We start from the raw sequence: 56,972 nt of genomic DNA on the forward strand, positions 1-56,972 counted from the left end.
ATGCCGACGGCGGTCGCGCTCGCCGTGGACCACTGCTTCGCGAAGGTCGGGCTGCACCGGATCGAGGTGTGCATCCGCCCGGAGAACGGGCCGAGCCGGCGGGTCGTGGAGAAGCTGGGCTTCCGCGAGGAGGGGCTGCGGCCGCGCTACCTCCACATCGACGGCGCGTGGCGCGACCACCTCGTGTACGCGCTGACGGCGGAGGAGGTCCAGGAGGGGCTGCTGCGCCGCTGGCACCGCGCTCGCGCATAAACGAATAACTGTTCGAATTAATGGGGGGCGGAACCGATTCGCCCATAACCTGATCCGAAGAATCACAAAAAAAGTCCGTGATATCAGCCGGTTCGCGCGACACACCGGCCCAATTGGCGGATCCGCCCGGCCGCGCCCCTCTACGGTGTGAGGTGTGAGCAGCAGCGGCCTCATCTACGCAGTCATTGTCGGGGCCTGGGCCGCCTACTTGGTGCCCATGTGGCTCCGGAGGCAGGACGAGCTGAACGAAGCCCGTCCGACGGAACGCTTCTCCACTGCCATTCGGCTGCTTTCCGGCCGGGCGGGAATGGAGCGCCGTTACGCCAAGGGGCTGCGTGAACGCGGCGACCAGGAGGCGGGTCCCGAGTGCCGTGCGGACCCGGACGCCGCGACGGAAACGGTGAATTCCGTGGACGCCGACGCCCGGGCCGTCGCCGTACCCCCGACCAGGGCGGAGCCGAGGTCGGCCGTGGCGGAGCGGCACCGGCGCGAGCAGCGCCTCCAGGTGCTCGCGCGCCGCCGGCGCACCACCGCGCTCCTCTTCCTGATCTTCACGCTCGGCGCGATCGTCGCCGCGGTCGGCGGCCTGGGCTACCTCTGGGCGCCCGCCGTGCCGGCCCTGCTGCTGAGCGCGTACATCGTGCACCTGCGGGTCCAGGAGCGGCGCCGCTACGAGTTCACGATGGACCGGCGGCGCGCGGAGGCCGCCGCCCGGCAGCTGCGCGAGAACCGCCCGCGCCGCCGCGAGCCGGAGGCGGCCGCGGGATCCGAGCCGGACCCCGCGCCACCGGTCTCCCCGCAGGAGGCCGGACGGCGCGCGCTGGTCGAGCAGACCGACCACGCGGAGTGGGTGGACCAGCAGCGCGAGCGGGAGCGCGGCCCCGCCCGCGGTGACAGCTGGGAGCCGGTCCCGGTCCCGCTGCCGACGTACGTGACGGCCCCGGTCGCCCCGCGCGCCACCGGTCCGGTGACCCCGGACGCCTGGAGCGCGACCCGCTCCAGCACGGCCGAGCCGACGGACCCCCGACTGCGCGCCCAGCCCTCGCCGGCCGCGAAGCCCGAGGCGACGCCGGACCAGGAGTCGGAGCAGAAGGCCTCCCCCAACGCCCGCCTGCGGGGCCAGGGGCGCGGCCGCACGCCCTTGTTCGACCAGTACGAGAGCGACGACCGCCCCCGCGCCGCGAACGAGTGACCGGACCTGCGCGGACGCTCCCCGGTATCGGTTTTGGAGCACCAGCGCGGGGATGCTAATGTTTCACACGTCGCAAGGGCCTGTGGCGCAGTCTGGTAGCGCACCTCGTTCGCATCGAGGGGGTCTGGGGTTCAAATCCCCACAGGTCCACAAACGACAGTTCGCGGGTAGCTCCCGAGAACGTCATGAGATCCCGTCAGGTCGAAAGACCGGGCGGGATCTCGGCGTTTGGCGAGTCCCGTGCAAAGGGCGCGGCGGATCCCGTCCGGCCGGGAGGCCGGGCGGGAGTCGTTGGTTTCGGGGCCGGGCGGCTCAGGGGGAGTGCAGCGGCTTGGCCATGCAGCGGCTGGAGTCGTACGCGCGGTAGTGGCCGAACTTCTCGGCGGGGGTGTAGCCCGAGGAGAAGTAGAGGGCTATCGCCTCCGGTTGCCGGTCTCCCGTTTCCAGCACCATGCGGGTGCGGCCCGCGGCGCGGGCGTCGGCCTCCAGTTCGGCCAGGATGCGGCGGGCCAGGCCCAGGCCGCGGGCCTCGGGGATCACGTACATCCGCTTGAGCTCGGCGTCGCCGTCCGAGTAGCCCTCGTCGTTCTCGTCCTGGCTGCGCCAGCCGCCGCTGGCCACGGGTGCGCCGGAGGCGTCGTACGCGAGCAGGTACAGGCCCTTCGGCGGGGCGAACATCGCCGGGTCGAGGGGTGTGACATCGCCCTCACCGCCGTAGAGCACCTGGTAGCGGAGCTGGACCTGGTCGTTGAGTTTGAGGGCGTCCGGGTGGTCGTACGGCACGACGCGGAGCTCTATCCCGTGAGACATCGGAACATCGTACGGAACGCTCCCGTTATGGTGCGGGGATGCTCACTGTGACCTCCGTGAATGTGAATGGGATCCGCGCGGCCGCCAAGAAGGGGTTCTCCCCGTGGCTGGCCGGGTCGGACGCCGACGTGGTCTGCCTGCAGGAGGTGCGGGCCGAGGAGGGGCAGATTCCGGACGAGGTCCGGAAGCCCGACGGCTGGCACACCGTGTTCGCGCCGGCCGCCGCCAAGGGGCGGGCCGGGGTCGCGCTCTACACGCGCCGCGAGCCCGACCGGGTGCAGGTGGGATTCGGGAGCGCGGAGTTCGACACGAGCGGGCGCTACCTGGAAGTGGATCTTCCGGGTGTCACCGTCGCCAGCCTCTACCTGCCCTCCGGTGAGGCCGGGACCGAGAAGCAGGACGAGAAGTACCGGTTCATGGGGGAGTTCCTCCCCTACCTCACCGCGCTGAAGGCCCGCGCCGCCGCCGACGGGCGCGAGGTCGTCGTCTGCGGAGACTGGAACATCTGCCACAACGAGGTCGACCTCAAGAACTGGAAGACCAACCGCAAGAACGCCGGCTTCCTGCCGGAAGAGCGGGAGTGGCTCGGCGAGGTGTACGGCACCGCCGGGTACGTGGACGTCGTGCGGAGCCTGCACCCCGACACCGAGGGCCCGTACTCCTGGTGGTCCTACCGCGGGCGGGCCTTCGACAACGACGCCGGGTGGCGCATCGACCTCCAGGTCGCGACCCCGGGGCTGGCCGCGAAGGCCGTGAAGGCGTTCGTCGAGCGGGCCGAGACGCACCCCGAGCGCTGGTCCGACCACGCGCCCGTGACCGTGGTCTACGAACTGGGGTCCTGAGCCTCCGGCGGAGCCGCGGGCGGGGCCGCGGACCCGGTCCCCGAGGCCAGGAGGCGGTCCATCGCCATGGTGAGCTCCGCCTCCACCACGCTCTTCGCGAGGGGGCGCAGCCGCGGCAGTGCCCCCTCCGTCAGGTGCGCCGAGATCAGCTCGGTGAACAGTGCCGCCATCGCGTCCGCGTGCTCGCGGACCCGGCGGCCCGTCTCCAGCACCGCCGCGAGCGGTACCCCCTCGCGGACCAGCGCGGAGGAGACGTCGAGCAGGCGGCGGCTGACGTGCACGATCTCGTCGCCGTCGGTGGCGAGGTAGCCGAGGTCCAGGGAGGCCGCCAGGTTCTCCGGGGTGACCTCGCCCTCGAAGTAGTCGGCGAGGGCCTCCGGCGTCAGCCGTACGGGGGTCTCCTCGGACCAGCCGATGCCGAGCAGCTCGCCGAGCTGGCTGACGTCGCGCCCGTTCTCGAAGGCGGCGGTCAGTTCGGCGATGCCGCCGAGGGTGTGGCCGCGCTCCAGCAGGGCGGCGATGGTGCGCAGCCGGGCCAGGTGGTGCTCGTCGTACCAGGCGATCCGGCCCTCGCGGCGCGGCGGCGGGAGGAGCTTGCGCTCGCGGTAGAAGCGCAGGGTGCGGACGGGGATGCCGGCCGCTTCGGCCAGTTCCTCCGTACGGTATTCACGCACTGTCGTCCCCGCTTCCGTGTCTTCCACAGGCGCAGCCTATGGCGTACCGACAGTAACTTTCCGGGCGCGACCTCTACCCATGAGTACGGAGCTGCTCTACGCTCCCGATTGTGCCAGTGATTGCTGGCAGTGTTGCGCTGTGGGGCTGCGGAAGGCGGCGGGCATGAGCGGTGGCATGGGCGGGCGCGAGCACGTACGAGTGGCGGTGATCGGGTCCGGGTTCGGCGGGCTGGGCGCGGCCGTACGGCTGCGGCGCGAGGGGATCACGGACTTCGTCGTCCTGGAGCGGTCCGATTCCGTGGGCGGGACCTGGCGGGACAACAGCTATCCCGGGTGCGCGTGCGACGTCCCCTCCCATCTCTATTCGTTCTCCTTCGCGCCCAATCCCGACTGGCCGCGGACCTTCTCCGGGCAGCCGGCCATCCGCGCGTACCTGGAGCACGTCGCCGACACCTTCGGCCTGCGCCCCCACCTGCGGCTGAACTCCGAGGTCCGGCTGGCGCGCTGGGACGCCGACCGGCTGAGGTGGGAGATCGAGACCTCGGCCGGTGAGCTCACCGCCGACGTGGTGGTCTCCGCCACCGGGCCGCTGTCCGACCCGAAGATGCCGGAGGTCCCGGGGCTCGCCGAGTTCCCCGGCAAGGTCTTCCACTCCGCGCGCTGGGACCACGACTACGACCTGCGCGGCAAGCGCGTCGCCATGATCGGCACCGGCGCCTCGGCCATCCAGATCGTGCCGGCCATCGCGCCCGACGTGGAGCGGCTCACGCTGTTCCAGCGGACCCCGCCGTGGGTGATGCCGCGCACCGACCGCGCGATCAGCGGCGCGGAGCGCTGGCTGCACCGGCAGCTGCCGTTCACCCGGGCGGCCCGCCGGGGGCTCCTGTGGGGGATCCGGGAGCTCCAGGTCAGCGCGTTCACCAAGCGGCCGAACCAGCTCGGGCTCATCGAGTCGCTGGCCAAGGCCAACATGGCGCGCTCGATCAAGGACCCGGCGCTGCTGGCCAAGCTGACGCCCTCGTACCGGATCGGGTGCAAGCGGATCCTGCTCTCCAGCGACTACTACCCGGCGCTGGCGCGGCCCAATGTGGACCTGGTCGCCTCCGGGCTCCAGGAGATCCGGGGCTCGGTACTGGTCGCCGCCGACGGGACCGAGACCGAGGTCGACGCGATCGTCTTCGGCACCGGCTTCCACGTGACGGACATGCCGATCGCGGACCGGGTGGTGGGCGCGGAGGGCAGGACGCTGGCGGACCACTGGAAGGACGGGATGCAGTCGCTGCGCGGGGCGACGGCCGCCGGCTTCCCGAACTGGATGACGATCATCGGGCCGAACACCGGGCTCGGCAACAGCTCGATGATCCTGATGATCGAGTCGCAGCTGAACTACATGGCGGACTACCTGCGCCAGCTGAACGTGCTGGGCGGGCGGGTCGCGCTCGCGGCCCGGCCCTCGGCCGTGAACCAGTGGAACCGGCACGTCCAGACCCGGATGGAGCGGACCGTGTGGAACACCGGCGGCTGCACCAGCTGGTACCTGGACGCGCAGGGGCGCAACACGACGGTGTGGCCGGGCACCACCGGCGAGTTCCGGAAGGAGACGCGGAGCGTGGACCTGTCCGAGTACGAGGTCGTCAGGCTCCGGGAGGCCGGGGCCGAGCGGGTCCCCGCCGGCGCCGAAAGCGCGGAGGGCGCCGCGTGAGCCGGCCCGCGCACGTCACCTCCGGGCGGTACGCCCCGCCCGCCGCCCGGCGGGAGCTCGTCGCGGTATCGGCCGACGGGGCCCGGCTGCACGTGGAGGAGCACGGGGAGGAGGGCGCGCCGGCCGTGGTGCTGGCGCACGGATGGACCTGCTCCACCGCCTTCTGGGCCGCGCAGATCCGCGAGCTCGCCCAGGACCACCGGGTCATCGCGTACGACCAGCGGGGGCACGGGCGCAGCCCCGCCGCCTCCCGCTACGGAACCGACGCCCTCGCCGACGACCTCGTGGCGGTCCTCGGGGCGACGCTGGCACCCGGCGAGCGGGCGGTCGTCGCCGGGCACTCCATGGGCGGCATGACGATCATGGCCGCCGCGGGGCGGCCGGAGTTCGCCGAGCACGCCGCCGCCGCGCTGCTGTGCAGCACCGGCAGCGCCCGGCTGGTCGCGGAGGCGCTGGTCGTGCCCCTGCGCCCGGGGCGCGTACGGACCCGCATCACCGGCGCGGTCCTCGGAGCGCGCGCCCCCCTCGGCCCGGTCACGCCGGTCGCCAAGCGGGTGCTGAAGTACGCCACGATGGGCCCCGGGTCCGCGCCCGACAAGGTCGAGGCCTGCGCCCGTATCGTCCACGCCTGCCCCACCGGCGTCCGGCACGCCTGGTCCGAGGTCCTGGCCGGGCTGGACCTGGAGGCGGACCTCGCGGCGCTCACCGTGCCCACCGCCGTCATCGGCGGCAAGGACGACCGGCTCACCCCGATCGTGCACGCCCGGGGGCTCGCCGCGGCGCTGCCGCACTGCGTGGGGCTGACCGAGCTGACCGGCATGGGGCACATGACCCCGATCGAGGCCCCCGAGGCCGTCACCAACGCCGTACGCGAGCTGACCGTCCACGTGAGGAACGGGGCGACCGCGAGGAACGGGGCGACCGCGACCGACGGGGCGACCGTGACCGACGACCTGAAGGAGAAGACCCCGTGAGCGCGAGCAGGAGCCTGGAAGGCCAGGTCGCCGTCGTCACCGGTGCGGCACGCGGAGTCGGCGAGCTCCTCGCCCGCAAGCTGTCCGCACGCGGCGCGAAGGTGGCGCTGGTGGGCCTGGAGCCGGAGGCCCTCAAGGAGGTCTCCGAGCGGCTGCACACCGACAGCGGGCACTGGCACGCCGACGTCACCGACCACGAGGCCATGGCCCGCGTCGCGCAGGAGGTCAAGCAGCGCTTCGGCAAGGTCGACATCGTCGTCGCCAACGCGGGGGTCGCCGCCGGCGGGCCGTTCGCCGACTCCGACCCCGAGGCCTGGCGCCGGGTGATCGAGGTCAACCTGATCGGCGGCGCCGTCACCGCCCGCGCCTTCCTCCCCGTACTGGCCGAGAGCCGCGGCTACTTCCTCCAGATCGCCTCGCTCGCCGCGATCACGCCGGCGCCGATGATGAGCGCGTACTGCGCCTCCAAGTCGGGCGTCGAGGCCTTCGCGCACTGCCTGCGCGCCGAAGTCGGGTACAAGGGCGTCAGGGTGGGCGTCGGCTACCTCTCCTGGACCGACACCGACATGGTGCGCGGGGCCGACCAGGACGAGGTCATGCGGGAGCTGCGCGGACGGCTGCCGTGGCCGGCGAACCGCACGTACCCGCTGGGCCCGGCCGTGGACCGGATCGTGGCCGGCATCGAGCGGCGCTCGCCGCACGTGTACGCGCAGTGGTGGCTGCGCGGGATGCAGGGCGTGCGCGGCTACCTGCCCGGGATCATCGCGACCGTCGGGCAGCGGGAGATGAAGCGCTTCGAGCCGAGGCTGACGAGCGTCTCCCGGGGGCTGGTGGGTGCCGGGGGCGCCGCCGACGAGAGGGAACGGACACCGGGCACGGAGCGTCATTGATCGAAATGCGAGCTTTGTCCCCTCGTGCAAATCTGGTCGCAGCCCGGTCCCCTACACCCCTCCAGGAGTGAACAGCATGGGCATCAAGGACCAGTTCCAGGACAAGGCGCGCGAGCTCAAGGACAAGGCCGACGAGGCCGGCAGGAGCGCCAAGGACGAGGCGTCGAAGCGCGGTGCGCACGCCTCCGAGCCGGCCAAGAAGAAGAAGGAAAAGGTCCACGACGAGCTCGACGACAACTGGGACTTCTGACGCCCGGAGTTCGTCACGGAAGCGAGGAAGGGGCCCGGCCCGTGCGCTGCACAGGCCGGGCCCCTTCCGCGTGTTCTGCGCAAACGGGCGCCCTACGGCCGCGGCGGCAGCTTCGGCCGCCTCAGGTCCGGTACGTCCGCGTACCCCGGCGGCACCGCGGCCGGCTCCTGCTCCAGCAGCTCCACCGCCAGGAACACGGCGTCGTCCAGCTGCGCGTGCCGCCCCTCCGCCCAGTCGAGCGGGGTCCGCAGGATCGCCAGGTCCGGCTCCACGCCGTGGTTCTCCACCGACCAGCCGTACTCCGGGAACCAGGCGGCGTTCATCGGCACCGTGATCACCGTGCCGTCGCCCAGGGTGTGCCGGCCGGTCATCCCGACCACCCCGCCCCAGGTGCGCTGGCCGACCACCGGGCCGAGCCCGAGCAGCTTGAAGGCCGCCGTGATCATGTCCCCGTCCGAGGAGGTCGCCTCGTCGGCCAGCGCCACGATCGGACCGCGGGGCGCGTTGGAGGCGTAGCTGACCGGCTGGGCGTTGCGCGTCAGGTCCCAGCCGAGGATCGAGCGGGTCAGCTTCTCCACCACCAGCTCGCTGATGTGCCCGCCCGCGTTGCCGCGCACGTCCACGATCAGCGCCGGCCGGGACATCTCCATCCGCAGGTCCCGGTTGAACTGCGCCCAGCCCGAGCCGCCCATGTCGGGGATGTGCAGGTAGCCGCACTTGCCGCCGCTGAGCTCCCGGACCACCGCGCGCCGCTTGGACACCCAGTCCTGGTAGCGCAGCGGCCGCTCGTCGATGAGCGGCACGATCGCCACCCGCCGGGCCCGCCCCTCGCCCTCGGCCGGTACGAAGGTCAGCTCGACGGTGGTGCCGCCGGCCGCCGCGAGCAGCGGATAAGGTCCGGCCACCGGGTCCACCGGCCGCCCGTCGATGTGCGTCAGCACGGCGCCCTCCCGGATCCCGGTGCCGGCGAGCGGGGAGCGGGCCTTGGAGTCGGAGGACTCGCCCGGCAGGATCCGGGCGAGCGTCCAGCCCTCCTCGCGGGGCACGAAGTTGGCGCCGAGCAGCCCGATCGGCCGGTGGTAGTGCGGCGGGCCCTCGTTGCGGCGCGCGGGGGAGACGTACGCGTGCGAGGTGCCGAGCTCGCCGAGCACCTCGCGCAGCAGGTCCGCGAACTCGTCGGGCGAGGCGACCCGTTCGACCAGGGGGCGGTACTGGCGCAGCACCCCGTCCCAGTCGATGTTGCACATGTCCGGCTCCCAGAAGTACGCGCGGATCAGCCGCCCGGCCTCCTCGAAGGCCTGGCGCCACTCGGCGGCCGGATCCACCTCGTGCAGGATGCGGCGCAGGTCCAGGTAGACGGTGGAGTCGCTGTCGCCGGACTCGGTCGAGGGGACCGCGCGCAGGTCGCCGTCGTCGTTGACGACGAGCCGGGTGCCGTCGCCGCTGACCGCGAACCAGTCCAGCCCGGAGGCCAGTTCGCTCTTGCGCGCCTTGGTGATCTCGAAGTGCTCCAGGGTGGGCTTGCCGCTGGTGTCGGTCGGGTTGGCGAAGGTCTCGCCGAGCGCGCCCGAGATCGGCCAGCGCAGCCACACCAGCCCGCCGCCGCTGACCGGGTAGAGGGCCGAGTACTTCGACGCCGTCACCGGGAACGGGGTGACACGGCTCTCCAGCCCCTCCAGCTCCACCATGACGGTGCCCTCGCCCTCGGCGGACTCGCCCTCGCCCGGGTCGAGTCCGCCCGCCGCGGGGCGCCCGTCGGGGGTGAACGCGAACGGAGAGGGGGTCGCCGAGGACAGCGGCACCAGGTACGGGCGGCAGCCCAGCGGGAAGGACAGGTCGCCGGTGTGCACGTCGTACACCGGGTCGAAGCCGCGCCAGGACAGGAAGGCCAGGTAGCGGCCGTCGCGCGTGAAGACCGGATTCTCGTCCTCGAAGCGGCCGTTGGTGACGTCCACGACGGAGCGCGGTCCCGGGCCGGAGATCCGGGCCATCTTGATCTGCCGCAGCGAGCGCCCGATGCCCGGGTGCGACCAGGCCAGCCAGGCCCCGTCGGGCGAGAACGCCAGGTCGGTGACGGGCCCGTTGACGGACCGGATCAGCTCGGTGACCTCCCCTGCCCCCGACTCCCCGCTCCCCGGGGCGCCGGCCTCGTCATCGGGCACCGTGATGAGGAGCAGCCGCCCGTCGTTGGAGGCGATCGCGAGGCGCTCCCCGTCGGGATCGGAGAGCAGCTCCAGTACGCGGCCCAGCTCGCCGGAGGCCAGCCGGCGCGGCTCCCGGTCCCCGGAGGCCCGCGGGAGGTAGGCGATCTCGATCGCGTCCTCGCCCTCCGCGTCCGTCACGTACGCGACCTGCCCGCTGCTGCCGAGCATTTCGGGCAGCCGCACCCGTACGCCCGGGGTGTCGGCGATGGTCCGGGCGGGCCCGTCGCGGTGGGTGAGCCAGTACAGGCTGCCGCGGACGACGACGGCGCTGGCCCGGCCGGTGGCGTCGACGGAGAGCGAGTCGACGTGGCTGGCGGCCGGGACCTGGTAGGTACGGCGGCCCGCGCGGGGACCGCCGAGCCGGACGTCGAGCCGGCGCGGGGCGGCCTCGGGGGCGAGGGAGTCGACGAGCCAGAGGTCCCCGCCGCACTGGTAGACGACGCGGGAGCCGTCGCTGGAGGCGTGCCGGGCGTAGAACTCCTCGTGGTCGGTGTGGCGGCGCAGGTCGGTGCCGTCGGGCAGGCAGGAGTACAGGTTGCCGATGCCCTCGTGGTCGGAGAGGAAGGCGATGCGTCCGCCGACGAACATCGGGGCGTCGAGGTGGCCCTCGACGTGCTCCATCAGCTGCTTGCCGTGCAGCCACAGCCGGCCGGTGGCGCCGCCGCGGTAGCGCTTCCAGGCGGCGGGCTCGTGCGGGGGCTTGCCGGTCAGCAGTAGGGTGCGCCGCTCCCCGCCCGGCTCGTCGTGGACGGCGATGTCGGAGACCGGGCCCCACGGCAGCTTGCCGCCGGGCGAGCCGTCGGTCGGCACGCTGTAGGCCCAGGCGTAGTAGGAGAAGGGCTGCCCGTGCGAGGAGACGGCGAGGATGTCGCTGCGGCCGTCCTTGTCGGGCGGGGTCCAGCCGCAGACCCGGGTGTCGGTGGCGCCCCAGTAGCTGAGCTGGCGGGCCGGGCCGCCGGCGACCGGGGCGAGGTGGATCTCGGGGTCGAGGCTGCGCCAGTTCGTGAAGGCGATGTGCCGGCCGTCGGGGGAGAACCGGGGGTGGCCGACCCTGGTCCGGTCGACCGTGATCCGCCAGGCCCGGCCGGGGGCCTCGCCCTCGGGGACCAGCGGGGCGACCCAGAGGTCGTCCTCGGTCGCGAAGCACAGCAGATCGTCGTGGAGGTGCGGGAAGCGGAGGTACGCGCCGTCGTGACTCACCCCACAATGCTTTCCGCGCCAAGGGGGGCTGGCAACTCGTACAGGTGATCCATGTCCGCGTCGGGTGACCCACGCCACTCGCCGAAACGAAACGGAACGGTTTCGTTTCGTTCGGGTCGGGGGTATCGTCATCGGTGTACGAAACGGTTTCGTTCGCAAGGGAGGTGTCGGAGATGCCCGAAGAAGTCGCGTCGCGGCGCAGCCGGATCACCCCCGAGCGGGAGGCCGAGCTCCACGAGGCGGTCCTCGACCTCCTCCGCGAGGTCGGCTACGAGGCGCTGACCATGGACGCGGTCGCCGCCCGCACCAAGTCCAGCAAGGCCACCCTCTACCGCCAGTGGGGGAGCAAGCCCGAGCTGGTCGCCAGGGCCCTGCGCTGCACCCAGCCGATGTCCCTGCGGGAGATCGACACGGGCAGCCTGCGCGGGGACTTCGCGCTGATGGTCCAGCACTCCGACGACGCGCAGATGGCGAAGGACACCGCGCTGATGCGGGGTCTGACCCATGCGGTCCACGAGAGCCCGGAGCTCCACAAGGCCCTGCGCGAACTGCTGGTCGACCCGGAGATCACCGGTCTCCAGGCGCTCCTGCAGCGGGCCGTCGACCGGGGGGAGATCGCCCCGGACTGTCCGGCCATCGCCTTCGTACCGCACATGCTCATCGGGGCGTTCATCGCCCTCCCGCTGATCGAGGACCGGTCCGTGGACCGCGCCTTCCTCGGTCACTTCATCGACTCCGTGGTCTTCCCCGCCCTCGGCGTCTGAGTCCCCGCGACTCGTTCCTGCTGCTCCTGACACGCCGCTCTCGTCGTCGGGCCGGCTCTCCACGCCCTGATCCGTCCCGGATCCACCACGACCTGAACGGGAGAACCGCCTCCGTGGCTACCTTCCTCTACCGACTCGGCAGGGGCGCCTTCCGGCGCCGAGGCCTCGTCGCGCTGCTCTGGGTGGCGCTGCTGTTCGCCGCCGGCTTCGGCGCGGCGACGGCCTCCGCACCCACCTCCGGTTCGTTCTCGATACCCGGCACGGAGGCCCAGAAGGCCTTCGACGTGCTGGACAAGAAGTTCCCGGGCATGGCCGCCGACGGCGCCACCGCCCGTATCGTCGTCAAGGCCCCCGCGGGCTCCTCGGTCAACGACGAGAAGAACAAGACCCAGGTCGAGAAGATCGTCTCCGGCCTGAAGGACGGCCCGGGCAAGGCCCAGGTCGCCTCGGTCGCCGACCCGTACCAGGCGCAGGCGGTGAGCCAGGACGGCTCCACCGCGTACGTGAGCGTCAAGTACACGGTCAGCGGCATGGAGCTGAAGGACGAGACGCGCGACGCGCTCAAGGACTCCGGCACCGCGGCCAAGGCCGCAGGGCTCACCGTCGAGATCGGCGGCGACGCGCTGATGACGGCCCCCGAGACGGGCTCCGGCGAGATCGTCGGCATCCTGATCGCGGCGATCGTGCTGGTCATCACCTTCGGCTCGCTGATCGCGGCGGGGCTGCCGCTGCTGACCGCGATCATCGGCGTGGGCATCGGCGTCTCCTCCATCACCGCGCTCGCCAACGTGCTGGACCTCGGCTCCACCACCTCCACCCTCGCGATGATGATCGGCCTCGCGGTCGGCATCGACTACGCCCTCTTCATCGTCTCCCGCTACCGCGTGGAGCTCGCCGAGGGCCGGGAGCGGGACGAGGCCGCGGGCCGGGCCGTCGGAACCGCGGGCTCCGCCGTCGTGTTCGCCGGTCTCACCGTGGTCATCGCCCTCGTGGGCCTGGCCGTCGTCAACATCCCGATGCTGACGAAGATGGGCTTCGCGGCCGCGGGCACCGTGGTCATCGCCGTCCTCGTCGCCCTGACGCTGGTCCCGGCCATCCTGGGCTTCGCGGGCAAGAAGGTCCTGCCGGCGGGTACGAAGAGCAGGCTGTTCGGCAAGGGCAAGCCGGCCGGCGCCGAGCCCAAGGCCAACGGCGGCACCCGCTGGGCCCGCTTCGTCCTGCGCCGCCCGATCATGGTGCTGCTGGTCGGCGTCATCGGCCTCGGTGCCATCGCGATCCCGGCGAGCAAGCTGGAGATGGGCCTGCCGGACGACGGCGCCCAGCCGGTCTCCACCACCCAGCGCAAGGCGTACGACCTGCTGTCCGAGGGCTTCGGCCCGGGCTTCAACGGCCCGCTGATGGTGGTCGTCGACGGCGACAAGAAGCTCGCCAACGAGACGGTCGACCGGATCAAGGGCCTGGAGGGCGTGGCCGCGGTCACCCCGCCGACCCCGAACCAGGACGGCGACGCCGCGGTGATCACGGTCATCCCGAAGGACCGCCCGTCCTCGGTGGAGACCGAGAACCTGGTCCACACGATCCGCGACGGCAGCGGCGACGACGTCCTCGTCACCGGCGCGACCGCGATGAACATCGACTTCTCGCAGAAGATGAACGACGCGCTGCTGCCCTACCTGGCGCTCGTGGTCGGCCTCGCCTTCCTGCTGCTGATGGTGGTCTTCCGCTCCATCCTGGTCCCGCTCAAGGCGGCCCTCGGCTTCCTGCTCTCGGTGGTCGCCGCCCTCGGCGCCGTCGTCGCGGTCTTCCAGTGGGGCTGGCTCGGCTCGCTCTTCGGGGTGGAGCAGACCGGTCCGATCATGAGCATGATGCCGATCTTCATGGTGGGCGTCGTCTTCGGTCTGGCCATGGACTACGAGGTCTTCCTCGTCACCCGCATGCGTGAGGCGTACGTCCACGGCGAGCGGCCGGGCCAGGCCGTCGTGACCGGCTTCCAGTACAGCGCCCGGGTGGTCGTGGCGGCCGCCGTCATCATGATCGCGGTGTTCTCGGGCTTCATCGGCGCCAGCGAGCAGATGATCAAGATGATCGGCTTCGGCCTCGCCATCGCCGTCCTCTTCGACGCCTTCGTCGTCCGCATGGCGATCGTCCCGGCGGTGCTCGCGCTGCTCGGCCACAAGGCCTGGTGGCTGCCGCGCTGGCTGGACCGGCTGCTGCCCAACGTGGACGTGGAGGGCGAGAGCCTGCGCAAGCACCTCGAAGGCTCCGCCGGATCCTCGGAGGGCCCGGACAAGGACCGCGAGCTGGTCAACGCCTGACCCGCAGTTCGCAGTCCGCGGTACCCGCAGTACCCGCAGGACCGGCCCCGCACCTGATCCCAGGTGCGGGGCCGGTCCCGTTTTCCGTCCGGGCTCGTTTCCTCCGGGCCCGTTTTCCTCCGGGCCCGTTACGCCTGCCGGGTGGCGGCGGCGTTCGTGCGGCGCAGGAAGCGGCGCAGCGCGGCGATGTCGAACTGGATCACCGCGACGCCCTCGGGGGAGTGGAACTCCACGACCGCCTGGACGCGGCCGCAGGGCCAGACGCGTACGTCGCCGGTGCCGGTCGGGGCCTGCAGGCCTGCTTCGAGGAGGGCGCGGGGGAAGACCCACTCGTTCTCGGTGCCCTCGGGGGAGAGCCCGGCGGGGAAGACGATCCGTACGGCGAGCGGTTCCGCGGCGGCGAAGCGCAGGGCGACGGGGATCTTCCGGAAGAGCGGGTCGTCGCTGATCACGCGGGCGGTGACGCGGTCCTCGACGGCGGTGGCGACGGCGGTGGCGACGGCGGTGGCGGCTGCGGCCGCGGGGGGATTCTCGGCGGTGGCTGACACGACAAGACTCCTCTAATCGGAACATATGAGTCCGTAGTGCCCCCAGCCTCGCACATTCCCACGAATCCGCGCGGAGGTATTTGTGCTGCCGGCGCTCTTGCCAATGGTTTGCAATTGGGCACTATTCTTAAGCGGTTAAAGATTTAGTCAGCTCAAAGACCGCAGGAAGCGGAGCAGCCCCATGCATGTGCCCGACGGCTTCATCGACGCCCCCGTCTCCATCGCCGCAGGTGTCGCCGCCGCGGGTGCGGTGGCCGTGAGCCTCCGCGGTGCCCGCCGGGAGCTCGACGAGCGGGCCGCGCCGCTGGCCGGGCTCGTCGCCGCGTTCATCTTCGCCGTCCAGATGCTGAACTTCCCGGTGGCCGCCGGCACCAGCGGACACCTGCTGGGCGGCGCGCTCGCCGCGATCCTCGTGGGCCCCTACACGGGCGTGCTGTGCGTGTCCGTGGTGCTGCTCATGCAGGGCGTGCTGTTCGCCGACGGCGGGCTGACCGCCCTCGGGGTCAACGTCATGAACATGGCCGTGGTGACCGTGGTCGTCGCGTACGCCGTCTTCCGCGGGCTGCTGAAGCTGCTGCCCGACACCCGCCGCTCGGTCACCGTCGCCGCCTTCGCCGGAGCACTGCTCTCGGTGCCCGGCGCGGCCGTCATGTTCACCCTCCTGTACGCCCTCGGCGGGACCACCGACGTCCCGCTCGGCAAGGTGTTCACCGCCATGGTCGGCGTGCACGTGCTGATCGGCATCGGGGAGGCCGTGATCACCGCCGCGACCGTGGGCGCCGTACTGGCCGTACGCCCGGACCTGGTGCACGGGGCGCGCTCGCTGGCCGCGCCGCTCAAGCTGCGCGTCGGCGGCGAGCTGGTCGACGCGCCCGCCGCCGCTCCGGCCGCCGTCCCCGCCGCCGCGCGGTCCACGAAGCCGGTCTGGGTCACCGGCCTGGTCACCGCCCTCGTCCTGGCCGGCTTCGTCTCCTTCTACGCCTCCACCAGCCCCGACGGCCTGGAGAAGGTCGCCGCCGACAAGGGCATCGACCAGAACGTGAAGGAGCACGCCAGCGCCGACTCCCCGCTCGCCGACTACAGCGTCAAGGACGTCGACGACGCCCGCCTCTCCGGCGGCCTCGCCGGTGTCATCGGCGTGGGCGCGACCGTGGCCGTCGGCACCGGGATCTTCTGGACCGTGCGCCGCCGGCGCGCGCAGGACCTGACGGCCGCCCCCGCCTCCTCGACCGCGTCCACGGCGGTCTGAGATGGGCGCGGGCCACGCCCACAAGCTCTACCGGCACGGCCACTCGCCGGTCCACGACCTGCCGCCGCACTGCAAGCTGGCCGCGGCCTTCACCTTCGTCGTGGTCGTCGTCTCCACGCCGCGCGAGGCGGTGTGGGCCTTCGGGCTCTACGCCGTCCTCATCGCGGCGGTCGCGGCCGCGGCCCGGATCCCGGCCGGCTTCCTGCTGCGGCGGCTGCTGATCGAGGTCCCGTTCGTGGCCTTCGCCGTGCTCATGCCGTTCGTGGCGCAGGGCGAGCGGGTGGAGGTCCTCGGCATGTCGCTCAGCGTCTCGGGCCTGTGGGGCGCCTGGAACGTACTGGCCAAGGGCACGCTCGGGGTCGCCGCGTCCGTCCTGCTCGCCTCGACCACCGAACTGCGCGCGCTGCTGCTCGGGCTCCAGCGGCTGAAGCTGCCGCCGCTGCTGGTGCAGATCGCCTCCTTCATGATCCGGTACGGGGACGTGATCACCGACGAGCTGCGCCGGATGTCGATCGCCCGGCGCTCGCGCGGGTTCGAGGCCAGCGGGATCCGGCACTGGGGGGTGCTGGCCAAGACCGCCGGCGCCCTGTTCATCCGCTCCTACGAGCGCGGCGAGCGGGTCCACCTCGCGATGGTCAGCCGCGGCTACGCCGGCTCCATGCCGGTGATCGACGAAGTCGTGGCCACGCGCGCCCAGTGGGCGTACGCGGCCGTACTCCCGGCGGCGGCGCTCGCCGTCTGTCTGATGGGATGGACCCTGTGACTCCCTCTCCCTCCGCCCCCGCCTCTCCCGCTTCCCTCGAGGTCCGCGGCCTCGCGTACGCCTATCCGGACGGGCACCAGGCCCTCTTCGGCGTGGACCTCACCGTCGGACAGGGCGAGCGGGTGGCCCTGCTCGGGCCGAACGGCGCCGGCAAGACCACGCTGGTGCTGCACCTCAACGGCATCCTCGGCGGCGGGGTCGGCACCGTGTCGGTGGCCGGGCTGCCGGTGGAGAAGCGGAACTTCGCCGAGATCCGGCGCCGGGTGGGCATCGTCTTCCAGGACCCGGACGACCAGCTGTTCATGCCGACCGTGCGCGAGGACGTGGCCTTCGGCCCGGCGGCCGCCGGGATGCGGGGCGCGGAGCTGGAGGCCCGGGTCCGCGAGGCGCTGGAGCAGGTCGGCATGGAGGCCTTCGCGGACCGGCCGCCGCACCACCTGTCGTTCGGGCAGCGCCGCCGGGTCGCGGTGGCGACCGTACTGGCCATGCGGCCGGAGATCCTGGTCCTGGACGAGCCCTCGTCCAACCTGGACCCGGCCTCGCGGCGGGAGCTCGCCGACATCCTGCGCTCGCTGGACGTGACGGTGCTGATGGTGACCCACGACCTGCCGTACGCCCTCGAGCTGTGCCCGCGGTCGGTGATCCTGAGCGAGGGGGTCATCGCGGCCGACGGGCGCACGCAGGACCTGCTGTGCGACGAGGATCTGATGCGGGCGCACCGGCTGGAGCTGCCGTTCGGCTTCGACCCGCGCTCGGTGTCGGTGGCATAAGTCCGACCAGGTGATTGTTGGACCGCTCGTGGACATCCAGGGTGAGGTGACGGCGGGCTTCGAGGCCGTCCGGGACGCTTTCGTACGCAACTTCGAGGTGCTCGGGGACCGGGGCGCGGCGGTGGCCGTGTACCGGGACGGCCGGAAGGTCGTGGACCTGTGGGCGGGCCCGAAGGACGTGGACGGCGCGGGCGGGCCCTGGCAGGCCGGCACCGCGCAGGTGGTGCGCTCGGCCACCAAGGGCGTGGCCGCCGTCGTGCCGCTGCTGCTGCACCAGCGGGGGCTGCTGGACCTGGACGCCCCGGTGGGGGCGTACTGGCCGGAGTTCAAGGCGGGCGGCAAGGAGCGGGCACTGGTCCGGGACCTGCTCGCGCACCGGGCGGCCGTTCCGGCGCTGGACGTCCCGCTGACGCCGGCGCAGGCCGTGGACGGTTCTTCGGGGGCGCGTGCGGTGGCCGGGCAGCGGGCCTTCTGGGAGCCGGGCTCCGCGCACGGCTACCACGCCCAGACGTACAGCTGGCTGCTGTCGGAGCTGGTGCTCCAGGTGACCGGGGCCTCGCTGGGCCAGTGGCTGGCGCAGGAGGTCACGGGCCCGCGGGGGCTGGAGTTCTGGATCGGCCTGCCGGCGGGGGAGACGGGGCGCGTGGGCCGGGTGGGACCGGTGGAGCCGCCCTCGGAGCCGGCGGGCGGGCTCAGGACCCGGCCGCGGAGGAACGTTTCGCAGGCTTGGGAGGACCCGTCCTCGCTGACCCGGCGGGCGTTCGCGGCGATCACGCCGCTGCCGGACGAGAACGCCCCCGAGTTCCGGGCGGCCGAACTCCCCGCCTCGGCGGGCATCGGCACGGCGCGCGGTCTGGCGGGCGTCTACGCGGCGCTGCTGGGGGACACGGAGGACGGCCCGGGGCTGTTCACCCCGCAGACGAGAAGCCTGGCGGGTACGGAGCTGTCGTCCGGGCCGGACCGGGTTCTGGTGGTCAACACGCGCTTCGGCCCGGGGTACATGCTGCACAGCCCGGCGTCGCCGCTGCTGTCGGCCGGCTCGTTCGGGCACCCGGGGCGCGGCGGGTCGCTGGGCTTCGCGGACCCGGAGTCGGGCGTCGCCTTCGGCTACGTGACGAACGCCCACGCGAAGTCGGTCACCGCCGACCCCCGGGCCCAGTCCCTGCTGCGGGCCGTCCGCGCCTCGCTCTGACCTCCCCGGGGGTCCCGGCCGCGACCGGGCCGCCGGGATCCCGACACCGCGGGGTCCCGGGACTCCGAAACCCCGGGACCCCGGACCGTCAGGAGGCGTTCAGGACCGCTGCGACCAGGGGGCCCGCCGCGTCGCCGCCGTGGCCGCCGGCCTCGACCATCGCCGCCGCGGCCACGTCGCCGCTGTAGCCCGTGAACCAGCTGTCCGGGCTGCCCGCGCCGTCGACCTCCGCCGAGCCGGTCTTGGCCCCCTTGTCGGAGCCGCCCACCGCGCTCATCGCCTGCGCAGCCGTGCCGCTGGTCGCCGTCAGCTTCATCATCCGCACCAGCTGCTGCTGGACCGAGGGCTTCATCTGCCGCGCCGCCTGCGCGATCGGCCGGCCGTCGAGCTCCGCCGGGACGAGCACCGGCTGGTGGAAGCTCCCGGTGCGCGCGGTGGCCGTGAACGAGGCCACGTTCAGCGGGTTCATGGTGATCCGGCCCTGCCCGATGTACTCGGCGGCCGCCTCCGCGCCCTTCGCCTCCGGCACCTCGCCGTCCGTCGAGCGGATGCCCGTCTTCCAGTTGTTCAGCCCGAGGCCGAAGACCTCCCGGGCCTCCTTCGCGAGCGCCCCGTCGTCGTCGACGTTGTCGATCTGCTTGATGAAGGCGGTGTTGCAGGACTTGGCGAAGCTGGTCGCGAAGTTGGCACCGGGCAGTTCGAAGTTGTTGAGGTTGTGGAAGGTGCGGCCGCCCCAGACGGCGTCCTTGGTGCACTCCGCCGGCTGGTCCGCCGCCGCCTTGCCCCGGTCGATCAGCATCGCCGCCGTCACGACCTTCATCGTCGAGCCCGGTGCCCGCCGCCCCTCCATCGCCGCGTTGAAGCCGTCCTTGCGGTTGTTGGCGACGGCCAGGATGTGCCCGTTGCCCGTCTGGACGGCGACCACCGAGGACTCCGGGTACTTGGCGACGGCCTTCTCGGCCGCCGCCTGCGCCTTGGCGTCCAGGTACGTCTTGAGCGTGCTCGGCTCCCCCTCCACCAGCGTGAGCAGGGTCCGCTTGGGCGCGTCCTGGGCCGCCGGCTCGATCCACAGCTCGGCCCCGGTCCTGCCGCCCACCTTGCCGCCGTACGTCTGGCGCAGCTGGTCGAGGACCGGCCGCAGCGAGGGGTACTTCTCGGCGCTGAGCTCCTCGCCGTTGCGGTCCACGGCCTTGACCGGCGGGGCCGCGGGCGCGCCCGCGCGCAGCTTCTCGTCCTTCTGCAGCTGCGGGTGGAGCACCGAGGGCTGCCAGTCGACGAGCGGCTTCCCGCTGGTCAGCCCGCGTACGACGGTCAGCTTGGACTCGTACGCGAGCGGCTTGGTGGCGCCCTCGTAGGTGACCTCCGCGGCGACGGAGAACGGGATGGTCGTGCCCGCCTGCGCCCCCGGAGTGATCACCGCCTTGGACACGTACGCCTTGGCCCGGTAGTCGGCCACGGCGGTCTGCGCGGCCTGCACGTTGTTCGTCAGCTCCGCCGCGGCCCGCGCGTCCCCGGCCGCCCAGGCGGCGAAGAAGGCCTTCGCGGTCTGCGCGGCCTCCTTGTCGGTGACGGGCCCGCTGCCCTTCGCCGTCGCGGCGGTGGTCTCGCCGCCCTTGCCCTTGTCGTCCCCGCCGCCGTCCCCGACCAGCGCGTACACCCCGTACCCGGCCCCGCCCACCATCGCGAGGAACACCCCGCCGATGATGGCGCCTTTCGCCGCCCCGTTCACGTACGTCCTCCCCAGATCCCCGTGTTTCTCTGAACATGTTCAAAGAACCTCTGGTGCGGACCTTACGCTGTGCAAACAGAACGCGTACGGCTTGTTACCAGACCGGAACAACGCGGCCGTAGGCCGGCCCGGCCGGATCAGCCGATCCTCACCTGGGTGTAGTCGGGGAGCACGCACACCTCGCCGCCGCCGTAGGGGATGTTCTTGACCGTTCCGCCCTGCTCCGTGCACTCCGCGGACGTGATGGTCGGGGCCGCCGCCGCTTGGGCTGACGCGGCGCCGAGGGCACTCGCGCCGGCCAGCGCCGCCGTGGCGAGGGCGAGACCGAGAAGTCGTCGCATGCGCATGACGCGCCGCCTCTCCGGCGCCCTGGGCCCGGTCCGCTCCGAGGACGACCGTTACTGAAGCCGAGGGCGTCCTCCTTCCAGCATGGCCGCCGCCCGCCACGCCCGCGAGCGGTGGTGGACGGCGCCCGCCGGGCCCCTCGTTCGGCTGCTAGACCCAGCTGTCCATCCACATGCGGCCGCGCCAGGAGTCCATCGGCAGCGTCTGGCCCGTGTAGATCGGCCAGAAGTAGATGAAGTTCCAGATGATGAGCAGGACCAGCACGCCCGCCGCGATCGCACCCAGCGCGCGCCTGCGTTCCGACGAGCCCGCCGGGCCCAGCAGGGCGCCGATCATCATCGCCACCGCAAGGCACAGGTACGGGACGAAGACCACCGCGTAGAAGAAGAAGATCGTCCGCTCCTGGTAGTTGAACCAGGGCAGCAGACCCGCACCCAGCGCGCACGCGATCGCGCCCGCCCGCCAGTCGCGGCGGAAGAACCACCGCCACAGCACGTACAGCAGCGCGAAGCAGCCCGCCCACCACAGCAGCGGGGTGCCCAGGGCCAGCACCTCGCGGGCGCACTTGCCCGCCTCCGTCGCCGGGCAGCCGTCCGTCCCCGGGTCGGGGGACTCGTAGAAGTAGGAGACGGGCCGGCCCAGGACCAGCCAGCTCCACGGGTTCGACTCGTACGTGTGCCCCGAGGTCAGGCCGACGTGGAACTTGTAGACCTCGGTCTCGTAGTGCCACAGGCTGCGCAGCCACTCCGGCAGGAACGACAGCGAACTGCCCTGGTCGTTCTTGGCGGCCCAGTCGCGGAAGTAACCGCCCTTGCCGTTGTCCGGGGACAGGATCCAGCCGGTCCACGAGGCCAGGTACACCGCGACCGCCACCGGCACCGTCGACAGGAAGCCCGGCAGCGCGTCGCGGCGCAGCATCGCCGCGTACGGGGCGCCCGCCCCGGCGGTGCGGCGCGCGGCCGCGTCCCACAGGACGGTCAGCACACCGAAGAACGCCAGCACGATGAGGCCGTTCCACTTCGTGCCGAACGCCAGACCCAGGCAGACGCCGGCCAGGATCCGGTACGGGCGCCAGCCCAGGCGCAGCGTCTCGGCGACGGCGGCGTCCGGCCGGGCGCGCCCCTCGTCGTCCACCGGGAGCGCGTCCGCGAGTCTGGCCCGGGCCCTGTCCCGGTCGATCAGCAGCGCCCCGAACGCGGCCAGCACGAAGAACATGAGGACGAGGTCGAGCAGGGCCGTGCGGCTCATCACCAGGTGCAGGCCGTCCACCGCGAGCAGCGCGCCCGCCAGGCAGCCCAGGAAGGTGGAGCGGAACAGGCGGCGTCCGATCCGGCACAGCATCAGCACCGACAGGGTGCCGAGCACCGCCGTCATGAACCGCCAGCCGAACGGAGTGAAGCCGAACATCCACTCGCCGAGCCCGATGACCCACTTGCCGACCGGCGGGTGCACCACGTACCCGGGGTCCATCGGGAGGGCGACCCCGTCGGGGTTGGCGAGGATCGACTTGTCGATGTCCTTGGGCCAGCTCGCCTCGTAACCCTGCCGGATCGTGGCCCAGGCGTCCTTGGCGTAGTACGTCTCGTCGAATATCACCGCCTTCGGGCTGCCCAGGTGCACGAAGCGCAGCACCCCGGCCACCAGCGCCACCAGCAGCGGCCCCGCCCACGCCAGCACGCGCTGCCAGGTGCCCGCCGCGGAGAGCGGGATCCCGAGCGCCGTCCACAACTGCGCGGAGGGCCGGGCGTACGGGGGCACCAGGCGGCCGCGGACGTCCGGACTCGGGGCGCCGCTGCGCCCGGGGCCCTGGCGCGCGGCGTCGGCGGGCGGCACGTAGCCGAAGCTGCGCAGGCGGCGCAGCCAGGTGGACGGCTGGTCTGCGCGTCCCGCCGGAGGGGCGGGCGGGGCCCCCGCGGGGCTGGGCGGCGGCGTCGCGGTACTGGTCACCGGGTCATCGTAGGGAACGCACCTGTGCGAACCCCAGCGCCGGGGACCCTCGGTGCGTGTGCCGGGCGGGACGGATGACGTGTGCCGGGTGGGACGGCTGAGAGGATGGGCGGGTGACGACTGACCAGCCCACCGGCTCCGAAACCCCCTCCGCGACCTCCTCCTCGGCCTCCTCCGCGACCTCCTCCTCCGCAGGCGTGCTCGTGCTCGCCGGCACCCCGATCGGCGATCTCGCCGACGCCCCGCCGCGGCTCGCCGCCGAGCTGGAGCGGGCCGACGTGGTCGCCGCCGAGGACACCCGGCGGCTGCGCCGGCTGACCCAGGGCCTCGGCGTGCACACCACCGGGCGCGTCGTCTCCTACTTCGAGGGCAACGAATCGGCGCGCACCCCCGAGCTGGTCGAGGCGCTGGAGCAGGGCCGGCGGGTGCTGCTGGTGACCGACGCCGGGATGCCGTCCGTCTCCGACCCCGGCTACCGCCTGGTCGCCGCCGCCGTCGAGAAGGACATCAAGGTCACCGCCGTGCCCGGGCCGTCCGCGGTGCTCACCGCGCTCGCCCTGTCGGGGCTGCCCGTGGACCGCTTCTGCTTCGAGGGGTTCCTGCCACGCAAGGCGGGCGAGCGCCTCGGCCGGCTCCGCGAGGTCGAGGGCGAGCGCCGCACGCTCGTCTACTTCGAGGCCCCGCACCGGCTCGACGACACCCTCGCCGCGATGGCCGAGGTCTTCGGCGCCGACCGGCGGGCCGCCGTGTGCCGCGAGCTGACCAAGACGTACGAGGAGGTCAAGCGCGGCGGCCTCGGCGAGCTGGCGGCCTGGGCCGCCGAGGGCGTGCGCGGCGAGATCACCGTCGTCGTGGAGGGCGCACCGGCCGCCCGGCCCGGCGACGTGGACGCCGAGGAGCTGGTGCGCAGGGTGCGCGTGCGCGAGGAGGCCGGGGAGCGGCGAAAAGAAGCCATCGCGGCGGTCGCGGCCGAGGCCGGAGTACCCAAGCGGGAGGTCTTCGACGCGGTCGTCGCGGCAAAGAATGCGGCTCAAAAGGTGCTGTAAGACGGTAAAGGGCTAACCTGAAAAGCAAAGCTCAGACCGCGCACCGGGCGCTTTGGGACATGAGTCGCCCAAAGACCGTCCAACAGTCGACAGGGCCTGATGCGCTCCTGCCCGAAGAGGCGTCCACTGGCAATGGCACCAGTGGAACAAGAGGAGCTGGCATGAGTGAGATCGCAGACACCTCGGTACCCGTACCCGCGCCCGCAGTGGCCGTACCCGTCTCCCTGCCGAAGCCTGGTGTGCACACCGTGCACGAGGCGTACTCCTTCGCCTGCATGAAGTGCGGCTACGCCTGGGAGCAGGGCTACGAGATCGAGCACCACGTCGACGGCAAGGGCCAGCCCTTCATCATCTACACCGTCCAGGGCGAGCGGGTCCCTTCGCCGCTGTCGAACCCGACCTGCCACAACTGCGGCGGGCACGTGGTGCGGATCATGCGCGAAGGCCAGGTCTCCTCGGTTCTCGGCACGATCGACAAGCTCTACCACCACCGCATCTCCCCCGGGATCGCCGGCCCGGTGCCGGCCGGCGCGAACGTCCCGCGGGCCCCGAAGCAGCGCAAGACCCCGCTGCACGAATCCCCCGGGCCCGTCACGGCGGACGAGGGCGCGGAGCGCGGGGGCTGGCTCTCCCGGCTGATGAGGCGCCTGCGCCGGTCATAAGATCGGCCCCATGAGCACTGCCGCCAAGGACGCTTCCAAGGACACCCCGCCGCCGCTGCCCGAACCCCTCCGGGTCGCGGTGGCGGACTCCCACACCCACCTGGACATGCAGCGCGGCACCGTCGAGGAGGGCCTCGCCAAGGCCGCCTCGGTCGGCGTGACCACCGTCGTCCAGGTCGGCTGCGACGTGAAGGGGTCCCGCTGGGCGGCCGAGACGGCGGCCGCGTACGAGAACGTCCACGCGGCCGTCGCCCTCCACCCGAACGAAGCGCCCCGCATCGTGCTCGGGGACCCCGACGGCTGGTCCCGCCAGGGGGCCCGGGCGGGGGGCGGCGAGGGCGCGCTCGACGAGGCGCTGGCCGAGATCGAAGAGCTCGCGAAGCTGGCGCACGTCAAGGCCGTCGGCGAGACCGGACTCGACCACTTCCGCACCGGACCCGACGGGATGGCCGCGCAGGAGCGTTCCTTCCGTGCCCACATCGAGATCGCCAAGCGGCAGGGCAAGGCCCTGGTCATCCACGACCGGGACGCCCACGCCGACGTCCTGCGCATCCTGCGCGAGGAGGGCGCGCCCGAGCGCACCGTCTTCCACTGCTACTCCGGGGACGCCGAGATGGCCCGCGAATGCGCCGCCGCCGGGTACTACATGTCGTTCGCCGGGACCGTGACCTTCAAGAACGCCGCCCCGCTGCGCGAGGCCCTCGCCGTGGCCCCGCTGGAGCTCGTGCTCGTCGAGACCGACGCCCCCTACCTCACCCCCGCGCCGTACCGCGGACGGCCCAACGCGCCGTACCTCATTCCGCTGACCGTACGGGCGATGGCGGCGGTGCGGGGGATCGACGAGGACGCCATGGCGACCGCCCTGGCGGCGAACACGGCGCGCGCCTTCGACTACTGACGGCCCCTCGGCCCGCCCGGCGCCCCGACACGCTGGGTAGCCGGCCGACTTTGGCGAGTGACGGACGTCCGCTAGGGTGCCGTGCCCGAACCGATGGGGCCGGACCAGTGGAGCGAGCGTCGTGAGCGAGAGTCCTTTCACCGGGGTGTACGGGAACGAGGCCGTCGCCCCCGACCCAGAGCCCGCCGTGGTCCCCGCCCCGCGCACCGGGGACCGGCGGGCCGCCCGGCGCCGCAAGAGCGCCGAGGCCGGGCCCGCGCCCGCCGCGCCGACCGGACGGCGCCGGGCCGCGCCCGCCGGGGGCACTGACCTCGCGGCCCCCGCCGGCACCGGAGCGGGCCCCGGACCCGGCACCGGCCGGCGCCGCAGCCCCGACCCCGGCCCGGGCCTGCCGCCCACCGCCGCCCCCACCGGCCGGCGCCGCCGCGCCGCCCCCGCCCCCGCTGCCCCGGCCGGCGCGGCCGCGGGGCAGGGCAACTGGCGGCGGATCGTCCCGCAGGCCCTGGTCGTCGCCTTCCTGGCCGGCGGCACCACGGCCTTCGTCGCCGCCGACAAGTCCGTACGGCTCACCGTGGACGGGGAGCCCCGGACCCTGCACACCTTCGCCGACGACGTCGACGAACTCCTCGCCGCCGAAGGCCTCGGCGTCGGCCCCCACGACCTCGTCGCCCCCGCCCGCACCGAGGCCCTCGACGACGGCGACGAGATCGTCGTCCGCTACGGCCGCCCCCTGCGCCTGACCCTCGACGGACAGACCCGCCAGGTGTGGACCACCGCCGCCACCGTCGAGGGCGCCCTGCGCCAGTTCGGCGTCCGCGTCGAGGGCGCCTACCTCTCCGCCCCGCGCACCGCCCCCGTGCCCCGGGCCGGCCTCGCCCTCTCCGTCCGCACCGAACGCAGCGTCACCTTCATGGCGGACGGCCGCGAAAGCACCATCCGCACCAACGCCGCCACCGTCCAGGAGGCCCTCGGCCAGGCCGGGATCACCCTCCAGGGCCAGGACACCACCTCCGTCCCGCCCGCCTCCTTCCCGCGCGACGGCCAGACCGTCACCGTGCTCCGCATCACCGGCACCCGCGAGGTCCGCGAGGAGCGCATCCCGTACGAGATCGAAAGCACCGAGGACGACGGCCTGTTCGCCGGCACCGAGGTCGTCGAGCGGGCGGGCCGACCCGGAGCGCGCCGGGTCACGTACGTCCTGCGCACGGTCAACGGGGTCCGCCAGAAGCCCCGCAAGGTCGCCGAGGAGACCGTCCGCGAGCCCGTGACCCAGCTCGTCAAGGTCGGCACGAGGCCCCTGCCCACCTCCGTCGCCGGGGCCGACGGCCTCGACTGGGGGGCACTGGCCCAGTGCGAGTCCGGCGGCCGCCCCTCCGCCACCGACGCCTCGGGCACGTACGGCGGCCTGTACCAGTTCGACGTCCGCACCTGGCAGAGCCTCGGCGGCTCCGGCCGCCCCCAGGACGCCACGGGCCAGGAGCAGACGTACCGGGCGAAGAAGCTCTACGTACAAAGGGGCGCGACCCCCTGGCCCCACTGCGGCCGTAGGCTTTACCGGTAGCCGCCCAGGGTGACCCTTCGCGAGTGGCGTCGTTGACCCGGAAGACACGGCACCGGCGATACGGGGTGGGCGTTGAGGCGGAAGGTGCTGCTCGCCGAGCACGAGACCGCCCGTACCGCCTGCGCCCGCGGCCTGTTGCGAGCAGGTGTGGACGAGGAGAGCGGGGAGCCGCAGGCGGTCTCCGTGCTGACGGAGCGTGTCGGCTGGGCTGTTGCTCTGACGGCCGACATGGTGACCGAGCTGGTGGCCGCCCACTGGAACGCCGATGACGTGGCGGCGCTCGCTTCCGGAAAGGACAGCGAAGGTCGGAAGCTTCCGTCGAACGCGTGGATGGCGCTGAGGCGTCTGGGCTGGGCCACCGCGCCACCCCGGGGCGTGCGCGTCAATGACCGGATCGTCCGCATGGCTCAGGAGCAGGCCGGGCGCACCCTGCGATCCGCTCAGTGGAGGGCCGAACTCGTTGCCGGTGTCCTCGGGTCATGGCCCGCGGACCCATCCGGGCGGACGGCGGACGAGTGGGTTCAGGTGCGAGCCGCTGTGCCCGGGGGGCGGCATCTGTCCTCAGTCGTCATCAAGGGTCCCACCCGGCAGATCGAGGCCTTCCTCAAGACGAACGGACGCCTTCCTGCGGATGTGTTCGAGCTCGAGAGCGCGCCGCGGACGTCGCGGATGCTGCTGTTGTCGGCGTGCGACGGGCAGCAGGCCGGCATCGAACGGGCTGATGTGCCGGACCGCGCGCTGCTGCGCTTGCAGCTCCCCACTCGACCCGACCCGCGGTCGCATCGGGACTGGACCTCGGTGGCCTGCCCCGTCGTCCTGCCGCCGACCGTACCCGCACGTGCGGTGCTGCACCTGCCCACCTTGCGTCTGGCCCAGGGAGGCGTCCGCGTTGATCTCGCCTACACCCATGCCGTGCCCAAAGCAGCCCGCACAGGACACACGGTCGCGCTGGGTGTGGACTGGGGCCTGAACACCCTCCTCTCCTGCGGAGCCGCGCGGCTGCACGCCGACGGGCGGATCACCACGCTGGGCGCCGGGGCCGTGTTCCGGGCGGCCGGTCTCCTCGCCAAGCAACACCGTCTGCGACGCCACGGCGAGAAACTCCAGCTCAAGGCCGACCGCTACCGGCGGCTCACCGGCGGGGACGAGCGGCACGCCCTGACCCCCCGACTCGCCGTCCTGAACGACGAGGTCCACCGGGTCAGCGCACGCCGATCAAACCTCAACGAGGCACTGGCCCGGGCCGCCGCCAGATGGGCGGTCGATCAGGCCGTCACCGCCGGGGCGAGCGTCATCCACCTCGAAGACCTGCGCTCCATGGAAGCGCGCGGCATGGGCCGAACCCAGAACACGCGCATGGCGCAGACGGTGCGCGGCCGGATCACCGATCGCATGCGGCACCTCGCCGCAGAGGCGGGCATCGCCGTGGTCACCGTGCCCCCGAGGAACACCTCCAGGCACTGTCCGCGGTGCCTCGCTCCACTACGGCACCGCAAGGCCCCCGACGCGCCCACCGCGCCGGGCTGGAAGTGGGCACTCTGCCCCGGCTGCGGCTGGCAGGGGGATCGGGATCAGGGAGCCTGGCAGCGCATTGCAGCCAGGGGCCTGGCCCACCAGGCCAAGACGGCGACCGATCGCACCACGGGCACCATGGCGATCCGCACGATCGTGGACGGGCTCGAGGCGGGCGCTGTCATCACACCCGCCACCGACCGGACCCTGCGGCCGGACCGGTCCAAGAACGGCCCCACCCTGCCCAGGCCATCACGTCCGGTGCCCAGGCGACGCCGGACACCCTCCCCTGTCGGGCCTTCGGACCCGCCGGGCCAGCGTCCGGAGGGACGCGTTCACACGGACCGGTTCCGGCTGCCCCGCGCAGCCGGCCGGCACCAGGGCGTGACGACGATCAGCTCAGCTCCCCCGGGTATCAGCCCGGGGGGCCGCACCGTCGGCCGACATCGGCCGCGAGGAGCGGCGTTGGGCGCGGGGTTCCACCTCCACGCGCACGCCACCCCTCCGCGGTGGGAACGCGTTCCCGAGCCGGACACTGCGGTCCGGCTCGGGAACCCCCGGACGATCTGAGACGCTTTACCGGTGAGCACCGCAGAGCAGCAGCCCGAGAGCACCACCAGCAGTACGAGCAGCACGGCCTCCGACGCCCTTCTCGGACCGGCGGACATCCGTGAGCTGGCCGCCGTACTCGGCGTACGGCCGACGAAGCAGAAGGGCCAGAACTTCGTCATCGACGCCAACACGGTGCGCCGCATCGTGCGCACCGCCGAGGTGCGGCCCGACGACGTCGTCGTCGAGGTCGGGCCCGGGCTGGGGTCGCTGACGCTCGCGCTGCTGGAGGCCGCCGACCGGGTCACCGCCGTCGAGATCGACGACGTCCTGGCCGCGGCGCTGCCCGCCACCATCGAGGCGCGGATGCCGGAGCGCAAGGACCGCTTCGCGCTGGTGCACTCCGACGCGATGCTGGTGGAGGAGCTGCCCGGGCCGGCGCCGACCGCGCTCGTCGCGAACCTGCCGTACAACGTGGCCGTGCCGGTGCTGCTGACCATGCTGGACCGGTTCCCGACCATCGAGCGCACGCTGGTGATGGTCCAGGCCGAGGTCGCCGACCGGCTCGCCGCCGAGCCGGGCAACAAGGTCTACGGGGTGCCCTCGGTCAAGGCCAACTGGTACGCGCACGTCAAGCGCGCCGGGTCCATCGGCCGCAAGGTGTTCTGGCCCGCGCCGAACGTGGACTCGGGCCTGGTCTCGCTGGTGCGGCGGGCCGAGCCGATCAAGACGAGCGCCACGAAGGCGGAGGTCTTCGCCGTCGTGGACGCGGCCTTCGCGCAGCGCCGCAAGACGCTGCGGGCCGCGCTGGCCGGCTGGGCCGGTTCGGCGGCGGGCGCCGAGCAGGCGCTGGTCGCCGCCGGGGTGTCCCCGCAGGCGCGCGGGGAGTCGCTGACGGTGGAGCAGTTCGCGGCGATCGCCGAGCACAAGCCCGCGGCGGAGAGGCCCGCGCTGTGAGCACGAAGAAGAGCGTGACGGTACGGGTCCCCGCGAAGGTCAACGTCCAGCTGGCGGTGGGCGCGGCCCGGGCCGACGGCTTCCACGACCTGGCCAATGTCTTCCTCGCGGTGTCCCTGTACGACGAGGTGACGGTCACCGCGGCCGAGACCCTGACGGTCACCTGCGCCGGTCCGGACGCCGACCAGGTCCCGCTGGACCGTACGAACCTGGCGGCGCGGGCGGCGGAGATCCTCGCGGCCCGCCACGGCCTGTCCGACGCGGTCCACCTGCACATCGCGAAGAACATCCCGGTGGCCGGCGGCATGGCGGGCGGCAGCGCCGACGGCGCGGGCGCCCTGCTGGCCTGCGACGCGCTCTGGGGCCTGGAGACCCCGCGCGCCGAGCTCCTGAAGATGTGCGCGGAACTCGGCAGCGACGTGCCCTTCAGCCTGGTCGGCGGAGCGGCGCTCGGCACGGGGCGCGGGGAGCTCCTGACGCCGGTGGAGGCGGGCACCTTCCACTGGGTGTTCGCGGTCGCCGACGGCGGGCTGTCGACGCCGGCGGTCTTCCGCGAGTTCGACCGGCTGGCCGAGGGGCGGACCGTCCCGGCCCCGGAGGCCTCGCCGGCGCTGCTCGCCGCCCTGGCCTCGGGCGACCCGGACGCCCTCGCCGCGACCCTGGCCAACGACCTCCAGCCGGCGGCGCTCTCGCTGCGCCCGCAGCTGGCCGCGACGCTGGAGGCGGGCACCTCTGCCGGAGCCCTGGCCGCGCTGGTCTCCGGCTCCGGCCCGACGACGGCGTTCCTGGTGCGGGACCCGGAATCCGCCCTCAAGGTGGCCGCGGCCCTCGAAGCCTCCGGCACCTGCCGTACGACCCGTACGGCCACCAGCCCGGCCCCGGGGGCCACGGTCCTCGCGTCCTGAGGCGGACGTCCACGCCCCCGTCCACGCCCAGGTCCACGCCCACGCGAGGGCCCGGGTGTCCGGGTGCCCGGATACCCAGGGCGAAGTGAGTATCCGCGCTCTGTTCCCGCCCGGGTCCCGGGCGGGAACGTGGCCCCATGGGATACGCCGCGCACACCGCCAAGGACCTCGCCGAGGCCACCCCCGGGAGCCGGGACCGGTACGTCGACCTGCTGCGGGTCGCCTCGCTCGGGACCGTCCTCCTCGGGCACTGGCTGATGGCCGCCGTCAGCAGTGACGGCATAGGGAACCTGCTCGCCCTCGTTCCCGCGCTCCAAGTGCTCACCTGGGGCCTGCAGATCATGCCGGTGTTCTTCTTCGTCGGCGGGTTCTCGCACGCCCTGTCGTACCGGTCCCTGGCCCGGCGCGCCGACGGGCGGCCCGTTTACGCCGCCTTCCTGCGGGCCCGGCTCCAGCGGCTGCTGCGGCCCACCCTCGTCTTCGTCCTCCTGTGGACCGCGGGGGCGCTCGCCGTCCAGCTCGCCGGCGGCGGGGAGGGGAAGCTGACCGGGGCCGCCCTGCGGCTGGTCACCCAGCCGCTGTGGTTCATCGGGATCTACCTCGCCATGGTCGCCTTCACCCCGGCGCTGCTGAAGCTCCACCGGCGGTGGGGCTGGGGGGCCTTCGCCGCGCTCGCCGGGTCCGCGGCCGCCGTCGACGTACTGCGCTTCGCGCTCGCCGTCCCGTACGTCGAGTTCCTGAACTTCGCCTTCGTCTGGCTCGCCGTCCACCAGCTCGGCTTCCTGCGCGCCGACGGCCGGATCACCCGCCCCGCCGTGCTCGCCGCCGCCGGGCTGGCCGGCGCCGTGCTGCTCGTCGCGTACGGGCCGTACCCGCTGTCGATGGTCGGGATGCCGGGCGAGAAGGTGTCCAACATGGCCCCGCCCACCCTCGCCCTCCTGGCGCACGGGATGTGGCTGGTCGGAGCCGTGGAGCTGCTCCGGGCGCCCGCCGCCGCCCTGCTCGCCCGGCCCCGCGTCTGGCGCGGGGTCGTCGCCGCCAACGGGATCGCCATGACCGCCTTCCTCTGGCACCTGACCGCCATGCTCGCCGTGTACGCCGCCCAGCTCGGGCTCGGGCTGAGCCTGCCCGAGCCCGCCACCGCCGCCTGGTGGGCCCAGGTCCCCGTCCGGCTGCTCGCCGCCGCCGCGCTGACCGGCGTACTGGTCGCCGTCTTCCGCCGCTTCGAGGCGCCCGGCCGCGGCGGCGCCGAGCCCGGATCCGGGCCCCGCGCCGCCCTCGGCATCACCCTGTGCCTGCTCGGCGTCCTCGGCCTGTCCATGACCGGGCTCGGCGGTCTGCTGGAGGGCCACAGCGCCACTTTGATCGCCCTCCCGGTCACCGCGCCCGCCGCCATCGGCATGGCTCTGGGGGGCTGGCTCCTCGTGGAGCGCTCGGCGTCGGTCCGGAGGGTTAGGCTGAGGGGCTGATCCACACCCTTCCCTGGAGCGCGTCTGATGGCCGTCAATCTGGTCAATGTCGAGGCAGTCGGCAAGGTGTACGGAACCCGTGCCCTGCTCGACGGCATCTCCCTCGGCGTGTCCGAGGGAGACCGGATCGGTGTCGTGGGCCGCAACGGCGACGGCAAGACCACCCTCATCCGCATGCTCGCCAAGCTGGAGGAGCCCGACACCGGCCGGGTCACCCAGAGCGGCGGCCTGCGCATGGGCGTCCTCACCCAGCACGACTCCCTCGACCCCGCGGCCACCATCCGCCACGAGATCATCCGGGACATGGCCGACCACGAGTGGGCCGGCAACTCCAAGATCCGCGACGTGCTCACCGGACTCTTCGGCGGCCTCGACCTCCCCGGCTTCGGCCAGGGCCTCGACACGGTCATCGGCCCGCTCTCCGGCGGTGAGCGCCGGCGCATCGCGCTCGCCAAGCTGCTCATCGCCGACCAAGACCTCCTGGTCCTGGACGAGCCGACCAACCACCTCGACGTCGAGGGCATCTCCTGGCTGGCCAAGCACCTCCAGGAGCGGCGCTCCGCACTCGTCTGCGTCACCCACGACCGCTGGTTCCTCGACCAGGTCTGCACCCGCATGTGGGACGTCCAGCGCGGCTCCGTCTACGAGTACGAGGGCGGCTACAGCGACTACGTCTTCGCCCGCGCCGAGCGCGAGCGCATCGCCGCCACCGAGGAGACCAAGCGGCAGAACCTGATGCGCAAGGAGCTGGCGTGGCTGCGCCGCGGCGCCCCCGCCCGGACCTCCAAGCCGCGCTACCGCATCGAGGCCGCCAACGAGCTCATCGCCGACGTGCCGCCGCCGCGCGACAAGTCCGAGCTGATGCGCTTCGCCAACGCGCGCCTGGGCAAGACCGTGTTCGACCTGGAGAACGTCAGCGTCCAGGCCGGTTCGAAGATCCTGCTCAAGCACCTCACCTGGCACCTGGGCCCCGGCGACCGCATCGGCCTCGTCGGTGTCAACGGCGCGGGCAAGACCTCGCTGCTGCGCGCGCTCGCGGAGGCGGCCCGTACGCAGGGGGACGTGCAGCCGGCGGCCGGGTCCGTCACCGTCGGCAAGACCGTCAAGCTGGCGTACCTCTCCCAGGAGGTCGGCGAACTCGACCCGTCCCTGCGGGTGCTGGAGGCCGTGCAGCGCGTGCGCGACCGCGTGGACCTCGGCAAGGGCCGCGAGATGACGGCCGGTCAGCTGTGCGAGCAGTTCGGCTTCACCAAGGAGAAGCAGTGGACGCCGGTCGGCGACCTCTCCGGTGGTGAGCGTCGCCGGCTGCAGATCCTGCGGCTGCTGATGGACGAGCCGAACGTGCTCTTCCTCGACGAGCCCACCAACGACCTCGACATCGAGACCCTGACCCAGCTGGAGGACCTCCTCGACGGCTGGCCGGGCTCGATGATCGTCATCTCCCACGACCGGTTCTTCATCGAGCGCACCACCGACACGGTGATGGCGCTGCTGGGCGACGCGAGCCTGCGGATGCTGCCGCGCGGCCTGGACGAGTACCTGGAGCGCCGGCAGAAGATGATCGAGGCGGCCGCCCCGGCTCCCGCCCCGGCCGCCGCCAAGTCGAGCGCCTCCGGCGACTCGCGCGCGGCGAAGAAGGAGCTCCAGAAGATCGAGCGCCAGCTCAACAAGATGTCCGACCGCGAGACGAACCTGCACGCGCAGATCGCCGAGAACGCCACCGATTTCGACAAGGTGGCCAAGCTCGACGCCGAGCTCCGCGAACTCATCTCGGACCGGGACGAATTGGAGATGCGCTGGCTGGAGCTGGCCGAGGAGGCCTAGATTCCGCCGGTCCAAGGCGTCAACTGGCCGGATAACGGCGTTGTCACGGGCCGGTCCTCCCTTGGGAACAGGGGTTGGACCGGCCCGATGTAAGCGCGCTGTCAGTGATAGAAAGGTCATCCCCCTACGCCACCCGACGCCGAAGGTATGCGCTGATGACCGAGCCGCCCCAGCCGCCGAACCAGCCGCCCACACCTTCCGGTTACGGTCACCTGCCCGGCCCGCCGCAGCCCGGGTACGGGTACCCGCAGCAGGGCGAGAACCCGTACGCGCAAGCGCCGCCGACGCAGCCCATGCAGCCGGCGCAGCCGGGGCCGCAGCACCAGGCGCCCCAGCAGGGCCACTTCCCGCCGCCTCCGGGCATGCCCACCGTCGGCATGCCCCAGCCCGGGGGCGCACCGCAGCCGAAGAAGAAGAAGACGGCCGTCGTCGTCGCCGCGGCCGTCGCCGGCGTGCTCGTCCTCGGTACCGGCGGCTACTTCGCCTTCCTCGACGGCGGGGACGAGGACCCGAAGAAGCCCGTCGCGCAGGGATCCGCCCCCGCCGACGGCAAGCCCTCCGCCGCGGTGGACAAGGGCGACGGCAGCGGCGGCGGCAACGAGCCCGAGGACCTCAACGCCGGCCGCAAGCAGGGCGAGGACAAGGTCCTCTGGCTCAAGACCGCCAAGATCGACGGCCCCGGCGCGGGCGTGGAGGCCGAGGGCCAGTGGGTCGTCGGCGACACCGTCGTCAAGAGCGCCTGGAAGAACCTCACCGCGTACGGGGTCACGGACGGCAAGCAGAAGTGGACGCTCGCCTTCCCCACCCCGATCTGCGCCGTCACCCGCCAGACCGCCGCCGAGGCCAAGACCGTCGTCATGGTCAAGGACGGCGACGGCGACTCCGCGACCTGCAACCAGATGAAGCAGGTCGACCTCAAGGCGGGCAAGGAAGGCTGGACGAAGGAGGTCCCCAAGGAGGGCCTCTTCGACATCATGACCAGCCCCACCCTGGGTATCACCGGCGACACCGTCGCCGTCAGCCGCAGCGGCACCGCCAGCGCCTTCAAGGTCGGCACGGGCGACAAGCTCTTCGGCAGCGCCGACGCCGAGGGCTGCAAGCCCGACTCGTACGTGGCGGACAAGGGCAAGATGATCGCCATCTCGACCTGCTACGACGAGGACCTCTCCCGCGAGGTCTCCGACGCCGACCCGGTCACCGGCAAGAAGACCTGGACCTTCAAACTGCCGGCCAAGTACAAGGTCGGCGCCGTCTACTCGCTGGACCCCCTCGTCCTCGACATCGGCAACCAGGAGAAGAAGGAACGCGCCATCGTGGTCCTCGGACCCGACGGGAAGCAGCGCGCCACCGTCAGCGGCGAGGGCAACTTCGCCACCGAGTGCAACAACGGCATCTTCCACTCCGTCGAGGTCTGCTCCCACACCGCAGTGGACGGGAACACCCTCTACCTGCCGACCGTCGCGGAGTCCGGCAAGGGCAACGAGATCGTCGCCTTCGACCTGGGAACCGGCAAGGCCAAGTGGCGCACCCCGGCCGGGGACGGCCGCACCCTCACTCCGCTGGGGGCCGCGAACGGGCAGCTGCTCGCCTACCGCAAGGCCAAGTCCGACCAGGGCGGCGAGGTCGTCTCGATCCCGGCCGCCGCCGGCGGCACGCCCACCGCGCTCCTGCGCAACCCGTCAGGAGTCGCCGCCCCGATCGAGAGCGCCTTCTACAACCCGCTGACCGACTACGTGGACGGCCGGTTCTTCATCGGCGTCACCATGCTTTCCGCCAAGGGCACGGACGAGAAGCTCCTGATGGTCTTCGGCAAGTGAACGAGTCCACCGAGCCGCCCACCGAGAGGCAGTAGCAAGCGATGAGTACCCCGCCGCCCCCCAACCAGCCGCCCGCCGGCGGCTTCGGAGCGCCGCAGGATCCCCCGCCCGGGGGCTTCGGCGCGCCGCCGCCGGTGCCGCCCGTGCCGCCGGCCGCCCCGCAGCAGCCGCCGGTGCCGCCCACCGCCCCGCAGCAGCCCGCCGCAGCGCCGACCGCGCCGCAGCAGCCGGCCGCAGCGCCGACCGCGCCGCAGCAGCCGGCCGCAGCGCCGACCGCGCCCGCCGCGCCGGGCGCAGCGCCGCAGGGGCAGGCGGCGTACGGCTATCCCCAGCAGGGCTACGGCTACCCGCAGGAGCAGCCCCCCGCCGGCGCCGGCGCCGCGCCGTCCTACGGCGCGCCCACGGCCCCCATGTACGCGGCCCAGCCCCCGGCCCCGGGCGGCGCGGGCGGCGGCGGCAACGACGTGCGCACCCAGCTGATGATCGTCGGCGCGGCCCTGGTGGCCATCGTCCTGATCATCGCGGGCGGCTTCTGGTACGTCTCCGGCGACGAAGGCGGCAGCGGCAAGCAGCCCACCGCGAACGGCACCACCGGCGGCGACAAGCCCGGCTCCGGCACCCCCGGTTCGGAGAAGGCGCCCGCCAACACCAAGTCGAAGCCGCTGTTCAACCAGCCGAACCCGACCCCGGAAGAGGTCGTCACGGTCGCGGGCTCCTGGCTCACCGACTCGACCTACGTCAAGTCGGACGTGGCGAAGGTCGTCGGCTACAACACCGTCGACGGCGGCAAGAAGTGGGAGATCCCGCTCCCCGGCGAGCTCTGCGGCGCCACCAAGCACGTCAGCGACAACAAGACGGCGGTCCTCTTCCGGCCGACCAAGCCCACGCCGGAGAACAAGTACCCGGCGTGCACCGAGGTCGGCGTCATCGACCTGAACGCCGGCAAGCTCCTCTGGTCCGGCAACGCCAAGGGCGCCACCACCGGTGACAGGCCCGCCTCGTACTACGAGGTCACCCTCAGCGGCCAGACCGTCGCCGCGGGCGGCACCAGCGGCGGCGCCGCCTGGAGCCTCGCCGACGGCAAGCCGCTGTGGACGCCCAAGGTCGACGGCGAGGGCTGCTACGACAGCGGCTACGCGGGCGGCGAGGCCCTCGCCGTGATCCGCAAGTGCGGCCGCGGCGACAACCAGTCGCTGTACGCGCAGACGCTGGATCCGGCCACCGGCGCCCAGACCTCCTCGTACAAGCTCTCCCCGGGCATCGAGTGGGCGTCCATCGTCTCCACCAAGCCCCTGATCGTCGCCGCCGACGTCGGCAAGACCGCCAAGAACGCCACCGGCGTCAGCGACCTCTTCGTCGTCGACCCCAAGGGCGAGCTGAAGGCGCGCATCTCGCTCGCCTCCGGCAACTTCGGCGGCAAGTGCGGCGGCACCGAGGTCGAGAAGTGCGCCGGCTTCGTCGTCGGCAACGGCAAGGTCTACCTGCCCTCGATCGAGCACCAGGGCACGGCGGAGGTCGGCCGCACCAACGAGCTGCTCTCCTTCGACCTGGAGACCGGCAAGCAGACCACCGACCGCGCCGACGCGGGCGAGCGGTACACCATGTTCCCGCTCCGCATGGACGGGTCGAACATCATCGCGTACAAGGAGCCCCCGTACGACAAGGGCGGCCAGGTCGTCAGCATCGACGGTACGACGATGAAGGAGACCGTCCTCATGGAGAACCCGGCGGAGAAGGCCAGCCGCACCGCCGAGACCGGCTTCTCGCCCGACTTCTCCGAGTACCGCTACCACAACGGCAAGCTCTTCATCTCCCGGACGACGGCCCGCAAGCCGTACTCCGACAAGGGCGACCCCGAGTACCTGTTCGTCTCCTTCAGCGCCAGCTGATCCCCGGCCGATCCCGGCCGCCGCCCGCAGCGCGCACGAGCCCCCGGAAGGTCCGCCTTCCGGGGGCTTCTGCGCGGTATCCGCCTCGCACCGTCGAACAAGCGTGTAGCTTGCCGGGTCAGAAGGGTCGGGGGTGGGTGCGCGATGGGCGTACGGGTCATGGTGCTCGACGAGCACCGGCTGCTGGCCGAGGCGCTGGCCTCGGCCCTCAAGCTGCGCGGGCACCGGGTGCTGGCCGCGGCCGCCCCGGCCGCGGGCGCCGCCGAGCTGGTCATCAGCCGGGCGCCGGAAGTCTGCCTGCTGGGCACCGCCACGCCCGCCGAACCGGGGGTGTTCGAGCCGGTCGTCCGCATCAAACGGGAACGGCCGCAGATCGCCGTGGTCGTCCTCGGCCCGGTGCCGAGCCCCCGCGGGATCGCGGCCGCCTTCGCCGCCGGCGCCTCGGGGTACGTACGCCACGACGAGCGGATCGAAGGGGTCGAGCGGGCGCTGGCCAAGGCCCGGGCGGGAGAGGTGGCGATCTCCCCGCAGCTGCTGCAGGGGGCCTTCGCGGAGCTCCTCAACCCCGCCGCCCAGCCCGACGACGAGGGCAGTCGGCTGCTGCGGCTGCTCACCCCGCGCGAGGTGGAGGTGCTGGTCAGGGTCGCCGAGGGCGAGGACACCCGGCTCATCGCGGCGGGCATGGAGATCGCGCCGAGCACCGCCCGTACGCACGTGCAGCGGGTGCTGATGAAGCTGGGCGTCGGCTCCCGGCTGGAGGCGGCCGCGCTGGCCGCCCGTACCGGCCTGCTGGACCGGGCGGGGCTGTCGGCGGCGGCCGCCGATTTCCCCGCGGGCCCGTAATCCGGTAAGCCAGTGACCGGCACGTGCACGCGCCCGCGTGCATCCCCCCGCGAGAGGCAGTAGACGAGTGAGCAAGACGGCGACGTTCAAAGCGGCGACTTTCAAATACATGGTCACCGGCGGCGCCGGGTACGTCGGCGGCGTCGTTGCGGCGCACCTCCTGGAGGCCGGGCACGAGGTCACCGTCCTCGACGACCTCTCCACCGGCTTCCGCGAGGGCGTCCCGGCGGGCGCGGCCTTCATCGAGGGCCGCATCCAGGACGCCGAGCGGTACCTGGACCCCTCCTACGACGCGGTGCTGCACTTCGCGGCCTCCTCGCAGGTCGGCGAGTCCGTCGCCAACCCGGGCAAGTACTGGGAGAACAACGTCGGCGGCACGCTCGCCCTGCTGGCCGCGATGCGCACGCACGGGGTGCGCAAGCTGGTGTTCTCCTCCACCGCCGCCACCTACGGCGAGCCCACCGAGGGCCTGCTCACCGAGGACTCGGTCACCAAGCCCACCAACCCGTACGGCGCCTCCAAGCTGGCCGTCGACCACATGATCGCCGGCGAGTGCGCGGCGCACGGCGTCGCGGCGGTCTCGCTGCGCTACTTCAACGTGGCCGGCGCGTACGGGGAGTTCGGCGAGCGGCACGACCCCGAGACCCACCTGATCCCGCTGGTGCTGCAGGTCGCCCTGGGCGAGCGGGAGTCGATCTCGGTGTTCGGCGAGGACTACCCGACCCCGGACGGCACCTGCGTACGCGACTACATCCACGTGGCCGACCTGGCGGAGGCCCACCTGGCGGCCCTGGAGGCGGCCACCGCGGGCGAGCACCTGATCTGCAACCTCGGCAACGGCAACGGCTTCTCGGTCCGCGAGGTCGTCGAGACGGTCCGCAAGGTCACCGGCGCGGAGATCCCCGAGGTCATCGCCCCGCGCCGGGCCGGCGACCCGGCGGTGCTCGTCGCCTCCGCGCGCACCGCCCACGAGCGGCTCGGCTGGACCCCGGCCCGCTCGGACCTCACCGGCATCATCACGGACGCCTGGAACTTCACCCGCAAGCACCGTTCCTGACCCGCTGTCCCGCGTCACCCGCGCCCCCCGCACCCCGTCGTGCGGGGGGCGCGGTGCGTGCGGCGCCGTGCCTGCCGCGGCGTGCGCGGGGAGCGCGGACGCGCCGGGGGCGCCGTGGGCGGGCGCGGTGCGCGGGCGCCCGGCGTGCACACGCCGGGTGAAAGGGCCCCCGTGCAACTGCCTGCGGCACAGGCCTGCCGGAAACCGTCTTCCAGACCGTCCACATGGTCGAATTCTGGCCATCGAAAACCCGGTTCACGCCTGCCCAGCCGGAAAATGGCTCGGAAAACTTCCGCTATTCGGCCAACCGCGAGCCGCCACCCGTTCTACGCTGATGCGTGACACCGGTGGGGGCCGGTGTTGATTCAGGGGTCGAGACACGCCGGGTACGGCGTCCGGTCCGGGGTAGTGCAGAGATGTCTCGGCGGCGGCCGCGGCAGCTGCGGATCACCCGGTCCGGGCGCCGTACCCGCAGTCGTCCGTTCCCCGACCCTTGGGGGTTTTGTGGTTCGCATCCGGGTTCTCGTGGTCGACGATCACCGCATTTTCGCCGAATCGCTCGCAGCCGCACTCGCGGCCGAGCCCGACGTGGACGTGTCCGCGGCCGGCAGCGGCCCCGCCGCGCTGCGCTGCCTCGAACGCGCGGTGGCCGAGGGCCGCCGCTTCGACGTCCTGCTCGTCGACGCCGATCTCGGCGCCGCCGCCGGGGCGGTGCCCGCCCAGCGCGAATCGGGCTCCGGCCCGCCGCCGGGCGCGGACGGGATCGCGCTGGTCGCCGGGGTGCGGGTGTCTCACCCCGGGGTGCGCACCGTGGTGCTGGCCGAGCGCGACGATCCGCGCCGGGCCGCGCACGCCCTCCAGGCAGGGGCTTCCGGCTGGGTGGCGAAGGACTGCTCGCTCTCGCGGCTGCTGGCCGTCATCCGAGGGGTCCTGCGCGAGGAGACCCACCTCCCGCCCGCGCTGCTCACCGGAGTGCTGCGCGAACTGACCGCCGCGCGCAAGCACCGTACGGACAGCGAGCGGCTCGTCGAGTCCCTCACGCCGCGCGAGCACGAGGTGTTGCGCTGCATGGTGGCGGGGCTGGGCCGCAAGGACGTGGCGGCGAGGCTGTTCCTGTCCCCGCACACCGTCCGTACGCACATGCAGAACGTGCTGGGCAAGCTCGGGGTGCACTCCACGCTCGCGGCGGTGGCACTGGCCCGGCGGGCCGGGGTGCGGCCGGCCGACCTAGCCGGGGATGTTGTCGAACGGAGCGGTCAACTGGCGTAGCAGCGCCGCGAGATCGCCGCGCTGGGCCTGGGAGAGCTGGGCGAGGATCGCCCTCTCCTGGGCCAGCAGGCCGGCCAGGGCCTGGTCGGCGCGGTCCCGCCCCTCCGCGGTGAGCCGGACCAGCACCCCGCGCCGGTCGTTGGGGTCGGGCAGCCGCTCGACGAGGCCCTTCTTCGCGAGCCGGTCGATGCGGTTGGTCATGGTGCCCGAGGTGACCAGGGTCTGCGTCAGCAGCTGGCCGGGCGAGAGCTGGTAGGGCGCGCCCGCGCGGCGCAGCGACGTCAGGACGTCAAACTCCCAAGGCTCCAGGCCGTGCTCGGAGAAGGCCAGCCTGCGGGCGCGGTCGAGGTGTCGGGCGAGCCTGCTGACGCGGCTCAGCACTTCGAGCGGTTCCACGTCGAGGTCAGGGCGCTCCCGCCGCCATGCCGCGACCAATCGGTCGACCTCGTCCTCCATGCCGATCAGTGTAAGGGGTCTGTCGACGTGAAGTCTCTTCAAATCGAGGATCTCGGGCATAGATATCTCGATCTCATGAATCTTGACATCGAGATATATTCTGAGCGACGATGGGCATGGAGGGTGCCGGAACCGCTTCCGCTTCCGACCGCCCCGCCAGTAGGGAGGCTCGAACATGCATTCCGATATCGCGTCGGCAAGGATCCCCGCACCCCCCGCCCACGCCGCGCCCACCTGGGACCCGCAGCAGTACCTCCGGCACGCCGGACACCGGACCCGTCCCTTCCTGGACCTCCTGAGCCGGATACCCGAACTCCCCACCCGCCCCGCCCGCATCGCCGACCTCGGATGCGGCCCCGGCAACGTCACCGCGCTCCTCGCCGAACGCTGGCCCGAAGCCGACATCACGGGCTTCGACCTCTCCCCGGAGATGCTCCGGCGGGCCACCGGCGAGTACGCGGGCACGACCTCCGGAGGCGGCCGCCTCGGCTTCCGCCACGGCGACCTGTCGAGCTGGCTCCCCGAGGAGCCCTACGACCTGATCGTCTCCAACGCGGCCCTGCAATGGGTCCCGAGCCACCCCGGCTCCTTCGCCGCCTGGATCAACGGACTGCGCCCCGGCGGCACCTTCGCCTTCCAGATACCCGCGAACTTCACCGCCCCCAGCCACGCCCTGCTCGCCCGGCTCTGCGACACCCCGCGCTGGCGCGGCCGCCTCGCCGGCCACGGCTCCCGCTACATCCACATCCTCGAACCCGCCGAGTACCTGGCCCGGTTCACCGAGCTGGGCTGCGCCGTCGACATCTGGGACACCACGTACCACCAGCTGCTCACCGGTACCGACCCCGTGCTCGACTGGGTCAAGGGGACCGCGCTGCGGCCCGTCCTGACCGCACTCGGGGACGACCGGGAGGCCGTGGAGGCCTTCCTCGCCGAATACCGCGACCTGCTGCGCGAGGCCTACCCGCCCGGGCCGCGCGGCACCGTCTTCCCGTTCCGCCGCATCTTCGCCGTCGCCCGTAAGGAGCTCTGACCGTGCTGAGCGCTGTCGACCACGTCCAACTCGCCGCGCCGCCGGGCTCGGAGGACCGGCTCCGGGCGTACTACACGCACGTCCTCGGCATGACCGAGGTGCCCAAGCCGCCCGTCCTCGCCGCCCGCGGCGGCTGCTGGTTCGCCGCCGGCCCGGTCCAGCTGCACCTGGGCGTCGAGGAGGACTTCCGGCCCGCCCGCAAGGCACACCCCGGGCTGCGCGTGACGGGGATCGAGGCGTACGCGGACAGACTGGCGCAGCGCGGAGCGAAGGTCGTCTGGGACGACAACCTGCCCGGACACCGCCGCTTCTACTCCGAGGACCCCGTGGGCAACCGGCTCGAATTCCTGGAACCCCTCGGCGCGGAACCTCTCGGCGCGCACCCCCTCGGCCGGGCCTGACCGCCCGGGGGAGCCGCACCACGCCCCGCACCGCCGCTCAGCTCTTGCGGTGGCCGACCAGCCGCGGCTTCGACTCCAGCCCGTCCAGTCCGTGCCAGGCCAGGTTCACCAGGTGCGCCGCGACCTCCGCCTTCTTCGGCCGGCGCACGTCCAGCCACCACTGCCCGGTCAGCGCGACCATCCCGACCAGCGCCTGCGCGTACAGCGGGGCCAGCTTCGGGTCGAACCCGCGCGCCTTGAACTCCAGCCCCAGGATGTCCTCGACCTGCGTGGCGATGTCACTGATCAGCGAGGCGAAGGTGCCCGTCGACTGGGCGACCGGAGAGTCCCGTACGAGGATGCGGAAGCCGTCCGTGTACGACTCGATGTAGTCGAGCAGCGCGAACGCCGCCTGCTCCAGCAGCTCCCGCGGGTGCCCGGCCGTCAGCGCGCCCGTCACCCCGTCCAGCAGCTGGCGCATCTCACGGTCCACGACGACCGCGTACAGGCCCTCCTTGCCCCCGAAGTGCTCGTACACCACCGGCTTGGACACCCCGGCCTTCGCCGCGATCTCCTCCACCGAGGTGCCCTCGAAGCCCTTCTCCGCGAACAGGGTGCGGCCGATGTCCAGCAGTTGCTGGCGCCGTTCGGCGCCCGTCATCCGGACCCGGCGGCCACGCCGGGGCTTGTCGCTGCTGGAACTGCTGCCGTCGATCGCCACGTCCCCCATCATGCCGCGTTCGACGCGTTTTCCCTGCGCCGGGCGTCGACGCGGTCCTTGGACGGCCAGCGCACGTCCGTCGCCCAGCCCGCCAGCTCGAACCAGCGGATCAGCCGGGCACTGGAGTCGACCTGCCCGCGCAGCACGCCGTGCCGGGCCGAGGTCGGGTCCGCGTGGTGCAGGTTGTGCCAGGACTCCCCGCACGAGAGCACCGCCAGCCACCACACGTTGCCCGAACGGTCCCGGGACTTGAAGGGACGCTTGCCCACCGCGTGGCAGATCGAGTTGATCGACCACGTCACGTGGTGCAGCAGCGCGACCCGGACCAGGGAACCCCAGAAGAAGGCCGTGAACGCACCCCACCACGACATCGTCACCAGGCCGCCGACCAGCGGCGGGATCGCCAGCGACACGATCGTCCACAGGACGAAGTCACGCGAGATCCGCCGGATCGCCGGGTCCTTGATCAAGTCCGGGGCGTACTTCTGCTGGTTGGTCTGCTCCTCGTCGAAGAGCCACCCGATGTGCGCCCACCACAACCCCTTCATCAGGGCCGGGACCGTCTCGCCGAACCGCCAGGGCGAATGCGGGTCGCCGTCGTGGTCGGAGAACTTGTGGTGCTTGCGGTGGTCCGCCACCCAGCGCACCAGCGGGCCCTCCACCGCCATCGAACCCATCACGGCCAGCACGATCCGCAGGGGCCGCTTCGCCTTGAAGGAACCGTGGGTGAAGTACCGGTGGAAGCCGATCGTGATCCCGTGGCAGGTCAGGAAGTACATGAACACCATCAGGCCGAGATCCAGCCAGCTCACCCCCCAGCCCCAGGCCAGCGGGATCGTCGCGAGCAGCGCCAGGAAGGGAACGACGATGAACAACAGCAGGGCGATCTGTTCGACGGACCGCTTGTTCTCGCCTCCGAGGGTCGCGGAGGGCACGGGGGAATCGGAATCGGAGGCCGCCGAGGCGTCCTCGATCAGCTCGGGACTGGTGGTCATGAGGGTCCCCTGGGGGGTGAGGAATCGGCGCGGCGCCCCTGGCGCCCGCCCTGGCTACGGATCCGTAACCTACGGCAACGTAAGTATGGCAAAGCCGTAGCGCGGGGCAAGGGGAGCACGGCCGGGCCCGAGGCGCTCTCAAGGGCGCTCGAAAGCGCCCGCGCGCCGCCTGGTGAGACGTTTAGCGAGGCACGAGGCCCGGACACCTATCCTGGTGTCGTCGGACAGCGCGGTCCGCACGGGCAGCCGAGCTGCGCACCAGGTGGGGGACACCCCCTGGATCCCTCCCAGCGACAGCCGGGGGAGGAGTCCAGGCTCCCCCGCGCACCCCGGAGCCCACCTCCCAGTAGCGCTCGAACACTGCAAGGAGCCGCACCTGTGAGCAGTGCTGACCAGGCCTCCTCCACCCCGGCCAAGGCCCCGGCCACCGCCGAAGCCGCCGCCAACGCGGAGCTGCGGGCGGACATCCGCCGCCTCGGCGACCTCCTCGGCGAGACCCTCGTCCGCCAGGAAGGCCAAGACCTCCTCGACCTCGTCGAACAAGTGCGCGCCCTGACGCGCACCGACGGCGAAGCCGCCGCCGCACTGCTCGGCGACACCGACCTGGAGACCGCCGCCAAGCTCGTACGGGCCTTCTCCACCTACTTCCACCTCGCCAACGTCACCGAGCAGGTGCACCGCGGCAAGGAGCTGCGCGCCCACCGCGCCGCGGAGGGCGGGCTCCTCGCCCGCACCGCCGACATGCTCAAGGACGCCGACCCCGAGCACCTGCGCGAGACGGTCAAGAACCTCAACGTCCGCCCCGTCTTCACGGCGCACCCCACCGAGGCGGCCCGCCGCAGCGTCCTCAACAAGCTGCGCCGGATCGCGGCCCTGCTGGAGGAGCCCGTCGCCGGCGCCGGCGAACGCCGCCGCCACGACCTTCGCCTCGCCGAGAACATCGACCTCGTCTGGCAGACCGACGAGCTGCGCGTCGTGCGGCCCGAACCGGCCGACGAAGCCCGCAACGCCATCTACTACCTCGACGAGCTGCACGCGGGCGCGGTGGGCGACGTACTCGAGGACCTCGCCGCCGAGCTCCAGCGCGTCGGGGTCGAGATCCCGGCCGGCACCCGCCCGCTCACCTTCGGCACCTGGATCGGCGGCGACCGCGACGGCAACCCCAACGTCACGCCCGACGTCACCCGCGACGTCCTGATCCTCCAGCACGAGCACGGCATCACCGACGCCCTCGAACTGATCGACTTCCTGCGCGGACTGCTGTCGAACTCCATCCGCTACACCGGCGCCACCGAGGAGCTCCTCTCCTCCCTCCAGGCCGACCTCGAACGCCTCCCCGAGATCAGCCCGCGCTACAAGCGGCTGAACGCGGAGGAGCCGTACCGCCTCAAGGCCACCTGCATCCGGCAGAAGCTCGTCAACACCCGCGAGCGCCTCGCCAAGGGCACCCCCCACGAGGAAGGCCGCGACTACCTCGGCACCGCCGAGCTCCTCACGGACCTCACCCTCATCCAGACCTCCCTGCGCGAACACCGCGGCGCCCTCTTCGCCGACGGCCGCATGGACCGCACCATCCGCACGCTCGCCGCCTTCGGCCTCCAGCTCGCCACCATGGACGTCCGCGAACACGCCGACGCCCACCACCACGCGCTGGGCCAGCTCTTCGACCGCCTCGGCGAGGAGTCCTGGCGCTACGCCGACATGCCGCGCGACTACCGGCAGAAGCTGCTGGCCAAGGAGCTGCGCTCGCGCCGCCCGCTGGCCCCCACCCCGGCGCCGCTCGACGCCGCCGGGCAGAAGACCCTCGGCGTCTTCTCCGCCATCAAGGACGCCTTCGAGAAGTTCGGCCCCGAGGTCATCGAGTCGTACATCATCTCGATGTGCCAGGGCGCCGACGACGTCTTCGCCGCCGCCGTCCTCGCCCGCGAGGCCGGCCTCGTCGACCTCCACGCCGGCTGGGCCAAGATCGGCATCGTCCCGCTCCTGGAGACCACCGACGAGCTGCGCGCCGCCGACGTCATCCTCGACGCCATGCTCGCCGACCCCTCCTACCGGCGCCTCGTCTCGCTGCGCGGCGACGTCCAGGAGGTCATGCTCGGCTACTCCGACTCCTCCAAGTTCGGCGGCATCACCACCAGCCAGTGGGAGATCCACCGCGCCCAGCGCCGGCTGCGCGACGTCGCCCACCGCTACGGGGTGCGCCTGCGCCTCTTCCACGGCCGCGGCGGCACCGTCGGCCGCGGCGGCGGCCCCTCGCACGACGCGATCCTCGCCCAGCCCTGGGGCACCCTCGAAGGCGAGATCAAGGTCACCGAGCAGGGCGAGGTCATCTCCGACAAGTACCTCGTACCGTCGCTGGCCCGCGAGAACCTGGAACTGACCGTCGCGGCCACCCTCCAGGCCTCCGCCCTGCACACCGCCCCCCGCCAGTCCCACGACGACCTCGCCCGCTGGGACGCGGCCATGGACACCGTCTCCGACGCCGCCCACGCCGCGTACCGGGAGCTCGTCGAGGACCCGGACCTGCCGGCGTACTTCTTCGCCGCCACCCCCGTCGACCAGCTCGCCGACCTCCACCTGGGCTCCCGCCCCTCGCGGCGCCCCGACTCCGGCGCCGGCCTCGACGGCCTGCGCGCCATCCCGTGGGTCTTCGGCTGGACGCAGTCCCGCCAGATCGTCCCCGGCTGGTACGGAGTCGGCTCGGGCCTGAAGGCCCTGCGCGAGGCGGGCGGCGAATCCGCGCTCGCCGAGATGGGCGCGCGCTGGCACTTCTTCCGCAACTTCCTGTCCAACGTCGAGATGACGCTGGCCAAGACCGACCTGCGGATCGCCCGGCACTACGTCGACACCCTCGTCCCGGAGGACCTCAAGCACGTCTTCGCCCGCATCGAGGCCGAACACGAGCTCACCGTCCGCGAGGTCCTGCGCATCACCGGCGGCCAGAAGCTCCTGGACTCCAACCCGGTCCTCCAGCAGACCTTCGCCGTCCGCGACGCCTACCTGGACCCGATCTCCTACCTCCAGGTGTCCCTGCTGGCCCGCCAGCGCGCGGCCGCCGCCCGCGGCGAAGAACCGGACCCGCTGCTGGCCCGGGCCCTGCTCCTGACCGTCAACGGCGTGGCGGCGGGCCTGCGCAACACCGGCTGAGCGCACTCGGGGCCCGTACCGGCCCGGAACACGGAAAAGCCCCCGCACCGGCCGGTGCGGGGGCTTCCCCTTTGTTTTGTGCCGTGTCCGTCAGGAGTTGTAGGCGGACTGGGCGCGCTCCAGACCCTCCGCGATCAGGCACTCCACGGAGTCGGCGGCCCGGTCCACGAACCAGTCCAGCTCCTTGCGCTCCGTCGAGGAGAAGTCCTTCAGCACGAAGTCCGCGACCTGCATACGGCCCGGCGGGCGGCCGATGCCGCACCGCACCCGGTGGTACTCCGGCCCCATCGACTTCGTCATCGACTTCAGGCCGTTGTGCCCGTTGTCCCCGCCGCCCAGCTTCAGCCGCAGCGTCGGGTAGTCGATGTCCAGTTCGTCGTGGATCGCCACGATCCGGTCCAGCGGCACCTTGTAGAAATCGCGCAGCGCCGTCACCGGCCCGCCCGACAGGTTCATGAACGACATGGGCTTCGCCAGCACCACCCGGCGGTTCGCCGGTCCCGGCGGGCCCATGCGGCCCTCGACCACCTGCGCCCGCGCCTTGTGCGCCTTGAACTTCCCGCGCATCCGCTCGGCGAGCAGGTCCACCACCATGAACCCGATGTTGTGGCGGTTGCCCGCGTACTCCGCACCGGGGTTACCGAGGCCGACGATCAGCCACGGCGCCGCGTCGTCCGACATCCATGCTCCTTAACGAGGACGACCGCCGTCCCGCTCCCAGTGGAGCCGGACGGCGGTCGATCAGCAAGTGCTGAGGGGGAGAGCCGAGGCTCAGGCCTCTTCGCCCTCGGTGGCGGCGTCGGCGGCCGGCTCCTCGGCCTGCGGGGCGACGACCTGCAGGACGGCGGTCTCGCCGTCGACGGCCAGCGTGGTGCCGGCCGGCAGGACCAGGTCCTTGGCGTGGATGGAGGCACCGGCCTCGAGGCCCGCGATGGAGACGGTGACCTCGGTCGGGATGTGGGTGGCCTCGGCCTCGACCGTGATGGTGTTGAGGAGGGTCTCCAGCATGTTGTTGCCGGGGGCCAGGTCGCCCTCGGTGACAACGGCGACCTCGACGGTGACCTTCTCGCCCTTCTTGACGATCAGGAAGTCGACGTGGGAGATCGAGCGCTTCAGCGGGTGCTTCTGAACGGCCTTCGGGATGACCAGCTCGGTGCCGTCGCCCGCGATGTCCAGGGAGATCAGGACGTTGGGGGTACGCAGCGCCAGCGCCAGGCCGTGGCCCTCGACGTTGACGTGCTTCGGGTCGTTGCCGTGACCGTAGATGACACCGGGAACCAGGGCGTCGCGACGGGCCTGGCGGGCAGAGCCCTTGCCGAAGGTGGTGCGGAGCTCGGCGGAAAGCTTGACCTCGGACATGCTCACTCCTCGTGGGGTGACGGAATTGGACGATGGTCACCCGGCCTGAACGGCCTGCTACGAAGAGCGCGTCGATAACGGAGCACCGACACCGAAAAAGGTGCGGCCTCCCTCGCCGAGCAACTCGTAGAGTCTACCCGGCGCGGAGGCCGCACCCAAAAGGATCTCTGCGCTACCGGTTACTGCTGCTCTTCGAACAGGCTGGTGACCGAGCCGTCCTCGAAGACCTCGCGCACCGCGCGCGCGACCATCGGGGCGATCGACAGGACCGTGATCTTGTCGAGCTCCAGGTCGGACGGGTCCGGCAGGGTGTTCGTGAAGATGAACTCGCTGACCTTCGAGTTCTTCAGGCGGTCCGCCGCCGGCCCCGACAGGATGCCGTGCGTGGCCGTCACGATGACGTCCTCCGCGCCGTGCGCGAAGAGCGCGTCGGCGGCGGCGCAGATCGTGCCACCCGTGTCGATCATGTCGTCGACCAGGACGCAGACGCGGCCGCGGACCTCGCCGACGACCTCGTGGACCGTCACCTGGTTGGCGACGTCCTTGTCGCGGCGCTTGTGCACGATCGCCAGCGGCGCGTCCAGGCGGTCGCACCAGCGGTCGGCGACGCGCACGCGGCCGGCGTCGGGGGAGACGATCGTCAGCTTCGAGCGGTCCACCTTCGCGCCCACGTAGTCCGCGAGGACCGGCAGCGCCGACAGGTGGTCCACCGGGCCGTCGAAGAAGCCCTGGATCTGGTCCGTGTGCAGGTCGACCGTGAGGATGCGGTCCGCACCCGCGGTCTTCAGCAGGTCGGCGACCAGGCGGGCCGAGATCGGCTCGCGGCCCTTGTGCTTCTTGTCCTGGCGGGCGTACCCGTAGGAGGGGATGATCACGGTGATGGAGCGAGCCGACGCGCGCTTCAGCGCGTCGATCATGATCAGCTGCTCCATGATCCACTTGTTGATCGGAGCCGTGTGGCTCTGGATCAGGAAGCAGTCCGCGCCACGAGCCGACTCCTGGAAGCGGACGTAGATCTCACCGTTCGCGAAGTCGAAAGCCTTGGTCGGCACGAGGGCAACGCCCAGCTGATGCGCAACCTCCTCGGCCAGCTCGGGGTGGGCGCGGCCGGAGAAGAGCATCAGCTTCTTCTCGCCGGTCGTCTTGATCCCGGTCACAGCACAGTCTCCTCAGACGTGTTGAAAGCTGCTCGCCCCCGTGTGCGTCCGTCCCGCACACGGTGAGCCAGCCGAATTGCGTGCACCTATCACGGTACGCCCTGCCGGGCCTACCTGTTTCCGGTCAGTTCACCTCAACGAGGCCTCAGCGGGGGTCGGAATCCTCCGAGGCCGCCGACTGGGCCGCCGTCGCCGCGGCGCTTCCCGGACGCTTGCGGGCCACCCAGCCCTCGATATTGCGCTGCTGACCGCGGGCCACGGCCAGCGCGCCCGCCGGGACGTCCTTCGTGATCACCGAGCCGGCCGCCGTGTAGGCGCCGTCCCCGATCGTGACGGGCGCCACAAACATGTTGTCCGAACCCGTCTTGCAGTGTGAGCCGACGGTGGTGTGGTGCTTGTGTTCGCCGTCGTAGTTCACGAACACGCTCGCCGCGCCGATGTTCGTGTACTCGCCGATCGTCGCGTCGCCCACGTACGACAGGTGCGGCACCTTCGTGCCCTCGCCGATCGTCGCGTTCTTCATCTCCACGTACGTGCCGGCCTTGGCCTTCAGGCCCAGGTTCGTGCCCGGACGCAGGTACGCGTACGGGCCGACGGACGCCGCCTCGCCGATGACCGCCGTGTCCGCCACCGTGTTGTCCACGCGCGCCCGCGGGCCCACCTGCGTGTCCTTGAGCCGCGTGTTCGGACCGACCTCGGCGCCCTCGGCGACGTGCGTCGCGCCGAGCAGCTGCGTACCGGGGTGGATCAGCGCGTCCTGCCCGAAGGTCACCGTCACGTCCACGAACGTGCTCGCGGGGTCGACGACCGTCACGCCGGCGAGCATCGCCCGCTCCAGGAGGCGGGCGTTGAGCAGCGCGCGGGCCTCGGCGAGCTGGACGCGGTTGTTGATCCCGAGGATCTGGCGGTGGTCGCCGCCGACGGCCGCGCCGACGCGGTGGCCGGCCTCGCGCAGGATGCCGAGCACGTCGGTGAGGTACTCCTCGCCCTGGCTGTTGTCCGTGCGCACCTTGCCGAGCGCGTCCGCGAGGAGGGCGCCGTCGAAGGCGAAGACCCCGGAGTTGATCTCCCGGATCGCGCGCTGGGAGTCGGTGGCGTCCTTGTGCTCGACGATGGCGGTGACGGCGCCGTCCGCGCCGCGGATGATCCGGCCGTAGCCGGTGGAGTCCGGCACCTCGGCGGTGAGCACGGTGACGGCGTTGCCGTCGGACTCGTGCGTCCGCGCGAGCTGCGCGAGGGTCTCGCCGGTCAGCAGGGGGGTGTCGCCGCAGACGACGACCACGGTGCCGCTCTGCTGGCCGCCGAGCTCTTCGAGGGCCATGCGGACGGCGTGTCCGGTGCCGTTCTGCTCGTACTGCACGGCGGTGCGGACGCCGGCGTCGATGCCGGCGAGGTGCGCGGTGACCTGCTCGCGGGCGTGGCCGACGACGACCACGAGGTGTTCGGGGTCCAGCTCGCGCGAGGCGGCGACGACGTGGCCCACGAGCGAGCGCCCGCAGATCTCGTGCAGAACCTTGGGAGTGGCCGACTTCATGCGGGTGCCTTCACCCGCTGCGAGTACGACGACGGCTGCCGGGCGGTTGGCGCTCACGGGTGTGCCCTTCGGCTTCGGGTGGTGGACCCGTGAAGGATACCGGGGGGCCGCCCCCCGGAAACGAAGCCGGGTCCCGACCGACCGGTCAGGACCCGCGTGCGCATGAGCTCCCCCGCCAGGACTCGAACCCGGACATAAGGCACCAAAAGCCTCAGTGCTGCCAATTACACCACAGGGGATTATTTCCGACTAAACCAGACATTATGTCGCGTTGGTCGAGTCGACGGCACCTACTATGCCGCACCACCACCCCTCGATGCGACGGTAAAGATCAGCGCTTTGTGTCGCGTTCGGTCTGCCGGAATTCGGTTCGCCTGCGCGCCGGGGGCGCTGCGTACGCTGGACGGCATGACCGGTACGGGGGAAGAGCAGGGCGGGGCCGAGCGCGACGGGCCGTGGTGGTGGGAGCGGCCGCGGGGGGCCGTGCTCGATGTGGGGCTGGCGGCCGTGTCGGCCGTCGAGTGCGCCGTCGAGGGGGTTCCCTTCGCGCACGAGGCCGGGCTTCCGGTGCCGGTCGGGGTGCTGTTCGGGCTGCTCGTGGGGTCCACGCTCGTACTGCGGCGGCGCTGGCCGATCGCCGTGGTGCTGGTCGGGATCGCCGTGTCGCCGGCCGCGATGGGCTTCCTGCTCGGGGTGGTCGGGCTGTACACGCTCGCCGCCTGCGAGGTGCCCCGGCGGATCACCGCGACGCTGGCCTCGATGTCGCTCGCGGCGACCTTCGTGGTGATGTACGTGCGGACCAGCGGGGACCAGGGGGCCTCGCAGTCGCTCGTCATCGTGCTGTCCGTGTTCGTGGCGGTGGCGCTGACCGTGCCCCCGGTGCTGCTGGGCCTGTACATAGGGGCGCGGCGGCGGCTGATGGAGAGCCTGCAGGAGCGGGCGGATTCGCTGGAGCGGGAGCTGTCGCTGCTCGCGGACCGGGCGGAGGAGCGGGCCGAGTGGGCCCGTACGGAGGAGCGGACGCGGATCGCGCGCGAGATGCACGACGTGGTGGCGCACCGGGTGTCGCTGATGGTGGTGCACGCGGCGGCGCTGGAGGCGGTGGCGGCCAAGGACCCGGAGCGGGCGGCGAAGAACGCCGCGCTCGTGGGGGACATGGGCCGGCAGGCGTTGACGGAGCTGCGGGAGATGCTGGGGGTGCTGCGGGCGGCGGAGTCGCCGAAGCGGACCCCTGCCGCCGCTTCTGCCGCGGTGGTGCCGGTGGCCGCGCTGGTGGGGAGCTTCGAGGACGGGCCCGGGCCGTCGCTGGGTGAGCTGGAGGCGCTCGTCGGGCAGTCGCGCGCGGCGGGGATGGCCGTGGAGCTGGACGTCCGGGGCGCGGGGGCGGGGTATCCGGCGGAGGTGGAGCAGACGGCGTACCGGGTGGTGCAGGAGGCGCTGACGAACTGCCACAAACACGCGCCGGGTGCGCGGGTGGTGGTGCGGCTGGCCCACCGGGAGGGCGAGGTGGCCATGCAGGTGGAGAACGGGCCGTGCGGGGCGGACGTGGTCCAGCCGGGCCTGCCGAGCGGGGGGAACGGGCTGGTCGGCATGCGCGAGCGGGTGCTCGGCCTGGGCGGCGTCTTCGTGTCCGGCCCGACCGACGAGGGCGGCTTCAAGGTCTCGGCGGTCCTGCCGCGCGCTGCGCGGGGAGCGTAGGCCGGCCCGGCCCCGGCGGGCCCGGGCCCGCCGCGGGTGCGTGCCGGCCGGGCGCCCCTACGGAGCCGTGGTGAGGCGGGTGGGCTGGAGGCCGGTGAGGAGGAGGGTGAGGGCTTCGTCCACGGCGCCGCCCAGGTACCAGTCGCCGGTGTGGTCGATGCCGTACACGCGGCCCTCGCGGTCGATGGCGAGGTGCGAGCCGGCGTCGGCGTCGACGCCGAGGGGGCAGAGCTCGGTGGACAGGGCGCGGCCGAGGTCGGCGAAGGTGCGGGCGAGGTGGAGGCCCGTGAGGGGGTCGAGTCGGACGGGGGCGGGGGCTATCTGGCGGCCCGTGCCGGGCGCGGTGACGTGGAGCCCGCCGAATTCGGCCCAGGCTTCGACCGCGGCCGGGAAGACCGTGTGCCGGTGGCCGGCCGGGGTGGTGTGGTCGCGCAGCGCGTCGGCCCAGAACTCGGCCTGCTTGATGTCCCAGCGGCCGGGCTCCCAGCCGGCGGAGCGCAGGGCGGTGTCCACGGCGGCCGGGAAGCGGGTGGCCGAGGAGCGGTCGTAGGAGGCGGAGGAGGTGGTCATGGTGGCGGAGGTCAGGCCTTCTCTGACGCGGGGGTGAGGTCGACGGCGCGTACGCCGAAGTGGGCGAGGAGGGCTTCGCAGGAGCGGCAGGGAGGTGCGTAACTGCCGTGGAGCGGGTCGCCGTCCTCGCGGATGCGACGTGCGGTGATCTTGGAGTGTTTCAGGGCGCGGCGTGCCTCGCCCGCGGTGAGGGGCTTGCGGGAGGCGCGCCTGCTGCGGGCGCCCTCCACGGCGGTGAGGTGGCGGGAGAGCAGGATCGCCTCGGGGCACCGGCCGGTGAAGCGTTCCCGCTGGCCGCTGGTGAGGGTGTCGAGGAAGTCCTGGACGAGCGGGTGCAGGGCGGGTGGCTGGTCGGCCTTGCCGGCGGTGCCGGTGAGGGTCTCGCCGCGTACGGAGAGGGCGGCGGCGACGGTGGGCAGGATGCCGTCGCGGCGGAAGCGCAGGACGGGTGCGGCGGGCCGGCCGTCGGTGCTGCTCCAGCGCAGGCGGGGGTCTCCGGCCGCGGGGGTTCCCCCGGTCGGGTGTCCGGCCGCCGGGTCGCCCTGTTCGCCCGGCCCCGAGGCGCCGTCGGCCGTGTCCGTGCGTGTCGCCGTGTTCTGCATGGTCGCGTCTTCCCTCCCGTGGCGGCGGTGGTGGCCGCTGTCGCGCACGCCCCCGTGCTGAGGGGACAGCCTGTCAAATGTCCCCTGTCGTGTGGAAGCGGGGTCGAATATTCGTATCAATTCGGATGTTCCTGGCCCTCGCGCGGGTGCGGGGGTCGCGGGCGGGTGACGCTCTTGCCCGACCACATAGGCTGTGGTGAACCAGCCAGATCCAGCAGGGGGCTACCGCCATGACGACAGGTCGGCTCGGGCAGCAGGCCGCGCCACCCAACGCCGCGTACTCCGGGCAGGTCGTGCATTTCCCGGACCCGGTCCGGGCCGCTCGGCATCCCCACGGGGTACGGATGGACGCGGCCGGACATCCCGACTTCTCCCCGTACGCGCGCGCGGCGGTGGAGATCGCCGAGCCTCCGGAGGGTTTCGGCGTGGACGAGCTGCGGCTGACGGACTGCGTGTCCGCGAACGCGGCGATGCACGCGGCGGGCCATGCGCTGTGGGACACCGTCGGACCGGTGGCGACCCCGCACGGCTGGACCTGGCACCACGTGGCGCGGACGCGGCGCATGGAGCTGGTCCCGGTCGAGGTGAAGGCACTGCTGCGGCACCACGCGGGACTGGCGACGGCCCCGGTCGACCACGGCAAGCGCGGGACGCGGCCGTTGCAGGAGCTGCGTCCGGTGCACCTGGGGCTGCCGAAGACGGTGGTGTCCGTCTCCGAGGAGGCCGTGCAGGGCGTCGAGGAGGACCTCGGCTACCGGCTGCCGGAGGCGTACCGCGCCTTCCTGAAGGCGGCGGGCGGTTGCGCGCCGGTGGGCGCCGGGCTGGACGTGGACCTCGGTCTGCTGGTGGACCAGCCCTTCTTCACGGTGCGTGAGGAGGCGGCGGTCAACGACCTCGTGTACGTCAACAAGTGCCTGCGGGACCACCTGACGAAGGACTACCTGTGCGTGGCCTTCGTCCAGGGCGGTCTGCTCGCGGTGAAGGTGAAGGGCGAGGCGATCGGCTCGGTCTGGTTCTCCCCGTACGACGACGCCCGCGACCAGGACGGCTGGTCGGTGCAGGAGCGCGTGGAGCGTCTGTTGCTGCCGTGCGGTGCCGATTTCGATGCCTTTCTGGAGCGGTTGGCGGGCAATCCGCCTGAGTTGGAAACGGTGGCCGGTCTGATGGTGGACGGCGGATTCGCACGCTCGGTTCCCGTGTCGGGCGCGGCACCGGTGGAGGGGTGACGGCGCGATGGTGACGTTTGCGCAGGCGCAGGAGCGCGCCGAGGAATGGATCAACGGTGACGTGCCCGCGTACCAGCACCGGGAGGTGCGCGTACGGGAGTTCGGACTCGGGTTCGTGGTGTGGGCGGAGGACCGCGCGGCCGGTCCGGTGTCCGGTGGCGGCCGGCAGCGGCTGGTCATCGCGCGGGACAGCGGTGAGGTGACGCTGTGGCCCGGACTGCCGGTGGGTGAGGTGATCCGCCGGTACGAGGAGGAGTACGGGGCCGCGGCCGCGCCGGTGGCGGAGGCCTCGGTGCCGGCGCCGCGGATCGACTCGGAGCAGACCTCGTTCATGCTGAGTCCGCCGGAGTGGCTGCAGGAGGCGGCGGACCGGGCGGGTATTCCGGCGGCGCCCACGCCTGCGCGGACTCCGACGCCGCTTCCCGCGGAGCCCGTGGCCGCCGCGCCCGCGCCCGTTGCGCCCGCTTCGGCTCCGGAGCCTGCCGCTCCGGCGCCCGAGCCGGTGGAGGCGGTTCCGCTGCGCCGCGAGGTGCCGTACGAGCCGACCGCGAACGACGGGGTGCCGGCCGGGGCCACGCCGTGGGCCGGGACCGATGTGAACCCCGGCGCCGACGACGTGTCCGTGCCGCTGCCCGCGACGGTGTTCGCGCCGCCGCTGTCCGGCTCGGACCTGGAGGACATGGCTCCGCCGGCCGGCGGGGCGTCGGAGGCCAAGACGGCACTGATTCCCGGGGGCAGCCGGCTCCCGAAGACCGCGATCGCGCCCGCGCTGGACCTCGGGCCGGAAGCGGGCGGCGGCTCGGATTCCGGGTCGATCGCCGACGCGCCGACGAGCAAGGCCCAGGTCTCCCGGCCGGGCGCGGCCCCGGTGACGCCGCCCGGCCCGCCGGGTGCGCCCGGGCCCGGGCTCGACCATGCCGCGACGATGTTGGCGGGTCCGGCCGTGACGGGTGGTCAGCCGCCGGCTCCTCCCGGTCCGCCGGGTGCTCCGGGTGCGGGTCAGCCGCCGGCTCCTCCTGGTCCGCCGGGTGCTCCGGGTTCGCTGGGGCGTGGGCTGGATCATGCGGCGACGATGTTGGCGGGTCCGGCCGTGACGGGTGGTCAGCCGTCGGCTCCTCCCGGTCCGCCGGGTGCGGGTCAGCCGCCGGCTCCTCCTGGTCCGCCGGGTGCTCCGGGTTCGCTGGGGCGTGGGCTGGATCATGCGGCGACGATGTTGGCGGGTCC

Annotated in this window: 48 protein-coding genes, 2 tRNA genes and 1 pseudogene (1 of these 51 running past the window's edge); 34 read left to right on the forward strand and 17 right to left on the reverse strand. The window is 72.6% G+C overall.

The features are described from left to right. The 3 genes from ACFYZS_RS28885 to ACFYZS_RS28895 form a co-directional block, all read left to right on the forward strand. Positions 1-252 carry the end of a GNAT family N-acetyltransferase gene (locus tag ACFYZS_RS28885; RefSeq protein ID WP_389018648.1) on the forward strand. 339 nt of this gene lie to the left of the window's left edge, so the window shows 252 of its 591 coding nt (coding positions 340-591); its start codon lies off the left edge, out of view; it ends in the stop codon at positions 250-252. Positions 253-406: 154 nt separating this feature from the next. Then, the gene (locus ACFYZS_RS28890; protein WP_389018651.1) at positions 407-1,444 is read left to right on the forward strand and encodes a hypothetical protein; all 1,038 of its coding nucleotides are present in this window, start codon (positions 407-409) and stop codon (positions 1,442-1,444) included. 76 nt (positions 1,445-1,520) lie between these two features. After that, positions 1,521-1,594: transfer RNA gene (locus ACFYZS_RS28895), tRNA-Ala, on the forward strand. A 162-nt stretch (positions 1,595-1,756) separates the two neighbouring features. Here the strand turns inward: ACFYZS_RS28895 and ACFYZS_RS28900 are convergent. Next, complete coding sequence (locus tag ACFYZS_RS28900; RefSeq protein WP_389018654.1) at positions 1,757-2,254, reverse strand: GNAT family N-acetyltransferase; 498 nt, start codon at positions 2,252-2,254, stop codon at positions 1,757-1,759. Positions 2,255-2,292: 38 nt separating this feature from the next. Here ACFYZS_RS28900 and ACFYZS_RS28905 point away from each other — a divergent pair, with 38 nt between their 5' ends. After that, complete coding sequence (locus ACFYZS_RS28905) at positions 2,293-3,096, forward strand: exodeoxyribonuclease III (protein ID WP_389018657.1); 804 nt, start codon at positions 2,293-2,295, stop codon at positions 3,094-3,096. Here ACFYZS_RS28905 and ACFYZS_RS28910 read toward each other — a convergent pair. Beyond that, positions 3,078-3,797, reverse strand: coding sequence for a MerR family transcriptional regulator (locus ACFYZS_RS28910; RefSeq protein WP_389018660.1), 720 nt, complete (start codon positions 3,795-3,797; stop codon positions 3,078-3,080). The two genes, ACFYZS_RS28905 and ACFYZS_RS28910, sit on opposite strands and share 19 nt — an antisense overlap. Positions 3,798-3,945: 148 nt before the next feature. Between ACFYZS_RS28910 and ACFYZS_RS28915 the strand changes: the two genes are divergently transcribed. The 4 genes from ACFYZS_RS28915 to ACFYZS_RS28930 all read left to right on the forward strand — a co-directional run bounded on the left by ACFYZS_RS28915 (position 3,946) and on the right by ACFYZS_RS28930 (position 7,586). After that, positions 3,946-5,472 carry a flavin-containing monooxygenase gene (locus tag ACFYZS_RS28915; protein ID WP_389018975.1) on the forward strand — a complete coding sequence of 509 codons (1,527 nt, stop codon included), beginning with the start codon at positions 3,946-3,948 and terminating at the stop codon, positions 5,470-5,472. Further along, a complete protein-coding gene (locus ACFYZS_RS28920) occupies positions 5,469-6,446 on the forward strand; it encodes an alpha/beta fold hydrolase (RefSeq protein WP_389018663.1) in 978 nt (325 codons plus the stop codon). Before ACFYZS_RS28915 ends, ACFYZS_RS28920 begins: the two co-directional genes overlap by 4 nt. Beyond that, positions 6,443-7,336: an SDR family oxidoreductase gene (locus ACFYZS_RS28925; RefSeq protein WP_389018665.1), complete on the forward strand. Its 894-nt coding sequence runs from the start codon at positions 6,443-6,445 to the stop codon at positions 7,334-7,336. The genes ACFYZS_RS28920 and ACFYZS_RS28925 overlap by 4 nt, the downstream gene beginning before the upstream one ends. 76 nt (positions 7,337-7,412) lie before the next feature. Continuing rightward, complete coding sequence (locus ACFYZS_RS28930; protein WP_389018668.1) at positions 7,413-7,586, forward strand: hypothetical protein; 174 nt, start codon at positions 7,413-7,415, stop codon at positions 7,584-7,586. 92 nt (positions 7,587-7,678) lie between these two features. Here ACFYZS_RS28930 and ACFYZS_RS28935 read toward each other — a convergent pair whose 3' ends face one another. After that, positions 7,679-10,990 (reverse strand): S41 family peptidase, encoded by a 3,312-nt coding sequence (locus ACFYZS_RS28935; protein WP_389018671.1) that lies wholly within the window; start codon positions 10,988-10,990, stop codon positions 7,679-7,681. Between the two features lie 173 nt (positions 10,991-11,163). Between ACFYZS_RS28935 and ACFYZS_RS28940 the strand changes: the two genes are divergently transcribed. Together ACFYZS_RS28940 and ACFYZS_RS28945 are read left to right on the forward strand one after the other, a co-directional pair. After that, positions 11,164-11,754, forward strand: coding sequence for a TetR/AcrR family transcriptional regulator (locus tag ACFYZS_RS28940; RefSeq protein WP_389018674.1), 591 nt, complete (start codon positions 11,164-11,166; stop codon positions 11,752-11,754). A 113-nt stretch (positions 11,755-11,867) separates the two neighbouring features. Continuing rightward, positions 11,868-14,069, forward strand: coding sequence for an MMPL family transporter (locus ACFYZS_RS28945; protein ID WP_389018677.1), 2,202 nt, complete (start codon positions 11,868-11,870; stop codon positions 14,067-14,069). Positions 14,070-14,197: 128 nt separating this feature from the next. Here the strand turns inward: ACFYZS_RS28945 and ACFYZS_RS28950 are convergent, their stop codons facing one another. Beyond that, entirely contained in the window at positions 14,198-14,617 is a 420-nt protein-coding gene (locus ACFYZS_RS28950) for an SsgA family sporulation/cell division regulator (RefSeq protein ID WP_389018679.1), read from the reverse strand. Between the two features lie 181 nt (positions 14,618-14,798). Between ACFYZS_RS28950 and ACFYZS_RS28955 the strand changes: the two genes are divergently transcribed. From ACFYZS_RS28955 to ACFYZS_RS28970, 4 genes are read left to right on the forward strand one after another with little or no spacing between them, the layout of a single operon-like run. Continuing rightward, a complete protein-coding gene (locus ACFYZS_RS28955; protein WP_389018682.1) occupies positions 14,799-15,866 on the forward strand; it encodes an energy-coupling factor ABC transporter permease in 1,068 nt (355 codons plus the stop codon). Between the two features lies 1 nt (position 15,867). After that, on the forward strand, positions 15,868-16,629 hold the full coding sequence (cbiQ, locus tag ACFYZS_RS28960) for a cobalt ECF transporter T component CbiQ (RefSeq protein ID WP_389018685.1): 762 nt from the start codon (positions 15,868-15,870) through the stop codon (positions 16,627-16,629). Then, the gene (locus tag ACFYZS_RS28965; protein WP_389018688.1) at positions 16,617-17,399 is read left to right on the forward strand and encodes an energy-coupling factor ABC transporter ATP-binding protein; all 783 of its coding nucleotides are present in this window, start codon (positions 16,617-16,619) and stop codon (positions 17,397-17,399) included. Before cbiQ ends, ACFYZS_RS28965 begins: the two co-directional genes overlap by 13 nt. Positions 17,400-17,427: 28 nt before the next feature. Then, complete coding sequence (locus tag ACFYZS_RS28970) at positions 17,428-18,591, forward strand: serine hydrolase domain-containing protein (RefSeq protein ID WP_389018691.1); 1,164 nt, start codon at positions 17,428-17,430, stop codon at positions 18,589-18,591. An 88-nt stretch (positions 18,592-18,679) separates the two neighbouring features. Here the strand turns inward: ACFYZS_RS28970 and ACFYZS_RS28975 are convergent, their stop codons facing one another. From ACFYZS_RS28975 to ACFYZS_RS28985, 3 genes are all read right to left on the reverse strand, one after another. After that, positions 18,680-20,320: a penicillin-binding transpeptidase domain-containing protein gene (locus tag ACFYZS_RS28975; protein WP_389018693.1), complete on the reverse strand. Its 1,641-nt coding sequence runs from the start codon at positions 20,318-20,320 to the stop codon at positions 18,680-18,682. Positions 20,321-20,457: 137 nt separating this feature from the next. Further along, complete coding sequence (locus ACFYZS_RS28980) at positions 20,458-20,667, reverse strand: hypothetical protein (protein ID WP_389018695.1); 210 nt, start codon at positions 20,665-20,667, stop codon at positions 20,458-20,460. Positions 20,668-20,815: 148 nt separating this feature from the next. After that, a complete protein-coding gene (locus ACFYZS_RS28985; protein WP_389018697.1) occupies positions 20,816-22,612 on the reverse strand; it encodes a dolichyl-phosphate-mannose--protein mannosyltransferase in 1,797 nt (598 codons plus the stop codon). 197 nt (positions 22,613-22,809) lie between these two features. Here ACFYZS_RS28985 and rsmI point away from each other — a divergent pair, with 197 nt between their 5' ends. The 14 genes from rsmI (at position 22,810) to ACFYZS_RS29055 (ending at position 40,870) form a co-directional block, all read left to right on the forward strand. Next, positions 22,810-23,658: a 16S rRNA (cytidine(1402)-2'-O)-methyltransferase gene (gene rsmI / locus ACFYZS_RS28990; protein WP_180291325.1), complete on the forward strand. Its 849-nt coding sequence runs from the start codon at positions 22,810-22,812 to the stop codon at positions 23,656-23,658. A 161-nt stretch (positions 23,659-23,819) separates the two neighbouring features. Beyond that, positions 23,820-24,320 (forward strand): hypothetical protein, encoded by a 501-nt coding sequence (locus ACFYZS_RS28995; protein WP_389018700.1) that lies wholly within the window; start codon positions 23,820-23,822, stop codon positions 24,318-24,320. 10 nt (positions 24,321-24,330) lie between these two features. After that, a complete protein-coding gene (locus ACFYZS_RS29000; protein WP_389018703.1) occupies positions 24,331-25,218 on the forward strand; it encodes a TatD family hydrolase in 888 nt (295 codons plus the stop codon). Between the two features lie 121 nt (positions 25,219-25,339). Next, complete coding sequence (locus ACFYZS_RS29005) at positions 25,340-26,779, forward strand: ubiquitin-like domain-containing protein (RefSeq protein ID WP_389018705.1); 1,440 nt, start codon at positions 25,340-25,342, stop codon at positions 26,777-26,779. An 84-nt stretch (positions 26,780-26,863) separates the two neighbouring features. Beyond that, entirely contained in the window at positions 26,864-28,861 is a 1,998-nt protein-coding gene (locus tag ACFYZS_RS29010) for a zinc ribbon domain-containing protein (protein ID WP_389018708.1), read from the forward strand. Between the two features lie 12 nt (positions 28,862-28,873). Further along, a complete protein-coding gene (rsmA, locus tag ACFYZS_RS29015; RefSeq protein ID WP_389018712.1) occupies positions 28,874-29,797 on the forward strand; it encodes a 16S rRNA (adenine(1518)-N(6)/adenine(1519)-N(6))-dimethyltransferase RsmA in 924 nt (307 codons plus the stop codon). Beyond that, positions 29,794-30,702 (forward strand): 4-(cytidine 5'-diphospho)-2-C-methyl-D-erythritol kinase, encoded by a 909-nt coding sequence (locus tag ACFYZS_RS29020; RefSeq protein WP_389018715.1) that lies wholly within the window; start codon positions 29,794-29,796, stop codon positions 30,700-30,702. Before rsmA ends, ACFYZS_RS29020 begins: the two co-directional genes overlap by 4 nt. Before the next feature lie 137 nt (positions 30,703-30,839). After that, complete coding sequence (locus ACFYZS_RS29025; protein ID WP_389018717.1) at positions 30,840-32,171, forward strand: acyltransferase family protein; 1,332 nt, start codon at positions 30,840-30,842, stop codon at positions 32,169-32,171. A 27-nt stretch (positions 32,172-32,198) separates the two neighbouring features. Next, the gene (locus ACFYZS_RS29030) at positions 32,199-33,995 is read left to right on the forward strand and encodes an ABC-F family ATP-binding cassette domain-containing protein (RefSeq protein ID WP_389018720.1); all 1,797 of its coding nucleotides are present in this window, start codon (positions 32,199-32,201) and stop codon (positions 33,993-33,995) included. 155 nt (positions 33,996-34,150) lie between these two features. Continuing rightward, entirely contained in the window at positions 34,151-35,812 is a 1,662-nt protein-coding gene (locus ACFYZS_RS29035) for a PQQ-binding-like beta-propeller repeat protein (RefSeq protein ID WP_389018723.1), read from the forward strand. Between the two features lie 41 nt (positions 35,813-35,853). Beyond that, entirely contained in the window at positions 35,854-37,701 is a 1,848-nt protein-coding gene (locus ACFYZS_RS29040; protein ID WP_389018725.1) for a PQQ-binding-like beta-propeller repeat protein, read from the forward strand. A gap of 144 nt (positions 37,702-37,845) precedes the next feature. After that, positions 37,846-38,544 carry a response regulator transcription factor gene (locus ACFYZS_RS29045; RefSeq protein ID WP_389018728.1) on the forward strand — a complete coding sequence of 233 codons (699 nt, stop codon included), beginning with the start codon at positions 37,846-37,848 and terminating at the stop codon, positions 38,542-38,544. Positions 38,545-38,653: 109 nt separating this feature from the next. Beyond that, positions 38,654-39,601, forward strand: a complete 948-nt coding sequence (galE, locus tag ACFYZS_RS29050) for a UDP-glucose 4-epimerase GalE (protein ID WP_389018731.1) — start codon at positions 38,654-38,656, stop codon at positions 39,599-39,601. Positions 39,602-40,105: 504 nt separating this feature from the next. Then, on the forward strand, positions 40,106-40,870 hold the full coding sequence (locus tag ACFYZS_RS29055; RefSeq protein ID WP_030156558.1) for a response regulator transcription factor: 765 nt from the start codon (positions 40,106-40,108) through the stop codon (positions 40,868-40,870). On the opposite strand, the gene ACFYZS_RS29060 is transcribed toward ACFYZS_RS29055, so the two are convergent. Continuing rightward, positions 40,829-41,326, reverse strand: coding sequence for a MarR family winged helix-turn-helix transcriptional regulator (locus tag ACFYZS_RS29060; protein WP_389018734.1), 498 nt, complete (start codon positions 41,324-41,326; stop codon positions 40,829-40,831). The two genes, ACFYZS_RS29055 and ACFYZS_RS29060, sit on opposite strands and share 42 nt — an antisense overlap. A 175-nt stretch (positions 41,327-41,501) precedes the next feature. Between ACFYZS_RS29060 and ACFYZS_RS29065 the strand changes: the two genes are divergently transcribed. Then, entirely contained in the window at positions 41,502-42,359 is an 858-nt protein-coding gene (locus ACFYZS_RS29065) for a trans-aconitate 2-methyltransferase (RefSeq protein WP_389018737.1), read from the forward strand. A gap of 2 nt (positions 42,360-42,361) precedes the next feature. Beyond that, a complete protein-coding gene (locus ACFYZS_RS29070; RefSeq protein ID WP_389018740.1) occupies positions 42,362-42,760 on the forward strand; it encodes a VOC family protein in 399 nt (132 codons plus the stop codon). A gap of 37 nt (positions 42,761-42,797) precedes the next feature. Here the strand turns inward: ACFYZS_RS29070 and ACFYZS_RS29075 are convergent, their stop codons facing one another. Together ACFYZS_RS29075 and ACFYZS_RS29080 are read right to left on the reverse strand one after the other, a co-directional pair. Beyond that, positions 42,798-43,469 carry a TetR/AcrR family transcriptional regulator gene (locus ACFYZS_RS29075; RefSeq protein ID WP_030865813.1) on the reverse strand — a complete coding sequence of 224 codons (672 nt, stop codon included), beginning with the start codon at positions 43,467-43,469 and terminating at the stop codon, positions 42,798-42,800. Beyond that, on the reverse strand, positions 43,469-44,455 hold the full coding sequence (locus ACFYZS_RS29080) for an acyl-CoA desaturase (protein WP_389018742.1): 987 nt from the start codon (positions 44,453-44,455) through the stop codon (positions 43,469-43,471). The genes ACFYZS_RS29075 and ACFYZS_RS29080 overlap by 1 nt, the downstream gene beginning before the upstream one ends. A 378-nt stretch (positions 44,456-44,833) precedes the next feature. Here ACFYZS_RS29080 and ppc point away from each other — a divergent pair, with 378 nt between their 5' ends. Further along, positions 44,834-47,602 (forward strand): phosphoenolpyruvate carboxylase, encoded by a 2,769-nt coding sequence (gene ppc / locus ACFYZS_RS29085; RefSeq protein WP_389018745.1) that lies wholly within the window; start codon positions 44,834-44,836, stop codon positions 47,600-47,602. 90 nt (positions 47,603-47,692) lie between these two features. On the opposite strand, the gene pth is transcribed toward ppc, so the two are convergent. The 5 genes from pth to ACFYZS_RS29110 all read right to left on the reverse strand — a co-directional run bounded on the left by pth (position 47,693) and on the right by ACFYZS_RS29110 (position 51,891). Continuing rightward, positions 47,693-48,283: an aminoacyl-tRNA hydrolase gene (gene pth / locus ACFYZS_RS29090; protein ID WP_389018748.1), complete on the reverse strand. Its 591-nt coding sequence runs from the start codon at positions 48,281-48,283 to the stop codon at positions 47,693-47,695. 90 nt (positions 48,284-48,373) lie between these two features. Continuing rightward, positions 48,374-48,961: a 50S ribosomal protein L25/general stress protein Ctc gene (locus ACFYZS_RS29095; protein WP_389018751.1), complete on the reverse strand. Its 588-nt coding sequence runs from the start codon at positions 48,959-48,961 to the stop codon at positions 48,374-48,376. Positions 48,962-49,140: 179 nt separating this feature from the next. Further along, positions 49,141-50,118 (reverse strand): ribose-phosphate diphosphokinase, encoded by a 978-nt coding sequence (locus ACFYZS_RS29100; protein ID WP_030156542.1) that lies wholly within the window; start codon positions 50,116-50,118, stop codon positions 49,141-49,143. A gap of 145 nt (positions 50,119-50,263) precedes the next feature. Continuing rightward, a complete protein-coding gene (gene glmU, locus ACFYZS_RS29105) occupies positions 50,264-51,709 on the reverse strand; it encodes a bifunctional UDP-N-acetylglucosamine diphosphorylase/glucosamine-1-phosphate N-acetyltransferase GlmU (RefSeq protein ID WP_389018754.1) in 1,446 nt (481 codons plus the stop codon). A gap of 110 nt (positions 51,710-51,819) precedes the next feature. Then, a tRNA-Gln gene (locus tag ACFYZS_RS29110) sits at positions 51,820-51,891 on the reverse strand. A 169-nt stretch (positions 51,892-52,060) separates the two neighbouring features. Between ACFYZS_RS29110 and ACFYZS_RS29115 the strand changes: the two genes are divergently transcribed. Continuing rightward, the gene (locus tag ACFYZS_RS29115; protein WP_389018756.1) at positions 52,061-53,350 is read left to right on the forward strand and encodes a sensor histidine kinase; all 1,290 of its coding nucleotides are present in this window, start codon (positions 52,061-52,063) and stop codon (positions 53,348-53,350) included. A 57-nt stretch (positions 53,351-53,407) separates the two neighbouring features. Here ACFYZS_RS29115 and ACFYZS_RS29120 read toward each other — a convergent pair whose 3' ends face one another. Then, positions 53,408-53,920, reverse strand: coding sequence for an SUKH-3 domain-containing protein (locus ACFYZS_RS29120; RefSeq protein ID WP_389018759.1), 513 nt, complete (start codon positions 53,918-53,920; stop codon positions 53,408-53,410). Positions 53,921-53,931: 11 nt separating this feature from the next. Next, positions 53,932-54,522, reverse strand: coding sequence for a YwqJ-related putative deaminase (locus ACFYZS_RS29125; RefSeq protein WP_389018762.1), 591 nt, complete (start codon positions 54,520-54,522; stop codon positions 53,932-53,934). 230 nt (positions 54,523-54,752) lie between these two features. On the opposite strand from ACFYZS_RS29125, the gene ACFYZS_RS29130 reads away from it, so the two are divergent. Then, on the forward strand, positions 54,753-55,748 hold the full coding sequence (locus ACFYZS_RS29130; RefSeq protein ID WP_389018765.1) for an SMI1/KNR4 family protein: 996 nt from the start codon (positions 54,753-54,755) through the stop codon (positions 55,746-55,748). Between the two features lie 7 nt (positions 55,749-55,755). Next, positions 55,756-56,972 (forward strand): annotated as a pseudogene (locus ACFYZS_RS29135) (hypothetical protein); the annotation flags it as partial.

It is taken from the genome of Streptomyces sp. NPDC001903 (assembly GCF_042891345.1).
GTDB lineage: Bacteria > Actinomycetota > Actinomycetes > Streptomycetales > Streptomycetaceae > Streptomyces.

Bases quoted from the DNA above. Each gene is read 5' to 3' on its own strand.
- ACFYZS_RS28900 (WP_389018654.1), bottom strand. From the start codon at position 2,254: ATGTCTCACGGGATAGAGCTCCGCGTCGTGCCGTACGACCACCCGGAC.
- ACFYZS_RS28905 (WP_389018657.1), top strand. From the start codon at position 2,293: ATGCTCACTGTGACCTCCGTGAATGTGAATGGGATCCGCGCGGCCGCC.
- ACFYZS_RS28915 (WP_389018975.1), top strand. From the start codon at position 3,946: ATGGGCGGGCGCGAGCACGTACGAGTGGCGGTGATCGGGTCCGGGTTC.
- ACFYZS_RS28930 (WP_389018668.1), top strand. From the start codon at position 7,413: ATGGGCATCAAGGACCAGTTCCAGGACAAGGCGCGCGAGCTCAAGGAC.
- ACFYZS_RS28940 (WP_389018674.1), top strand. From the start codon at position 11,164: ATGCCCGAAGAAGTCGCGTCGCGGCGCAGCCGGATCACCCCCGAGCGG.
- ACFYZS_RS28955 (WP_389018682.1), top strand. From the start codon at position 14,799: ATGCATGTGCCCGACGGCTTCATCGACGCCCCCGTCTCCATCGCCGCA.
- cbiQ (WP_389018685.1), top strand. From the start codon at position 15,868: ATGGGCGCGGGCCACGCCCACAAGCTCTACCGGCACGGCCACTCGCCG.
- ACFYZS_RS28965 (WP_389018688.1), top strand. From the start codon at position 16,617: ATGGACCCTGTGACTCCCTCTCCCTCCGCCCCCGCCTCTCCCGCTTCC.
- ACFYZS_RS28980 (WP_389018695.1), bottom strand. From the start codon at position 20,667: ATGCGCATGCGACGACTTCTCGGTCTCGCCCTCGCCACGGCGGCGCTG.
- ACFYZS_RS28995 (WP_389018700.1), top strand. From the start codon at position 23,820: ATGAGTGAGATCGCAGACACCTCGGTACCCGTACCCGCGCCCGCAGTG.
- ACFYZS_RS29000 (WP_389018703.1), top strand. From the start codon at position 24,331: ATGAGCACTGCCGCCAAGGACGCTTCCAAGGACACCCCGCCGCCGCTG.
- ACFYZS_RS29025 (WP_389018717.1), top strand. From the start codon at position 30,840: ATGGGATACGCCGCGCACACCGCCAAGGACCTCGCCGAGGCCACCCCC.
- ACFYZS_RS29030 (WP_389018720.1), top strand. From the start codon at position 32,199: ATGGCCGTCAATCTGGTCAATGTCGAGGCAGTCGGCAAGGTGTACGGA.
- ACFYZS_RS29035 (WP_389018723.1), top strand. From the start codon at position 34,151: ATGACCGAGCCGCCCCAGCCGCCGAACCAGCCGCCCACACCTTCCGGT.
- ACFYZS_RS29040 (WP_389018725.1), top strand. From the start codon at position 35,854: ATGAGTACCCCGCCGCCCCCCAACCAGCCGCCCGCCGGCGGCTTCGGA.
- ACFYZS_RS29045 (WP_389018728.1), top strand. From the start codon at position 37,846: ATGGGCGTACGGGTCATGGTGCTCGACGAGCACCGGCTGCTGGCCGAG.
- galE (WP_389018731.1), top strand. From the start codon at position 38,654: ATGGTCACCGGCGGCGCCGGGTACGTCGGCGGCGTCGTTGCGGCGCAC.
- ACFYZS_RS29060 (WP_389018734.1), bottom strand. From the start codon at position 41,326: ATGGAGGACGAGGTCGACCGATTGGTCGCGGCATGGCGGCGGGAGCGC.
- ACFYZS_RS29065 (WP_389018737.1), top strand. From the start codon at position 41,502: ATGCATTCCGATATCGCGTCGGCAAGGATCCCCGCACCCCCCGCCCAC.
- ACFYZS_RS29075 (WP_030865813.1), bottom strand. From the start codon at position 43,469: ATGGGGGACGTGGCGATCGACGGCAGCAGTTCCAGCAGCGACAAGCCC.
- ACFYZS_RS29080 (WP_389018742.1), bottom strand. From the start codon at position 44,455: ATGACCACCAGTCCCGAGCTGATCGAGGACGCCTCGGCGGCCTCCGAT.
- pth (WP_389018748.1), bottom strand. From the start codon at position 48,283: ATGTCGGACGACGCGGCGCCGTGGCTGATCGTCGGCCTCGGTAACCCC.
- ACFYZS_RS29095 (WP_389018751.1), bottom strand. From the start codon at position 48,961: ATGTCCGAGGTCAAGCTTTCCGCCGAGCTCCGCACCACCTTCGGCAAG.
- ACFYZS_RS29115 (WP_389018756.1), top strand. From the start codon at position 52,061: ATGACCGGTACGGGGGAAGAGCAGGGCGGGGCCGAGCGCGACGGGCCG.
- ACFYZS_RS29120 (WP_389018759.1), bottom strand. From the start codon at position 53,920: ATGACCACCTCCTCCGCCTCCTACGACCGCTCCTCGGCCACCCGCTTC.
- ACFYZS_RS29125 (WP_389018762.1), bottom strand. From the start codon at position 54,522: ATGCAGAACACGGCGACACGCACGGACACGGCCGACGGCGCCTCGGGG.
- ACFYZS_RS29130 (WP_389018765.1), top strand. From the start codon at position 54,753: ATGACGACAGGTCGGCTCGGGCAGCAGGCCGCGCCACCCAACGCCGCG.